Here is a 57254-nt window from a genome sequence, read left to right on the forward strand (position 1 = left end):
GTGGAGTTCGTCGCGACCGCTGCCGACCCGATCGCGGACCGACTCCGCGACGCAGGGCTCGAGGTCGCCACCATCTACGGCCAGGACCGTTTCGACCCCGAGGCCGAGAGGCTCAGGTTCCAGACAGGCAAGGCGAAGGTCTGCGTCTTCACGACCGTTGCCTCCATCAGCCTGCACGCGGGGGAGACGCTCGCCGACGGTCGGCAGGCGAGCACCGAGCCGCGGGTCGGCGTGTTCCACCAGGCCCGGTTCTCCGGCATCGCCGGACGCCAGGTCACCGGCCGGACCCACCGCGACCACCAGGTCTCGCCGTGGCACATCGCCTACGCCGAGGGCACCGTCGAGGAGCAGGTGGGCAAGGTGATGGTCGAGCGCATCGCTGCGGCCTCAGACACGGTCGGCGGCGACACGAGCGGCCTGGTCGACCTCGCCGGCCTGCTCGGTGCCGACTGGCTCCCGTCAGCAGCACTCGTCGAGCATCAGGCCTGACCGACGCGGGTCCTCGGTTCACACACTTGTTACCCCCAGGGCTCTTCGGCCGAAACGCCCGGGCGGTGAAGTAGTACCTGACCCGCTACCGAGCGGGGCGCCCCTAGGGTTCCGTCTCCCGAGCACACGCTGCCTCGGGAGGGCCTGGTCCGAGAGGGGAGGCGGTGGGACGACGACGTCGCACCGCTCCACGGCGGGACAAAAGCCCGGGAGGCCGAATGGCCCCGGCTGCCGTGCGCCCTTTTTGTGTACGGCGAGGTCGGGCCTACCGTTTTCGGAGGCACCTCTTGTCCACCCACCTCGCATCCAGCAGCGGAGAGGCGCTCAGCGCGACCGATCTCCACACCTTTGGCTACACCCAGCAGCTGGCCCGGCGTGTCGGCACCTACGCGTCGTTCGCGGCCGGCTTCTCGTTCGTCTCGATCCTGACCACCGTCTTCCAGCTCTTCGGCCTCGGCTACAGCTTCGGTGGCACCGCGTTCTTCTGGACCTGGCCCGCCGTCTTCGCCGGACAGATCCTGGTCGCCCTCTGCTTCGCAGAGCTGGCGGCGCGCTATCCGCTCTCGGGCGCGATCTTCCAGTGGTCGCGCCGCCTCGGCGGATCCGTGGTCGGCTGGTTCGCCGGCTGGACCATGATCGTCGCCCAGATCATCACCGTCGCGGCGGCCGCGATCGCTCTCCAGGTCGTGCTCCCCGCGGTCTGGTCCGGCTTCCAGGTCATCGGCACGGACCCCTCGGTCTTCTCCCCGGACGGCGCGACCAACGCGGTCTTCCTCGGCTGCCTGTTGCTGATCGCCACGACGACGCTCAACGCCGTCTCGGTCCACATCACCGCGGTCGTGAACTCCGTCGGGGTCACCTGTGAGCTGATCGGCATCGCGCTGCTCGTCGTACTCCTGTTCGGCAACGCCGAGCGCGGCCCGTCCGTGGTCCTCCACCACACCAACCTCGACGCCTCCACCGGCTACGTTGTCCCGCTGCTGATCTCGTCGCTCATGGCGGCCTACGTGCTGGTCGGCTTCGACTCCGCGGGCGAGCTCGCCGAGGAGACCCACAAGCCGCGCGCGACCACGCCTCGCACCATCCTGCGCGCCGTGGTTGCCTCCGGCATCGGTGGCGCGTTCCTGCTGCTCGCCGCGCTCATGGCGGCCCCCAGCCTGGCGCCTGACGACCTGGGCCTGGGCGGCCTGCCCTACGTCCTGACCAGCCAGCTCGGCACCTTCTGGGGCAAGGTCCTGCTCGTCGACGTCGCCCTGGCCGTGTGCGTCTGCACCCTCGCCATCCAGACCGCCGCCGCGCGGATGATCTTCTCGATGTCGCGCGACGACGTGCTGCCGTTCTCCTCGGCGCTGCGCAAGGTCTCACCCCGCACCGGCACCCCGGTGCTCGCCACGGTCGTGCCCGGCGTCGGCGCCGCGATCTGCCTGCTGGTCAACGTCAAGAACGCTGGTCTGTTCCTCGGCCTGTGCAGCGTCTGCATCATGCTCATGTACATCGCCTACCTCGCGGTCACCGGCTCCATGCTGGTGAGCCGCCTGCGCGGGACGCTGGAGACCGGCGGCGTCGACGAGAACGGCAAGCCGCTCTTCTCGATGGGCCCGAAGCTGGGCCTCGTCGTCAACGTGCTGGCCGTCGCCTACGGCGTCTTCATGGCGATCAACCTGGGCCTGCCGCGCGCTGACGTCTACGACCCGGCCGGCGAGGGCTGGTACCTCCACTACCTCCCGCTGGTCACCCTCGCCGTCACCTTCGGCGCGGGCGCCATCGCGTACGCCGTGAAGCGCGAGAGCTATCACGCATCGGTCCTGCCGGTGATCGCTGCCGAGCCCGTCCGGGCGTACGCCGAGGAGTCCTGATGAGCCTCTACGCCCACGAGATCCCGGGCGGAGCGGCCTGGTCGACCCCGGTGCGTGCCGGCCGGCTGGTCACGCTGACCGCGCTCGGCGACGACGCCAACTGCAGCACCCTGATCGTCGGTGCCGACCGGGTCGACCGGATGAACATCCCCGACACCCTGAAGGCGCAGATGTCGGCGCGGATCCTCCCGCCGATGGTGCTCATGTCCGACCGGGGCCTGGCGCTCGCCTCCGTCGTGGCATCCAGCCTGGACTGGCACGACTGTCTGGGCGGCTTCGGCCACGACGCCCACCTGGCCAGGTTCGGCCCGAGCAGCTACCAGGCCGACCGCAACGAGTGGCGGCGCTCGGCCCACACCGGCCTCGTCACCGAGCTCACCAAGCACGGCCTCGGCGAGCGCGACCTGCATGCCCCGGTCAACTTCTTCAGTCGGGTCTCGATCGGGGAGGACGGCTCGTCGCTCTCCTTCGCGCCCGGTCACTCCGTCGCAGGTGACACCGTCACGCTGCGCACGGAGCAGGACGTCCTGATCGTGGTGAGCACGGCTCCGCATCCGATGTCGGTTGCCGCCTACGCCCCGGCCGGGGTACGGGTCACGGTCGACACCGCACCGGTGGTGGGTCCCGACGACGCGTCGTACGTGTTCCGGGCGGAGTCCGCGCGGGCGCTGGAGATGACGCGGAGGGCCGTGGCATGACCGCGGTGCACACGAGCCCGGCCGTCGCGGCCGGGCCGGCCGGCAACCCCGCGAACGGCCCCGTCCACGACGCCACCATCGGGTCCGGGGACGGTGCCCTGGTGCGCGTCCCCGCGGGCGGGCGCCTCCGGATCGTCGACCTCTTCGGCAACCAGGCAGCCGACACGCTGCTCTACGACGCGGACGACATCGACAACCGCTACTCGGCGTTCGACACCATCAGGGAACAGGGCGCGGTCTTCCTGACCACCGGCTCCCGCTTGCTCTCGACCCGCCTCGACGAGCTCGCCGTGATCACCGATGACACCGTCGGGCGCCACGACACGATCGGTGGCGCCTGCGCGCAGGAGAGCAACGTGATCCGCTACGGCGAGCACGTGCGCCACCAGCACGCGTGCCGGCAGACGTTCCTGGCCTACGGCGCCGCCGCGGGCATCGGGCAGCGCGAGCTGGGCCACAACATCAACTTCTTCATGAACGTGCCGGTCACCTCTGCGGGTGGGCTGCAGTTCGACGACGGTCTCTCCGCACCGGGGAAGTACGTCGAGCTGACCGCCAGCCGCGACATCTGGGTGCTGCTCTCCAACTGCCCGCAGCTCAACAATCCCTGCAACGGCTGGGACCCGACGCCGCTGCAGCTGCTGGGGTGGTGGTCGTGATGGCGGCCACCAAGGTGACCGTGGTCGACGCCGGCGTCCAGACCACCGTGCAGGACATCGACGGACGCCGCGGCTACTGGGACGTCGGGGTGCCGCCGTCCGGGGCCTTCGACGAGTTCACCTTCGCGCTGGTGAACGCGGCAGTCGGCAACCCGGACACCGCCGGCGGACTCGAGTGCGTGGTCCGGGGACCGGTGCTCGCCTTCGACACCGACACCCTCGTCTGCGTCGGTGGCGGGTTGACCGACGCGTCGGTGGACGGCTGGCCGCTGTCGCCGGGTGAGGTCCGTCGGGTGCGCGCCGGAGCGGTCCTCGACGTCGGTCCCGTCGACGGCCCCGGCATGCGCGGGTACGTCGCGGTGCAGGGCGGCATCGACGTGCCCCGGGTCCTCGGCAGCCGTGCCACCTTCATCCTGGGCGGCTTCGGGGGCGTCGAGGGCCGCCCGGTGCTCGATGGTGACGTTCTTCCGCTCGGCCGCCGGGAGAACCTGGCGGCCCCGGTGGAGGTCGTCGACCTGCTCCCGGCGTTGGGCGGCGAGTGGGAGCTGCGCGTGATCGCGGGTCCCCACGGAGCCCCCGAGCACCTGACGGTCGAGGGCGTCCGGGAGCTCTTCGCCACGAGCTGGCGGGTCGACCACCGGGCCGACCGGACGGGCGTGCGGCTGGTCGGGCCGATGCCCGGCTGGGCGCGCACCGACGGGGGCGAGGCCGGGCTGCACCCGAGCAACGTGCACGACTCGGCCTATCCGGTCGGAGGGATCATGCTCTCGGGTGACACCCCCGTCATCGTCGGCAAGGACGGCCCGTCGCTGGGAGGGTTCGTGGTGCCGGCAGGCGTCATCGGCGCCGACCTGTGGAAGCTGGGCCAGCTCCGGCCGGGCGACACCGTGCAACTGGTCCCTGTCGCGCCGGACGACGCAGAGGCCGCCATGCGCGAGCGGCGGGCCCTGCTCGATCTCGTGCGCGGACTGGGGGATCGCAAGCCCTGTGCGCAGATCACGCCCGTGCAGGGTGGGGCTGAGGGTCCGGCTGAGGGTCCGGCTGGGGATGGCCGCACAGCCCCGGAGCGCATCACCTGGGACCGGCCCGCGCAGCTGGCCGAGCGGCCCGCGGCGGGCCACCACCCGGCGTACTCGATCAGGCGGTCGGGGGACCGGCACCTGCTGCTCGAGGCCGGCCCGTCCTCGCTGGAGCTGACCGTGCGGGTCTGGATCCACCTCCTCGCCGAGGCGCTGCGGGCCGACCGCCCGGACGGTGTCGCGGAGATCGTCGAGGGCGTCAGGTCCGTGCTCGTCAAGGTCGACGACGCCGTCCTGCGGCTGCCCGACCTGGCCCGGCACCTGGTCGGTCTCGCGGCCGACCTCGCCGACCCCGCGACCGTCGTCCTCGACGTGCGCGAGGTGACGATGCCGATGGCCTTCGACCATCCCGAGGCCCACGAGGCGATGCGGCGCTACCAGTCGGTGAACCCGACGGCGCCGTGGAACCCCGACAACGTCGAGTTCATCCGCCGGGTCAACGACCTGCCGCAGCGCGACGACGTGTTCGGCGTGGTCACCGAGGCCACCTATCTGGTGGTGGGGCTGGGCGACGTCTACCTGGGTGCACCGGTGGCCGTGCCGATCGACCCGCGCCACCGGCTGGTGACCACGAAGTACAACCCCGCGCGCACCTGGACTCCTCAGAACGCCGTCGGTATCGGCGGCATCTACCTGTGCATCTACGGGATGGAGGGTCCCGGCGGCTACCAGCTGGTCGGTCGGACCGTGCCGGTCTGGCGACTGATCGCGGAAGATCCGGGACGCGACCCGAAGCCCTGGCTCCTGCGCCAGTTCGACCGGATCCGGTTCGTTCCGGTGACCGCGGAGGAGCTTGCGTTGCAGCGCGCGGAGATCAAGGCCGGAGTCCGGGACCTCGACATCCGGCCGGCGACGTTCTCGGTGGCCGAGGTGGCTGCGCTCGAGGAGGGCGCGGCCGACGAGATCGCGCTGGTCCGGGCTCATCGCCGGGCCGCGTTCGACGCGGAGCGACAGAGGTGGGTCTCATGAGTGACCAGCCGACGTTCATCCACCGGCTCTCGGATGCCGAGGTGGCCGCCTTCGAAGCCGCCGCCCCGGATGGTCCCCTGTCCGGAGTCACCTTCGCGATCAAGGACAACATCGACCTGGTCGGGGTGCCGACCACAGCGGCCGACCCGCGGCGTACGACGCCGGCGGCCGCGTCCGCGACCGCCGTCCAGCGGCTGCTCGACGCCGGCGCTGTGCCCGTGGGCAAGACCAACATGGACCAGTACGCCACCGGCCTGGTCGGCACGCGCTCGCCGTACGGCGCCTGCCACTCGGTCTTCTCCCCGGAACACGTCAGTGGCGGATCGAGCTCCGGGAGCGCAGTGGCAGTGGCCTCCGGCGATGCCGAGGTGGCGCTGGCCACCGACACCGCAGGGAGTGGTCGGGTGCCCGCTGCATTCAACGGGCTCGTCGGGCTCAAGCCGAGCAAGGGGCTGGTCCCGACGACCGGCACCGTCCCGGCGTGCGCATCGCTGGACTGCGTCACCGTCATGACGCGCACCGTGGCCCGGGCCCGGGAGGTGTTCACCGTGATCGCGGGACCCGACGCGGCGGATCCCTGGTCGCGCGCCGTGCCGCAGCGCCCGACCCCGGCGCGACCGGTGATCGCGGTGCCCGTGGGGGACCTCGATCTCGACCCGCCGCACCAGGTGGCCTGGGAGGCCTCGGTCGCCCGCGCCCGGTCGCAGTGGGACGTGGTCGAGCTGGACATCGCGGCGTTCCTCGACGCGGCCACGCTGCTCTACAGCGGCCCCTGGGTCGCCGAGCGGCGGCTCGCGTTCGGGGAGGCGCTCACCGATGATCCGGAAGTTGACCCCGCCGTGCGCGAGATCGTGGCGGGTGCTCCGGACCTGTCGGCAACGGACGTCTTCGCGGCCTTCCACCGGCTCGCGGCGCTCGATGCCTCATCACGCCAGGCCTGGCAGGTGGCCGATGCCCTGCTGCTGCCCGTCACGCCGACCCACCCCACGTTGGCCGACGTCGTTGCGGATCCGATCGGGGTCAACACCCGGCTCGGACGCTTCACCAACATGACGAACCTGCTCGACCTGTGCGCAGTCGCCTTCCCCGGCCCTGTGCGCGGCGACGGGCTGCCGTTCGGGGCCCAGCTGCTGGCTCCCGCGGGAGGGGACCTTGCGCTGCTGGACCTCGCCGCGGCGTGGGGTGGGGAGCAGGTCGACGAAGCCGCGGCCGAGGATCGCGTGGAGCTGGTCGTCGCTGGTGCGCACCTGGCCGGCGAACCACTCAACGCGGACCTCGTCGCGCGTGGTGGGGTCTTCGTCCGGGCCGCGCGGATGGCCCCCGACTACCGCATGTACGTCGTCGACGGCCCACTCCCGCGGCCCGGGGTGACCCGGCTCCCCGCCGCTCAGGCGGGAGCCCCGAGTGCGCTGGAGGTCGAGGTCTGGTCGCTGCCGGCGGCAGCGCTGTCCGGGTTCCAGGCGACGATCGCGCCGCCGCTCGGCCTGGGGCAGGTGGACCTGGATGACGGCACACGCCTGCTCGGCTTCCTCTGCAGTGCCGACGGGGTCGACGCCGTCCGCGACATCACGACGTACGGCGGGTGGAGGGCGTGGCGCGCTTCCGTCCGGTGAGGCCGAAGGGCGTCTTCTTGACGCTCGTCCAGAAAACGCAGGTACCTACGTAGGTAGTTACCCCGTCGTGCCCTGCTGACCGCGGGCTGATGCTGAAGGTGGGGAAGGAACCACCGACCTGGTCCGGATCCTTTCGAGGATCCGGACCACGAGCAGCAGGGACGAGCGGGGGAAGAACGATGATCGACTGGGATTCGCCGACGTGGGGCGGAGGCGTCCACTACGCGTCCAACGGCTCCTGGGTGCCGGACGCCCACCACGACGCAGAAGATCACCGGGACTGAGCCATGCCGCTGCGCTGTCCCGACATGCTCGTCGAGCTCTCCCGTGAGCTGGACGCACTCGCCAGGAGCGAGGAGGACGAGGCCGCGTTCGAGGCAGCCCGGGTGCCGTACTGGCTGCCCGTGCCGCCGTCGGTCGCAGCCCACCGCCGTGCGGCGCAGAAGATGCACGACGTCGCGCGACGTCTGGAGGCCGAGGCGCGGTCCTGGCAGCTCGCGACCTGAGGCTCGTGACCTGAGTGGGTGTCTGGGTCGCCTTTCCGGCTGGTCGAGCGGGAGGGGCTCGACCAGCCGGGAAGCCGGCCCAGACAGCCACCGCCCCAGGGGAGCCCTAGCGGGACGGATGAGGTCCGTCGGGCGATGGCCGCGTGCCGTGCGCGTGCCACGCCACGATCTGTCCGCGCGAGCGCAGGCCGAGCTTGACCAGGATGTTCTGCACATGGCCCTCGGCGGTGCGGAGCGAGATGACCAGACGCGTCGCGATGTCCTTGTTGGTGAGGCCGGCGGCGACCAGCGCTGCGACTTCGGCCTCACGCCGCGTCAGCGGCGAGGGCGCATCGGGATCGCGGGCCGGCGCGGCGCTGTCGGTGTCGAGGGCGAAGTCCTGGGCCTCATCGAGCGACAGGGCGCGCCCAGCGGCGTACTCGCTCTCGAACTGCGCCGGGTCGAGGGCGTCCCGCGTCGCGGCCAGGTGTCGGTCGTGGGGCCCAGCCACCGTGGCGAAGTTCTGAGGCGAACCGCCGATCGACTCGTAGAGCGAGTCGGCTGCCCCGAAGAGCCGAGCGGCCCGTGGGAAGCGCCCCTGGCGTTCAGCGATCCAGGCCAGGGTGTCCACGCCGAGAGCGATCGCGAGCCGGTTGTCGAGGCGCCGCTGGATCTCCAGTGACTGCTTCGCGGTCTCGTCGGCCCGCTCCAGTCCGTCGCGGGCGACCTCGATCTGCGCGACTGACCAGAGGGCGTAGGCGCGCCAGAACTCCTCTCCGCGACTGGTGGCCGCGGTGATGCACTCATCGAGCACGGCGAGGCCTTCATCGGCATCACCGGGTCGGCCCCGGAGGCCGATCGACATCCCGAGGATGAACAGCGTGAAGAACTCGCCGCGCACGTCGCGGATGGCGCGGAACTCCCCAAGGGCCTGCGACATCAGGGTCGATGCCTGGTCCAGGTCTCCGGTGAAGCACGCCGCCATGCCCCAGGCATGGGTGACGTACGCCGAGGCCCGGCGGCTGCCGGTGGCAGCAGCTGTCTCGCCGGCCTCGACGATTGCAGGCAGACCCTGCTCGGGATCGCCCTGGAGCAGGGCGTACCAGCCGCTCATGCGCAGCGCCTCGGCCCGCTCGGCGGACGGGCTCGTGTCGATGGCGAGAGCCTGGGCGAGCCATCGACGCATCTCGGTGTGCAGGCCGCGCATCCCCCAGTAGTCGTCGAGACACGTGGCGATGCGGAATCCTGCGGCGACCTCGTCCGGGCTGCTCAGGCAGTAGTCGAGCGCGACCCGCAGGTTGGCGTGCTCGCGGTGGAGCCGGGCGACGAGGGCGACCTGGTCGGGGCCCTCCCAGGTGTCCCGGCAGGTCTGGGCGAGCTGGGCCAGCCAGTCGCGGTGGCGACGTGCAGTGGCGCGGGCGTCTTGCTGGTCGAGCCGCTCGGCACCGTACTCGCGGAGCGTTTCGAGCATGCGGTAGCGCATCGAGCCGCCGAGCTCGTCGGCGATCAGGATCGACTTGTCGGTGAGGGAGTCGATCAGGTCGAGGACGTCCTCCTCCTCGATCCCGTCGCCTGCACACACGTGTTCGGCCGCCTCCAGGTCGAATCCGCCGGAGAAGACCGATGCCCGCGCCCAGAGCAGCTGCTCCTCGGGAGAACAGAGGTCGTGACTCCAGTCGACCAGTGCCCGCAGCGTCTGCTGGCGCTGCGGGGCATCCCGGTTGCCCTGGGTGAGCAGCCGGTAGCGGGCATCGAGCCGCTGCTCGATCTGGGCGGGGGAGAGGACCCGGATCCGGGCGGCGGCGAGCTCGATCGCGAGCGGCAGGCCTTCGAGTCGTTTGCAGATCCGGGCGATCGGGCCCGCGTTCTCGTCGTTGAGGGCGAAGGAGGGCTTCGCCGCCGTGCCCCGTTCGGAGAAGAGGTCGGAGGCCTCGTGGACGTCCATCGGCGGGACCTGCATGGACACCTCTCCTGCGACGCGGAGCGACTGCCTGCTGGTGGCCAGGACCTGGACCTGGGGACAGGCGCGGGTCACCCGTTCGACGAAACGACCGCACTCCTCGACCAGGTGCTCGCAGTTGTCGAGGACCAGCAGCAGCTGTCGGTCGGCCAGGTGGGCGATGACCAGCTCGAGCGGATCGCGTCCGGACTGGTCGCGCAGCTGCAACCGCTCGGCCACCGTGAGCTCGAGCAACGCAGGGTCGCGCAGGTCGGCGAGGAGCACCACGCAGACTCCGTCGTGGTAGGCCCGCCGGACCTCGGTCGACAGGCGCAGGGCCAGCCGGGTCTTGCCGGCGCCACCGGTGCCGACCAGCGTGAGCACCCGGGTCGTGCCGAGCAGCCGGCGCGCTTCGGCGAGCTCGTGTCGGCGGCCCACGAAACTCGTTGGGGTCGCCGCGGGCAGATCAATGACCTCGATCGTGGACATGGCACTTCGACACTACTCCCGGGCGCCCGGGCTGTCGGGGGAGTTCACCTGATCGCAACTGTGTGATCGACGAACCCGTTCGTCGTCGGTCGGTGACCACTGCGACGATGGTCGGGTGGAGTCGACCGCTGCCCGGGAACGCGAGCTGATGCACAACATCGGGCGCCGTCGGGCCCGGGCGATCTGGGGCGTCGCCCTCGCGGCGTACGTCGTGGCGATCTTCCACCGCAGCTCCCTCGGTGTGGCCGGCCTGATGGCAGCTGACCGCTTCGACATCTCGGCGACCGAGCTCGCCGCGTTCACCGTCCTCCAGCTCGCCGTGTACGCCGCGTTGCAGATCCCGGTGGGTGTCCTGCTGGACCGTTTCGGGTCACGCCGGATGCTGATCGCCGGGCTGCTGCTGATGACCGCGGGCCAGCTGGCGTTCGCGTTCACCACGACCTTCACCGCCGCCGTGGCGGCTCGCGCGGTGATCGGCGCGGGCGACGCGATGATCTTCGTGAGCGTGCTGCGGCTCGTGGCGGTCTGGTTCTTCGTGCGGCAGGCGCCGATGGTCGCGCAGCTGACCGGGCAGCTCGGGCAGGTGGGCGCGATCGTCGCTGCCGCACCCCTGTCGATCGCCCTGCACGCGTTGGGCTGGACCCGTGCCTTCGCCTCCTTCTCGCTGGTGGGGGTCCTCGTCATCGTCGGGGTCGCACTGCTGGTCAAGGACTCGCCCTACCGCGACGTGCAGCGGGAGCGCACGAAGCTGCGCGCGCTGGCCCGCTCGTTGCGGGTGATCTGGGACCACCCGACCACGCGCCTCGGCATGTGGTCGCACTTCACCTCGCAGTTCGGCGCGACGGTCTTCGGGCTGCTGTGGGGTTTCCCGTTCCTCGTGTCCGGGCAAGGACTGTCCCGGGGCATGGCCAGCGCGCTGCTCATGGTCATGACGGGCTGGATCGTCGTCGCCGGCCCGGTGCTCGGTCGGCTGGTCACCCGACACCCCTACCGGCGATCGCAGATCGTGCTGGTCGTGGTCGCGGCCAGCGCGCTCGCGTGGGCAGTGGTCCTGCTCTGGCCGGGGCAGGCACCGCTCTGGCTGCTGGTCGTCCTCGTCTGCGTCGTCGCGACCGGCGGCCCGGCCTCGATGGTCGGGTTCGAGCTGGCCCGCACGCTCGCGCCGGTCTCCGCGGTCGGCCGGACCAACGGGCTGGTCAACATCGGCGGGTTCACTGCCTCGCTGCTGACGCTCTGGCTGATCGGTGTCGTGCTGGACGTCGTCGAGCCGGCCGGCCCGACGGCCTACGACCTGGCGGACTTCCGGATCGCGATGTCGGTCCAGTACGTCCTCTGGGCAGTCGGTTGCGTGCAGATCGTGCGCTACCGCCGGCGCTCGATCACGCACATGGAGACGCACCACCCCGAGGCCCTGCTCGCGATGCAGCGAGGTGAGCCAGCCGCCCACCTCGGCTTCCGACCCTCCCGGCGTCATACGGACGGTGCCAGCTAGAGCTCCCTCTGCATGACGTCCCGTGAGGTGTGATCCGGACCTGGCCGCCCGGTGTTGGAGTGTCGTTCACGCTGAGGTCGACCTCCGGTCGGGCGTTGCTCGTACGGTCCGATCGTGCTGACCCGTGGCCTCGCCGGCTCCTTCCTGGTCCTCGTCGGAGGGCTGGTCGTGTCGACCCTTCCGGCCTCCTCCTTCCTGCTCCAGAGCGAGCAGCTGGTCGCGCTGCGCAGCCACCAGACGGGCCGGATGCTCGGACTGACGATCGTCCTGGTCGGCCTCGGCATGCTTGCCGCCGCCTGGCTCTCGCTCTGCCGCTACCTGGCGCGCACGGACCTCGCCGATCGCGCGGACGGGGTCGCGCTGGTCCGCCAGGCGACGATCCTCTGGTCGCTGCCGCTGCTGATCGCGCCGCCGCTGTTCTCCCGCGACGGGTGGAGCTATGCCGCCCAGGGCGTCCTGACCCGCCTCGGCGTCTCCCCCTACGAGCATGGCCCGGGCGTGCTCGCGGGGCCGGTCGTCGAGGCCGTGGACCCGCGCTGGATGGACACGATGACGCCCTACGGGCCGCTGCCTCTGGCGCTCGGCGACATCGCCTCGCGCTTCACGAGCAACCCGTGGCTGCTGGTGATCGCCCACCGCGGCGTCGCCCTGATCGGGCTCGCCCTGATCGCCTGGGCGGTCCCGCGGATCGCGATCTGGACCGGCGTCCGTCCCGCCCTCGCCTCGGCGGTCGCGATCGCGTCGCCGCTGATGCTGGCCAACGGCGTCGGCGGTCTCCACAACGACCTGTTGATGGTCGGGCTGATGGCCGCTGCGCTGGCGATCGGCATCGAGCGGGGCTGGGTCTGGGGTTCTGTCGTGGGTGGCCTCGCTGCTGCGGTCAAGCTCCCCGGCGGCCTGATCTGCATCCCGGTCGTCCTGGCCGCCCTCCCGGCCGCCGCTGGCCTGGTGGAGCGGGTGAAGCGGCTCGGCGCGAGCGCCGCGGTCGCGGTCGGCACCCTGGTCGGACTCGGTGCGGTCTGGGGCCTCGGCATCGGCTGGATCAAGGCCCTCAGCGTTCCGGCCACCGTCAACACGCCGCTCTCCGCGCCGACGGTCGTCGGCGGCGTCCTCGACTGGATCAACGGCGGGATCGGCCTCGGGCTGGCGCCGGCCACCTTCCTCGACCTGATCCGCACCCTCGCGTCCGCTGCATCGGTCATCCTCATCGGCTGGGTGGCGCTGCGCTGGCCCACGGGGGACCGGCTCCGCGCGGTAGAGGCGACCGTCGTCCTGATCGGCGGCCTGCTGCTGCTCAGCCCGGTCGTCCACCTCTGGTACCTGCTCTGGATCGTGCCCTTCGCCGCCACCCTGCGCCTCCCGCGCGGACTGACGCTCCTCGTGCTCGCGGTCTCGGTCGTTGCCGGCCTCGTCGCGCCGCTCGACTCGTCGCTGCACGGCGCCTACCTGCTCATCGTCATGGGGTCGATGTACGTCGCGCTCGCGGTGCCGTTCCTGCTGCTCACGCGGCGCGGTCGTGAACGCATGCGCCACATCGCCGAAGCCGACTGGCTCCCGGTCCCGTGAGCATCGAGCCGGTCGTCCCCAGCCGCCGAGAGGCCAATTCTGGTGCGCCGAAAGGTCAGGTCTGGTCGGCCGAACAGTCAGTCCTGGCACGTCGAAACGTCAGTTCTGGTCGACGCCTGCGCCCACTGCTGATCCTCGCGGCACTGGTCGGCATCTGGTGCGGCTACCGCGCGCTGAGCGGCGGCTTCGTCGACCTCGCGGTCTACCGCTTCGGCGGCATCGCGGTGCTCGACGGCCCGCGCCTGTACGCCGAGGGCACGCCGGGCACCGGCCTGCCCTTCACCTATCCGCCCTTCTCGGCCCTCGCGATGGTGCCGCTCGCGGTCCTGCCGTTCGCGTTGCTGGTGGCGGTGTGGAACGCGGCGAGCGTGGTCGTGCTCGGACTCGTGGTCGACCGGTTCCTGCGGGTCGCCCGCTCGGTGCCGGTCTCCCCGCGACTGCTGGCCGCCGTGACCGCGGGGGCGCTGGTGATCGAGCCGGTCTGGTCGAGCCTGGCCTTCGGCCAGATCAACATCTTCCTGCTGGCACTCGTGGCCTTCGACCTGCTCCGGTCCGATCGCCGCCACGCGGGCTGGATGGTCGGTGTCGCCGCCGGGCTCAAGCTCACCCCGCTGCTCTTCCTGGTGTTCCTGCTGCTGATCGGGCGGTTCCGGGCCGCACGCACCGGAGCGCTGGCCTTCCTCGCCACGGTCGGCGTCGGCTTCGTGCTCGTCCCCGGTGCTTCCTGGACCTACTGGACGAGCCTGCTGTGGGATGCCGGGCGCGTGGGCGGCGTCGCCTACTCCGGCAACCAGTCGGTCATGGGTGTCCTCTACCGGGTCACCGGCCACGAGCCCGGCACGGTCGTGTGGTTCCTGATCGCCGGTTCGCTGGCCGGGCTCACGCTCCTGGTCGCCGCGCTCACCTGGCGCCGCGGCCGACCCGAGCTCGCGGTCTGCACCGCCGCGCTGGCGATGCTGATGGCGTCGCCCATCTCGTGGAGCCACCACTGGGTCTGGGCGGTGCCGCTCGTGCTCGTGCTCTGGCCGGTCTCGCGCGTGGTCGCAGTCCTCGCTACCGCGCTCTTCGCCAGCTCGGTCATCTGGGTCCCGCCGCGCACCGGGATGCAGGAGCTGGCCTGGACCCCGGCCGAGCAGGTCTACGGCAACAGCTACCTGATCGCGGCGCTGCTCCTCGCGGCGTACGTCGGGTGGATCGCGCTCCGTCGCCCCGCCTCCCGATAGTCCCCCACCACAGGACTGTTATCGGACCGTGATTGGGGTCCTCCTGTTGGGGACCATCCGGGAAGAGCATGCTGGCCTGCATGAGGGTGGGAGTTCCGAGCGAGGTCAAGAACAACGAGTACCGGGTCGCGATCACGCCGATCGGCGTGCACGAGCTGGTCGCGCACGGGCACGAGGTGATCGTGCAGTCCGGCGCCGGGATCGGATCGCAGATCCCCGATGCTGAGTACGCCGCGGCGGGGGCCCGCCTCATCGACGACCCCGACGAGGTCTGGGACAGCGCCGAGCTGGTGCTCAAGGTCAAGGAGCCCGTCGCCGAGGAGTACCACCGGCTGCGCGAGGGGTTGGTCCTGTTCACCTACCTCCACCTTGCCGCCGACCGGGCGCTGACCGAGGAGCTGGTCAAGCGCAAGGTCACGGCGATCGCCTACGAGACCGTGCAGCTGCCCTCCGGAGGGCTGCCGCTGCTCTACCCGATGTCCGAGGTCGCGGGCTGCCTCGCGCCCCAGGTCGGCGCGCACGCGCTGATGAGCCCTGAGGGAGGCCGCGGAGTGCTCCTCGGCGGGGTCGGTGGCGTCGCGCAGGCCAAGGTGGTCGTCCTCGGCGCCGGTGTCTCCGGCCAGAACGCCGCCAACATCGCCCTCGGCATGGGTGCCGACGTGACCCTGCTCGACACCGACCTCGACAAGCTGCGGATGTCGTTCTGGCGCTACAACAACCGGGTCCACGGCCTCGCCAGCTCCAAGCTGGCCATCGAGCAGCAGGTGCTCGAGGCCGACCTGGTCATCGGTGCCGTGCTGATCCCGGGAGCGCGTGCGCCCAAGCTGATCAGCAACGACCTCGTGTCGCGCATGAAGAAGGGCTCGGTGCTCGTCGACATCGCGATCGACCAGGGCGGCTGCTTCGAGGACTCACACCCGACGACGCACGCGGACCCGACCTATCGCGTGCACGACTCGGTCTTCTACTGCGTGGCCAACATGCCGGGCGCGGTGCCCAACACCTCGACGTACGCGTTGACGAACGTGACGCTCCCGTACGCCGTCGCGCTGGCCGCCAAGGGCTGGAGGCAGGCCTGCGTCGACGACGCTGCGTTGGCCCTCGGGCTCAACACCCACGCCGGCGAGCTGGTCTACGCACCCGTGGGGGAGGCCCACCAGCTGCCGAGCACGCCCCTCGCCGAGGTGTTGTCGGCCTGAGCCAGGTCGGCGTGCAGGTCGACCATCGCGTCGATCGTGGCCGACCACGGGAACTGCTCGGCGCGGGACCGTGCGGCCGCCCGACGGGCGGCGACGTTGCGCGACGCCAGCCGCAGCACGGCGTCGGCCAGCGAGGCCGGATCGGGGTCGCCCCAGGCTCCCGAGGTCATGTCGATGAGCTCGCTCGCGCCGCCCGTCCGGGCGGTGACGACCGGCGTGCCGCAGGCGAGCGCTTCGAGCACAGCGAGCCCGAAGGTCTCGCCCGGGCAGACGGAGAGGGCGATGTCGGCGGCAGCGATGCGCCGGGCGAGCTCGGCGCGACCGGCGACGTGGCCGTGGAAGCGGACCGGTGCGTTGCCGGCGATCTCCTCGAGCTCGTGGCGGTGCGGGCCCTGGCCGAAGACGTCGAGCACGACAGGTACGCCGCGGCGGTGCAGCTCGACAGCGGTCGCGACCGCCAGGTGGGGGGACTTCTCGCGGGAGAGCCGCCCGACGTGGACGAGCTTCAACGGCCGGTCGCCGCCGCGACCGGAGGCGGACAGGACCGTGCCGCCGATGACCGGGGCCGGACGGAAGGTTTCCAGGTCGACGCCGAGCGGGACCTGCACGACCGGGGTGTCGGACGCAGCGGCGGCTTTCGCGAACTCGCGGCGGGCATAGCGGGAGGTCACCACGACTGCGTCGAACTGCCGGACCAGCACGCGGTTCCACAGGCCGATCGAGACCTTCGCGCCGGTGTCGAGACCGGTCCGCATCGCCAGCATGTCGTCGAGCCGCTCGTGGCTGAAGAGCACCGAGGCGACGTCATTGCGGCGGGCCCAGCGAGCGACCGGCAGCAGCGTCGCCTTGTCGTTGATCTCGACCGACGTCGGACCGAACTCCTCGAGCGCATCGATGACGCGCCACGGCTCCACGATCAGCCGGTAGCCACCGCCCACACGGGGGGCGCGCAGCTGGACGACGACGCCGTCCTCGGTCTCGAGCCGCTTGTCGACCGGGCCGGGCACCACGAGGAGTCGCTCAGCGCCCGCGGCGACGTACCCGGATCCGAGTGCCGCCACCGCGGTCTTCATTCCCCCGGACGAGGGACCGATGAAGTTGGCGAGCTGGGCGATGCGCATGACTTCGATGATGACTCGCTCTCATGAACGGATGGTGAGGTGAGGGTTGCCCGCGCATGGCCACCCTCCCGATCTGCGGCCGCCATCTGCGCCAGCCGATCGCGCAAGGGTTGTTGACCCGCGCGGCAGACTTGGCCACATGAGCAATGCGGAGCAGGACCCGGGCGAGATCGTGTGCAGCGAGACCCCGGGCGGTCCCGGGGTTGAGGTGATCGTTCCCCGCGACGTACCCCTCGGCGGGCTCCGCGCCATGAACGTACGACGCACGTTGCCCTCGCGCGGCCGGACCCTGATCGGGGCCTGGTGCTTCGCGGACCACTACGGTCCCGACGAGGTGGAGGACACCGGCGGCATGGTCGTGACTCCGCACCCGCACACCGGCCTGTCCACGGTGAGCTGGCTCTTCACCGGTGAGGTCGAGCACCGCGACTCGGTCGGCACGGTGGCGATGGTCCGTCCCGGCGAGGTCAACCTGATGACCGCCGGACACGGCATCAGCCACTCGGAGATCTCCACGGCGGGCACGACGACGCTCCACGGCGTACAACTCTGGCTGGCCCTGCCCGACTCCGCACGAGACACGGCTCCGGGGTTCGCGCACCACGCGCCGCCGCTGGTGAGCGGGGAGGGCTGGGAGGCGCGCGTCTTCCTCGGCTCGCTGCTCGGAGACACCTCGCCGGTCTTCACCCACACCCCGGTGCTCGGCGCGGAGATCCTGCTCGCGAAGGGTGCGTCGATGACCTTCGACGTCGACCCGTCGTTCGAGCACGGGCTACTGGTCGACTTGGGGCCGGTCTCGTTCGTGGGCCAGGACCTCAAGCCCGCCGAGCTGGGCTACCTCGCTCCGGGTTGCTCGACGGTGACCATCACGGCCCACGACGACGCGCGGGTGGTGCTCCTCGGCGGTCCGCCGTTCGGCGAGTCGCTGGTCATGTGGTGGAACTTCGTCGGCCGCACCCACGAGGAGATCGTGGAGTACCGCACCGAGTGGCAGGCGCAGCTCACGCGCGACGGCGCGATCGTGCCCGACAGCCAGCAGGTGGCCCCGGGCCGCTTCGGTGTGGTCATCGACGACCACACCCCGCCGATCCCCGCGCCCCCGCTCCCGAACCTCCGCCTCAGGTCCCGCTGACCACCAACCCGCGATAGTGGGCGGGGTCAGCCGAGGACTAGCGGGCACTATTTCTTCGCCAGCCCGCCGCGGGCATCCGACCTGGGCCAGCAGGACGTCAACTGCCAAGATGTGCGCATGTCAGAGGGAGGCGGTCCAGAAGGAGTCGGCGTGCTCGTCGGCGAGGACGGACTCGCGCGCTGCCCGTGGGCTGCGGAGCCGGGGGAGATGCGCGACTACCACGACACCGAGTGGGGAGTGCCTGTCGTGGGGGAGAGCGCACTGTTCGAGCGGCTCACCCTCGAGGCGTTCCAGTCCGGCCTGAGCTGGGCCACGATCCTGCGCAAGCGGCCCGCGTTCCGTGAGGTCTTCGACGGGTTCGACGTCGACCGCATCGCGTCGTACGACGGGGCGAAGCGCGACGCCCTGCTCGCCGACGCCCGCATCGTGCGCAACCGCGCCAAGGTCGACGCGACGATCACCAATGCCCGGGCCACCGTCGCACTCCGCGGCGCCGGCCCCGAGGGAAGCCTGGAGTCGCTGATCCGTGCGAGCGCGCCCGTCCCGGGTCCCGCGCCCGTCACCACCACGGACCTCGTCCCGAGCTCACCCGAGTCGCTCGCGCTGAGCAAGCTGCTCAAGAAGCGCGGGTTCTCGTTCGTCGGACCGACCACGCTCTACGCGCTGTGGGAGGCACTCGGCCTCGTCGACACCCACCTCGCCGGTTGCCACCGCCGCGGCATCGCTGCGCTGACCGCGGGCACTGACACATGATCAACGGACTCCTCTGGCTGCTGCTGTGCCAGCTCGTCGGGGAGGTCGTCGTGCGCACCACCGGCCTCCCGCTGCCGGGCCCCGTGCTGGGCATGGTCATCCTCTTCGCGCTGCTCCAGCTCCGCCGGCCGCCACGCGAGGCCAACGTCTTCCGCACTTCGGATGCGCTGCTCAAGCACCTGCAGCTGCTCTTCATCCCGGCCGGCGTCGGCGTGATCACCCTGCTCGGCGTGATCGGCGACCACCCGCTCCCGCTGGTCGGCGCGCTGCTGATCTCCTGGGTCGCCGGCCTGGTCACCGTCGGCTGGCTCGTGACGCTCCTCCTCGGCAAGGCGGCGACGCGATGAGCGAGACGCTGGACTGGTTGCGCACCTCGCCCCTGCTCGGGATCTTCCTGACCCTGCTCGGCTACCGCCTCGGCCTCGAGGTGCGACGGCTCAGCCGCGACCACGCCCTCGCGCAGCCGGTGTTGATCGCCATCGTCTTCATCGGTGTCGCCCTCGAGCTGCTCGACGTCGACTACTCCGACTACTCCGAGGGCGCCGGCATCATCGGCTTCTTCCTCGGCCCCGCGACCGTGGCTCTCGCCGTACCCCTCCACCGCCAGGCCCATCACCTCGGCCGCATGTTCGTGCCCATGCTGATCGCACTGCCGGTCGGTGCCGTGGTCAGCATCGTCACCGGGGTCCTGGCGGTCCGGGTGCTCGGCGGCGACCGGGTGCTCGAGCTGACGATGGCGCCCAAGGCAGCGACCACCCCGGTGAGCCTCGCGGTCTCGGACACGATCGGTGGCCTGTCCTCGCTCACTGCGGTCCTCGCGATCGTGGTCGGCATCATCGGTGCGGTCGCCGCGCCTGCGGTCCTCACTGCCGCGCGCGTGCGTGACCGGCGCGCTCGCGGCCTGGCCATCGGTGCGGTCAGCCACGGCATCGGTACGTCGAGGGCACTGCGGGAGGACGCCACCGAAGGCGCCTTCTCGGGTCTGTCGATGGGCATCACCGCCTTGCTGATCAGCGCACTCGTGCCAGTGGTGCTGCACTTCCTCTGACCCTCCGTCAGATCGTTCAGCGGAAGGACTAACCTCGGCCCATGAGTCGTGTGCATGCCTTCACGGACGACGCGCTGGCGGACCATGACGCCGTCGCCCTCGCCGGTCTGCTGGCCTCGAGCCAGGTCTCGCCCTCCGAGCTCCGCGATGCGGTGGTCGCCCGGCTGCAGGTGGTCGAGCCGGTGCTCAACGGCCTGGCCCACCCCGCCTTCGATGCCGGCGACGGCGAGCCGCCGACGGGCTTCTTCGGCGGCCTGCCGACCTTCATCAAGGACAACTGCGACGTCGCCGGCATGCCGACGCTGCAGGGCACGGACGCCTTCGTGGGCAGGCCCAAGGCGACCGACGGTGAGCTCACGCGCATGTTCCGCGCGACGGGCCTTCAGCCGATCGGCAAGACCCGGCTCTCGGAGTTCGGATTCAGCGCCTCGGCGGAGCACCCGCGCCTCGGGCCGGTCCGCAACCCCTGGGACACCACGCGCAGCTCGGGTGCGTCCTCGGCCGGCTCCGCGGCGTACGTCGCTGCGGGTGTCGTCCCGTTGGCCCACGCCAACGACGGCGGTGGTTCGATCCGCATCCCGGCCGCCGCGTGCGGCCTGGTCGGGCTCAAGCCCACGCGCAACCGGACGCTCCAGGACAAGATGATGCGCGAGATCCCGGTGCGCATCGTCGCCGACGGCGTGGTCACGCGCAGCGTCCGCGACACGGCGGCGTTCTTCCGCGAGGCCGAGCTGGTCTGGCGCAACCCGGGCCTGCGGCCGGTCGGCGACGTCACCGAGCCGGTGCGTGGCCGGCTGAAGATCGCTGTGGTCACCAGCTCCATCGACCGCGACGCCACCCCGGACGTGCGCGAGCAGACGCTCAAGACCGCCGGACTGCTGGAGGAGCTCGGGCACCACGTCGAGGAGATCGACCCGCCGGTGCCCGCGAGCCTTCCCGACGACTTCCTCCTCTACTGGTCCTTGCTTGCCCTCGGCGTGGTCCGCACCGGGAGGCTGCGGTTCGGCAGGTCGTTCGACATCTCGCGGCTCGACAACCTGACGCGGGGGCTCGAGCGCCACGCGCTGCGCAACATCCACCGCACGGGACCCGCGATCGCCCGGCTGGCAGCGAGCAGCCGCTCGGCGGCCAGGGTCTTCCGCCAGTACGACGTCGTGCTGACGCCCGCCGTGGCGGCCCCGACGCCGGTGATCGGTGAGCTCGACCCGGCGCTGCCCTACGAGACCCTGAAGGAGCGGCTGCTCGACTGGGTCGCCTTCACTCCGCTGCAGAACGCGACCGGCACGCCTGCCCTGTCGCTCCCGCTGGCGAACACCGTCGACGGCATGCCGCTCGGCATGATGTTCGGTGCGGGCGCCGGGCGCGATGCCCTGCTGCTCGCCCTCGGGCTCGAGCTCGAGGCGGCGCGGCCCTTCGCCCGCATCCAGGGTCCGGTGTGCTGAGCGCGTGTTGAGGCTGGGCCGCCACACCTTTCCGGACGACCGCCTGCTCGTCATGGCGATCGTCAACCGGACCCGTGACTCGTTCTACGACAACGGCGCCACCTACGCGGAGGATGCCGCGCTCGAGCGGGTCCGGGCGGTTGTCGCGGACGGCGCCGAGATCGTCGACATCGGGGGCGTGAAGGCAGGACCCGGTGACGTCGTCGACGTCACCGAGGAGCTGCAGCGCACCGTCGGGTTCGTGGCCCGGGTCCGCGACGAGTTCCCCGACATCGTGATCTCGGTCGACACCTGGCGTTCCGAGGTCGGACGTGCGGTCTGCGAGGCGGGGGCCGACCTGCTCAACGACGCCTGGGGTGGCCACGATCCGGGCCTGGTCGAGGTCGCCGCAGAGCACGGCGCGGCGTACATCTGCACCCACACCAACGGCGCCACCCCGCGCCAGCCTCCCCACCGCGTGTCGTACGCCGATGTCGTGCGTGCCGCGATCGACGACACCGTGGCGCTGGCCAACCGCGCACTTGCGGCCGGCGTGGCACGCGAGTCGCTGCTGATCGACCCGGCCCACGACTTCGAGAAGACCACCTGGCACAGCCTGGAGATCACTCGCCGCCTCGACGAGATGGTCGGCACGGGCTGGCCGGTGCTGGTCTCGCTGAGCAACAAGGACTTCGTGGGGGAGACCCTCGACCTGCCGACCAGCGAGCGCCTCACGGGCACGCTGGCCGCCACCGCGATCGCTGCGTGGCACGGCGCCCGGGTCTACCGCGTGCACGAGGTGCGCGAGACCCGCCAGGTGCTCGACATGGTCGCCTCGATCCAGGGCATCCGCCCGCCCGCCCGCACGACGAGGGCACTCGCGTGATCTTCCGGGAACGCATCCGCAGCCGGACGTCGCGACTATCGGACGGGATCATCGGAATCGCGTTCGTGCCGATGACTCCGCTGATGTTCCGGCATCTCTCAGGCACCGCTGATCCGCTCGAAGAGGCTCGGGCGGCGGCAGTCGCGGCAGTGGGCGGAACGTGCGCGGGTGCGCTGGACGTCGTGGTGCTCTGCCCGGTCGGCGGCCGTGAGGCTCCCGGTGACTGGCGCGATCCATCGCGCTCGGGCGCCGTGCATGGCGAGCCCCGGTCACTCGCCGAGCAGGTGGGTGGGCACCTGCTCGATCTCGCAGGAGTGGATCTCCCGGTCCGATACGTCGAGTGCACAGACGGCGAACCCATGTCCGACTTCCTCGACCTTCTGGCTCCGACCTGCGAGACGGCAGTGATCGTCCTCGGCGACGGTGCTGCAGCGCGGAGCCAGGGGGCTCCGGGTCATATCGACGAGCGCTCGTTCGCTTTCGACGACGCCGTTGCCGCGAGCCTGGAGTCTGGCGATGGCGAGAGCCTGGCAGGTCTCGACGCCACCTTGGCGGTCGAGCTCATGGTTACTGGACGCCACACGTGGCCAGTGATTGGCTGGCTCGTTCCGCGTGGGTCGGGCTGGCTGGGCTGGCGCGGGGACCCGCTCGGCCTGACCTACTTCGTCGCCGTCTGGCGTCCTTGAGGACAGCTCCGCAACTGGTCTCAAGTGACACCCCGAAACAAACCCTCCTGAGCGTGAAATTGGCTGTGTGAGGCTCATCATCGGGACTCGATTTTGCGCGCCGGTTGGCGGTCTGTAATGTTCTCCCTCGTTGCCCCCTTAGCTCAGTGGTAGAGCACTTCCATGGTAAGGAAGGGGTCGTCCGTTCAATCCGGACAGGGGGCCCTGAGATACGGAGGGCCTGTCGCGAGAGCGGCGGGACCGCCTGATTCTCCGTGGCGGGGTAGCTCAGGTGGTTAGAGCGCACGACTCATAATCGTGAGGTCGCGGGTTCGATCCCCGCCCCCGCTACCACCAGCACATTCCAGCTTCACAGCAGCACCACCCAGACCGAAGGACTCCCAGTGGCCAGCAAGAGCAGCGACGTTCGCCCCAAGATCACGCTCGCGTGCGTGGACTGCAAGGAGCGCAACTACATCACCAAGAAGAACCGTCGGAACGACCCCGACCGCATGGAGCTGAAGAAGTTCTGCCCGCGCTGCCGCACTCACACTGCGCACCGCGAGACCCGCTGACACCAGCGGCACCCAGACACCGCGAGGGCGGCCACCCGGCAACGGGCGGTCGCCCTCGCGCCATTTCGCAATCCTCTGGACCGGATAGGTTGACCCGTGTGCTCCTGAGTGACCTCACCACCCTCCGCCTCGGCGGCCCCGCAGCGTCGTACGTCGAGGCGACCACCGAGGCCGAGCTCGTCGAGGCCGTGAGCAGCGCAGACGCCGCCGGCACCCCGGTGCTCCTCGTGGCGGGCGGGAGCAACCTGGTCGTCGCGGACGAGGGTTTCCCGGGCGTCGTCATCAAGGTCGCGACCGCCGGCGTCCGCAGCGACGTGGAGGCCTGTCACGGCCCCAGCTGCAGCGGCGCGATGGTCACCGTGGCGGCCGGTGAGGACTGGGACGCGTTCGTCGCGCGGGCCGTCGCCAGCGAGTGGGTCGGCATCGAGGCGCTCAGCGGCATCCCGGGCGCCGTCGGCTCCACGCCGATCCAGAACGTCGGCGCCTACGGCCAGGAGGTCGCCGACACCATCGCCAGCGTCCGCGTGTGGGACCGCCGGCTGCGTGGCATCCGCACCTTCACCGCGTCCGAGTGCGGCTTCGGCTACCGGCACAGCCGGTTCAAGGCCGACCCGGCGCGCCACGTCGTCCTCGACGTCACCTTCCAGCTGCGCTGCGGCACTCTCGGCGCCCCGGTGAGGTACGCCGAGCTGGCCCGAGCGCTCGGCGTCGAGCAGGGCGATCGCGCCCCGCTCGCCGAGGTACGCCGCGAGGTGATCGCCCTGCGGCGCAGCAAGGGCATGGTGCTCGACGCGACCGACCATGACACCTGGAGCGCCGGGTCGTTCTTCACCAACCCTCACCTGAGTGCCGAGCAGTCGGCCGCGCTGCCGGATGACGCCCCGCGCTACCCGCAGCCCGACGGCACCGTGAAGTCGAGCGCGGCCTGGTTGATCGAGCGCGCAGGCTTCGCCAAGGGCTATGGCCTGGACCTCAACGGGGGGCGCGTGAGCCTGTCCACCAAGCACACGCTCGCGCTGACCAACCGCGGCAACGGCACCACCGAGGAACTGCTGGCGCTGGCGCGAGAGATCCGTGACGGGGTCGAGAAGGCCTTCGGCGTCGCGCTGGTCAACGAGCCGGTGGCCGTCGGCGTCGCGCTCTGACTCAGTAGCTCCCGAAGGCGCCGAAGAAGTCGCTGGCCAGGAAGGCGATGAAAGCGCCGACGGCCAGGATGCTCAGCGCCAGGAGCACCGTGCCGATGATGCCCATGATGAAGCCGGCCTGGGCCAGGCCGCGGCCTCCCAGCTGACCCTGGGCTGCATCGATCCGCTTCATCGAGGAGCGGCCGAGGAAGAGCGCGACGGGGGCGAGCAGGAGGGTGAACCCGTAGGCACACATCCCGACGAGGGCGATGATGCCGAGCACCATCGCAGCGATGGCCTGGCCATCACTCGGCGGGACGGGCGGATAGGAGTAGCCGTAGCCCGGCGGTGGGCCCTGCGGCGGTTGCGGCAGCGGCGGCACCTGGCCGTACGCCGGAGGCTGGTCGGACGGCGGCTCGGGAGGCGTGGTCATGGCGCAATCCAAGCACGCGCCGAAGGTGTCAGGACGCGGTTCGGGGCTGCCGGGCTGTGCGGACCGGATTGGTCACGATGACGAAAATCCCCCACGCGACGAGCACAGCGCAGGCCACCCCGAGGCCGAGGCGCGGATTGAGCGGCATGACGATGCCGACGAAGCCGCCGACCACCCAGGCCAGCTGCAACATGGTGTCGGAGCGTGCGAACGCGCTGGTCTGGACCCGCTCCGGCACGTCGCGCTGGATGGTGGAGTCGAGGGAGAGCTTGGCGAGTGACTGGGCAAGCCCGGCAACGAGGCCGAGGGCCAGCAGCGGGGCGAGCCCGTAGAAGAGCGCCGCGACGAGTGCCATCACCGCGTCTGCGAGCAGGGCCAGGGCAACGGTCACCGGCGGGTTGATCCGCCGGGTCAGGGAGGCAAGCGCGATGCCGAGGACATTGCCGAGGCCGGCCGCACCGATGACCAGTCCGAGCAGGACCTCGGGCCGGAAGCCCGGGATCGGGTGCTCACGCAGCAGGAAGGCCATGAACATCGTCAGGAACCCCGACATCCAGCGCGGGCCGCAGTTGCCGCGCAGGGCGAAGGAGACCGCCGGCGGGATCCGGCGCGAGCGTTGGCGTGGCGTGTCGGCAGAGGTCGACGACGGCCCCGGCATGAGCTCGAGTCGCACCTCGCCCGCCGACGAGTCGACCCGGTCGGGCAGCCGGATGGCGAGGATCGTCGCGATGACGAAGACGACGAAGGCATAGCGCAGCGACCACTCCGCGCCGAAGTACGCCGCCGCGCCGGCGATGGGCGCCGACAACGCCGCGCCGACGACTCCGGCCAGCGAGATCCGGGCGTTGGCCTTCACCAGGGTGACGCCGGGTGGCACGAGGCGGGGAGCGGCGGCTGCCTTGGTGACGCCGTAGGCCTTGGAGGAGACCAGCACGCCGAGCGCCGCGGCGTACATCCAGGTGGACTGGGTGGCGATGGCCGTCGCAAGGGTCCAGCAGAGGAAGGCGCGGATCGCCATCGTCGTCCCGATCGCCCAGCGGCGGCCATGGCTGAAGCGGTCGAGGAACGGCCCGATCAGGGGTGCCACGATCGCGAACGGAAGCATCGTCAGCCCGAGGAAGAGGGCGACCTGGCCGCGCGCCTCCCCGCTCGGCACCTGGAAGAAGAGCGTGCCTGCCAGCGAGATCGCGACCGCAGCGTCACCGGCAGCATTGAAGGCGTGCAGCCCGATCAGCCGTGAGAGTCCCGACTGGCCGGCGCCCTCTGCCTGTGCTGCGCGCCGTGCCGCGACGTAGGTCGCGCGGCTGGCACGGGCGGTGCCACGGGCCGTGCCGCGGGCTGCACCACCCACGCCGCGCGCGCCGACCTCAAGCGCCCTGCGGAAGCGCGGCGGGGGTGCATCCGCTGCGCTGGAGTCGGTGGGCTCGCCCGGTGGCTGGCTCGTCATGCCCCCATCCTTCCCGGTCGCACCCACATCTCCGGCCAGTTGTGCCGACATGTCGGGACCCGACAAGACAATACGGGGAGGCATGGGGGAGAATCCGAGCGTGATCGCCACCACCTCCCCTTCTGACGCCATCCTGCTGGGTGCCGTCGACATCGCCCTCGCGGCCCTGCTCGAGCAGGTCGACAAGGTCGACGTCGGCCCCGCGCTGGGCGCGGTGCAGGAGGGTGACCACGTCGCGACCCACGCTTTCGACTGCCTGCGTGCCGGCTACCGCGGGTGGAAGTGGTCCGTCACGGTCGCCCGCGCCGAGGGCCAGGACCTCGTCACGATCGACGAGGTCGTGCTGCTCCCCGGCGAGGACGCGATCATCGCCCCGCAGTGGGTTCCCTACAAGGACCGCATCCGTCCCGGCGACCTGTCCCCGGGCGACCTGCTCCCGGTCGAGGACGACGACCCGCGTCTCGTCCCGACGTACTCCTTCGGCGACGACCCGCTCTCCGCCGATGACAAGGCCCAGATCCGCCAGGTGGCCCAGGACCTTGGCCTCGGCCGGGTCCGCACCCTCTCGGTCGAGGGGCGCGAGCTCGCCGCTCAGCGCTGGTACGACGGCGACGGCGGCCCCGAGGCGCCAGTTGCCCAGTCCGCTCCGGCGAAGTGCACCAGCTGTGGCTTCCTCGTGCGCCTGGCCGGCCCGCTCTCCGAGGTCTTCGGTGTCTGCGCCAACGGCAACGCCAACGACGACGGTCGTGTGGTCAGCTTCGACCACGGCTGCGGTGCCCATTCCGAGGTGCAGCTGTCGCGCAAGCAGCAGCCGCTCCCGCCCGCGGACCACGCATTCGACACGCTGACCAGCGACGAGTTCGAGCAGCTCTAGCGTCGGCGCGTGCCGCGCCGCTTGCGGCGGGTCCGGCAGATCTCCACTCCGAAGAGGCCCAGGCCGAAGCCGGCCATGCAGGTCCACAGCCACCAGGTGCGACCGGTCTCCTCGAGCCTGCCGTAGAACGGCAGCAGCAGGAGGAAGGCGACGAGCCACAGGGCCGTGCCGATCTCGATCGTGCGCACTCCGTCGACGTCCAGTGGATCGACGTCGGCCACGAGGTAGGTGCGCTTGCCGATCTCATGCACCATCGGCTGCTCGTCGAGGGGATCCACGCAGCACACAGTAGTCCTGAGCCACAGGCATCCGGAATACTTAGCGAGGCTAACTAGTTATCGTGGGTGACATGAGCCCCTCGATCGAGCAACTCGCCCGCACCGATGCCGGCCTGGCGTCCGCCCTGCGCACATCGGTCGCCCGTCTGGGCCGGCGGCTCCGCAACGAGCGCGACCCCGGGCTCGAGCTCGGCCTGGGCTCGCTGTCGGCGCTGGGCCTCCTCTTCCGCGAGGGACCGCAGACGGTCGGGCAGCTCGCTGACCGCGAGCGGGTCCGGCCACCGTCGATGACGCGCACGGTCGGCTGCCTGGTCGACGGCGGCTACGCCGTACGCCGCAAGAACGAGACCGACGGGCGCCAGGTCGTCATCGAGATCAGTGAGGCCGGACGCGTAGCCGTAGTGCGCGAGCGCGGCCGGCGTGATGCCTGGCTGGCGCAGCGCCTGAAGGAGCTCACCCCGGAAGAGCGGGCGGTGCTGCGCCAGGCGGCGCCCCTGCTGGAGAGGATCGCCACCGCTTGAGTCCAACGTTCCGTGCCCTGTCCAACCCCAACTACCGCCGCTTCGCTGCCGGCGGTGTCGTCTCCAATGTCGGCACCTGGATGCAGCGCGTCGCCCAGGACTGGCTGGTCCTGGTCCTGTCCGGCGGCAGTGGTGCCGCGATCGGCATCACCACCGGCCTGCAGTTCCTCCCCTTCCTCGTCCTGATGCCGGTTGCCGGTCTCGTCGCTGACCGGGTCTCCAAGCGCCGGCTGCTCCAGGTCACGAATGCCGCGATGGCGGTCCCGGCCGGCGTCCTCGGCCTGCTCGCGGTCCTGGGCCTGGCCGAGGTCTGGCACGTCTACGTGCTCGCTCTGGTGCTCGGCATCGGCGCCGCGTTCGACGCGCCGGCCCGCCAGTCCTTCGTCTCCGAGCTGGTCACCCAGGACGAGCTGACCAACGCCGTCGGCCTCAACTCCGCCAGCTTCAACGCCGCGCGCATCGTCGGCCCGGCGCTGGCCGGACTGCTGATCGCCCTGCTCGGTGGGGGAGCGGAGGCGACCGGCTGGGTGATCCTGCTCAACGGGCTCACCTTCGCCGCACCCATCTGGAGCCTGCGCCACCTCGACGTGAGCCGCCTCGACCCCGCCACTCCCGTGATGCGCGGCCCGGGCGCGATCCGCGAGGGCATCGCCTATGTGAGGGGTCGCCGCGACCTGCAGCTGGTGATGCTGGTCGTCTTCTTCACCGGCACGTTCGGCCTCAACTTCCAGATGACCTCGGCCCTGATGGCGACCCAGGTCTTCGATCGCGGGCCCGGTGGCTTCGGCCTGCTCGGTTCCTTCATGGCGATCGGCAGCCTGACCGGCTCACTGATCGCGGCCCGTCGCGCCGTCGTACGCCCACGGCTCGTGGTCGTGGCCGCGATCGTCTTCGGACTGGTCGAGGTCGCTGCCGCCTTCTCCCCGACGTACGCCGTCTACGCACTGGTGGTGCCGCTCATCGGGTTGAGCGCGATGACGGTCGTGACCTCGGCCAACGCCTTTGTGCAGCTGAACACCGAACCCGCGGTTCGCGGTCGGGTGATGGCGCTCTACCTGATGGTCTTCATGGGCGGGACGCCGATCGGGTCGCCCTTCATCGGGTGGATCGGCGAGGAGCTGGGGGCGCGGGCCACGCTGTGGCTGGGTGGGTCGCTCACCATCGCCGGCGCCCTCTTCGCCTGGCTCCTGCTGGGGCGCCAGCAGGAGCCAGTTCCCGGGGCCGATGCAGAGGCCGACGCCGTTTTGACCCGCTCCTAGCGGGCGCGTAGGCTGTCTCCTCGTGTCTGGCATGTCCAGACGTCTACGCCTGCCCGGAAACGGCGCAGGCCGGGCACCACCGCGCGAGCGGCAGTTCCCGATCCACTACCGCTTCGGCAGAGCGCCGTTGCGTGAGAGCGATATCAAGAAAGGGAACCACCCGGTGCCCACTATTCAGCAGCTGGTCCGCAAGGGCCGCCAGGACAAGGTGTCGAAGTCCAAGACGCCTGCCCTGAAGGGTTCGCCGCAGCGCCGTGGCGTCTGCACGCGCGTCTACACGACCACCCCCAAGAAGCCGAACTCCGCCCTCCGCAAGGTCGCCCGTGTGCGCCTTTCGTCCGGCGTCGAGGTCACGGCCTACATCCCGGGTGTCGGCCACAACCTGCAGGAGCACTCCATCGTGCTCGTGCGCGGCGGCCGTGTGAAGGACCTTCCCGGTGTTCGCTACAAGATCATCCGCGGCTCGCTCGACACCCAGGGTGTCAAGAACCGCAAGCAGGCCCGCAGCCGCTACGGCGCGAAGAAGGAGAAGTAATGCCTCGCAAGGGTCCCGCTCCCAAGCGTCCCATCGACGTCGACCCGGTCTACGGCGTCGTCGTTGTCTCCCAGCTCGTGTCGAAGGTGCTGCAGGACGGCAAGAAGGCCGTTGCCCAGCGCATCGTCTACACCGCCCTCGAAGGCTGTAAGGAGAAGACCGGCACTGACCCGGTCGTCACCCTCAAGCGCGCCCTCGACAACGTCAAGCCGGCCATCGAGGTCAAGTCCCGCCGCGTCGGCGGTGCGACCTACCAGGTCCCGATCGAGGTCAAGGGCAACCGTGGCAACACGCTGGCCCTGCGCTGGCTCGTGGGCTACGCCCGCGACCGTCGCGAGAAGACCATGTCCGAGCGCCTCATGAACGAGATCCTCGACGCGAGCAACGGCCTCGGTGCCGCTGTGAAGAAGCGCGAAGACACCCACAAGATGGCCGAGTCCAACAAGGCCTTCGCTCACTACCGCTGGTGATTGCTGGCGGGATGCACCTCCGGGTGCGTCCCGCCGCCCACCGCCCACAAACTTCCTAAGGAACGCGACGCACAGTGGCTGTTGACATCACCACGGACCTGACGACTGTCCGCAACATCGGCATCATGGCGCACATCGATGCTGGCAAGACCACCACCACCGAGCGCATCCTCTTCTACACCGGCATCAGCTACAAGATCGGTGAAGTTCACGAGGGCGCCGCCACCATGGACTGGATGGAGCAGGAGCAGGAGCGCGGCATCACGATCACGTCCGCCGCGACGACCTGCTGGTGGAAGGGCCACCAGATCAACATCATCGACACCCCGGGTCACGTTGACTTCACGGTCGAGGTGGAGCGTTCGCTCCGCGTCCTCGACGGTGCTGTCGCGGTGTTCGACGGCGTCGCTGGTGTCGAGCCCCAGTCGATGACGGTGTGGCGCCAGGCGAACAAGTACAAGGTTCCCCGGATGTGCTTCGTCAACAAGCTCGACCGCACCGGTGGTGACTTCTACCGCGTGGTCGACTCGATCATCCAGAAGCTGAACAGCACCCCGCTGATCCTTCAGCTCCCGATCGGTGCCGAGGGTGACTTCATCGGCGTCGTCGACCTGGTCGAGATGAACGCCAAGGTCTGGCGCGGCGAGACCGCCCAGGGCGAGGACTACGTCGTCGAGGAGATCCCCGCGGATCTGGCCGACCAGGCCGCCGAGTACCGCGAGAAGCTCATCGAGACGCTGGCCGAGGCCGACGACCCGACCATGGAGGTCTACCTCGAGGAAGGCGACGTCTTCGACGTCCCGACCCTCAAGGCCGCCATCCGTCGCGCGACCCTGGCTGACAAGCTGAACCCGATCCTGTGTGGCACCGCGTTCAAGAACAAGGGCGTCCAGCCCCTGCTCGACGCTGTCATCGACTACCTGCCGTCCCCGATGGACGTCGAGTCCATCGTCGGTCACAAGCCGAACGACGAAGAGGTCGAGATCACCCGGCAGCCGTCGGACGACGAGCCGCTCGCCGCGCTCGCGTTCAAGATCGCGACCGACCCGCACCTCGGCAAGCTGATCTACGTCCGGGTCTACTCCGGCAAGCTCACCGCTGGCGCGACCGTCCTCAATGCCACCAACGGCAAGAAGGAGCGGATCGGCAAGGTCTACCAGATGCACGCCAACAAGCGTGAGGAGATCGCGTCGGTCGGCGCCGGCCAGATCGTGGCCGTCATGGGCCTCAAGGACACCAAGACGGGCCACACCCTGTCCGACACGGCCCAGCCGGTCGTCCTCGAGTCGATGACCTTCCCGGCCCCGGTGATCGAGGTCGCCATCGAGCCGAAGACGAAGTCCGACCAGGAGAAGCTCGGCGTCGCCATCCAGCGCCTCTCCGACGAGGACCCGACCTTCGTGGTCAAGACCGACGAGGAGACCGGCCAGACGATCATCGCCGGCATGGGTGAGCTTCACCTCGAGATCCTCGTCGACCGCATGAAGCGCGAGTTCAAGGTCGAGGCCACCGTCGGCAAGCCGCAGGTCGCCTACCGCGAGACCATCCGCGGCAGCGTCAAGGGCCACAGCTACACCCACAAGAAGCAGACCGGTGGCACGGGCCAGTTCGCCAAGGTCATCATCGACCTCGAGCCGAACATCAACCCGGAGACCGGACTCGGTGCTGGCTACGAGTTCGCGAACACCGTTTCGGGTGGTCGCGTTCCGCGCGAGTACATCCCGTCGGTCGACAACGGTGGCCAGGCGGCCATGGAGTTCGGCATCCTTGCCGGCTACCCGATGGTCGACGTGAAGTTCACGCTGACCGATGGCGCCTACCACGACGTCGACTCCTCGGAGCTCGCGTTCAAGATCGCCGGAAACCAGGCGTTCAAGGAGGCTGCTCGCATGGCGAAGCCGGTCCTTCTCGAGCCGATGTTCGCCGTTGAGGTCACGACCCCCGAGGACTACCTCGGCACCGTGATCGGCGACATCAACTCCCGTCGCGGCCAGATCCGCGCCCAGGAGGAGCGTCACGGCGATCTCGTCGTGTCCGCCCTCGTCCCGCTCTCCGAGATGTTCGGGTACGTTGGCGACCTGAGGTCCAAGACCTCCGGCCAGGCGTCGTACTCGATGGAGTTCGACTCGTACGCCGAGGTTCCCACGAACGTCGCCGACGAGATCATCAAGAAGGTTCGCGGCGAGTAATCTCGTCCGGACCCTCGGCACGCAACACCGCAGTACCCCCACGAGTCAAGTAACAACCCACACCAGGAGGAGCCCCAGTGGCTAAGGCGAAGTTCGAGCGGACCAAGCCGCACGTCAACATCGGAACGATCGGTCACATCGACCACGGTAAGACGACCCTTACCGCGGCGATCACCAAGGTGCTGCACGACAAGTACCCGGACCTGAACCCGTTCACGCCGTTCGACGAGATCGACAAGGCTCCCGAAGAGCGTCAGCGCGGTATCACCATCTCGATCGCGCACGTCGAGTACCAGACCGAGGCGCGCCACTACGCGCACGTTGACTGCCCCGGTCACGCGGACTACATCAAGAACATGATCACCGGTGCGGCCCAGATGGACGGCGCGATCCTCGTGGTCGCCGCCACCGACGGTCCCATGCCCCAGACGCGTGAGCACGTGCTGCTCGCTCGCCAGGTCGGCGTGCCGCAGCTGGTTGTCGCGCTCAACAAGTGCGACATGGTCGACGACGAGGAGCTCATCGAGCTCGTCGAGATGGAGGTGCGCGAGCTCCTCTCCGAGTACGAGTTCGACGGCGACGACATCCCCGTCGTCCGCATCGCTGCCTTCCCGGCGCTCCAGGGCGACGCGAAGTGGGGCGAGTCGATCGTTGAGCTCATGCAGGCCGTGGATGACTTCATCCCGCAGCCCGAGCGTGAGACCGACAAGCCCTTCCTCATGCCCGTCGAGGACGTCTTCACGATCACCGGTCGTGGCACCGTCATCACCGGTCGCATCGAGCGCGGCATCGTCAAGGTCGGCGAGGAGGTCGAGATCATCGGCATCCGCGAGGTCGCCCAGAAGTCGACCGTCACCGGCGTCGAGATGTTCCGCAAGCTGCTCGACGAGGGCCAGGCTGGCGAGAACGTCGGCCTCCTGCTTCGTGGCACCAAGCGCGAGGACATCGAGCGCGGCATGGTTGTCATCAAGCCGGGCACGACCACCCCGCACACCAACTTCGAGGCGAACGTCTACATCCTCTCGAAGGAGGAGGGTGGCCGTCACACGCCGTTCTTCAACAACTACCGCCCGCAGTTCTACTTCCGCACGACGGACGTGACCGGCGTCGTTACCCTCCCCGAGGGCACCGAGATGGTCATGCCGGGTGACAACACCGAGATGTCGGTCGAGCTCATCCAGCCCATCGCGATGGACGAGGGCCTGCGGTTCGCGATCCGTGAGGGTGGCCGCACCGTCGGCGCCGGCCGGGTCACCAAGATCACGAAGTGAGCCCGAGCGCCGCGAGCTTGCTCGTGGCCGAGGCGATCGAGTGATCGCCGCGCCGAAGGCGTGGCAGATCACGAAGTGATCTGACTGCTTCACTCGAGGCCCCGTCTCCTGCAAGGGAGGCGGGGCCTCGTGCCATTTCTGCCTGAGCCTGCAGCGCACCTAGACTTTCCGGCGCGATGGAACCGAACGAGATCACCAACCGGCAGGGCAAGCTCGCCCGTAGCCGGAATGCGTCCCCCGAAGGCCGACCCGATGTCCGGCTGACCGACGACGGGCGCCCGATGCGGGAGGTCCTCTCGTACGCCCGGCGAGGCAGCCGCTTCACCAGCAAGCAGGCGCACGCCTGGGACCGGCTGGCAGAGCGCTGGGTCTACGGGACGACGGACGTGGAGGGTGTCGAGGCGCCGCTCGACGTCAACGCTGCGTGGTTCGGGCGCGAGGCACCCCTGTACGTCGAGATCGGTTCAGGCGTGGGGGAGACCACCGCGTCGTACGCCGCTGCGCACCCGGAGGTGAACGTCCTCGCGTTCGAGGTCTGGATGCCCGGGGTGGCCGACACCCTCGCCCGGCTCGACGCCGTGGGCGCGACCAACGCCCGCCTGTGCACGGTCGACGCGGCGTGGTCGCTCACCGAGCTCTTCGCTCCCGGCTCGATCACCGAGCTCTGGACGCTCTTCCCGGACCCGTGGCACAAGGTCCGCCACCACAAGCGGCGCCTGGTCAACCAGCCGTTCGTCTCGGTGGCCTCGTCGCGACTGGTCGAGGGTGGCGCCTGGCGCCTGGCGACGGACTGGGCGGACTACGCCGACCACATCGTCGAGGTCATGGCGACCGAACCGACCCTGGACGGCGGTGTGAGCGAGCGCTGGTCCGAGCGGCCCGTGACGAAGTTCGAGCGTCGTGGACTGGCCGAGGACCGCCAGCCTGTCGATCTGACCTATCGCAGGACCTGAGCCGTCACGGCTGCTCGGCGCCGGGCCCGGCCGGCTCCAGCGTGCCGGGCGCAGCGCCACCCTCCGTGCCATCGCCCTCCGTGCCATCGGGGGCCACGCACGGTGTGGTCTCACCGGGGTCCCCTGGATCTCCCGGCTCGATCGTGCCCTCCGCGAGCGTATCGTCGCCTGCCGAACCCGTTTCCCCGATCCAGGACCCGGGCGTCGGAGCGGTCTCCGGATCGGTCACGCCGGCGGGTTCGGTCGGGCAGGGCTCGAGGGCCGGCTCGTGTGCCGGGCTGGTCGGTTCGTCGGGTCCGGGCTGGTCGACCGCGCTGCCTGATCCCGCTTCGTCCGCCGGAACCGGCTGCTGGTTGTCGGCTCCGCCGGAGGCGACGGGGACGCTCGGGGCAGCGGCTCCGGGAGATGCGGTCGTGGTGGAGCCCTTCGTGGAGTGTCCGGGTGACACCTGGGCGCCGCGGGCCGGGGACGCGGCGACTGCCTGGGCAGCCGAGTTCGCGGTGTCGTCGAGACGGGTGCCCGCCGTGATCGCCAGAGCGGTCGGTGCCGGCGCGGCGGCGTACTCGGCGAAGAGGTGCAGGACGGTGTCCACATAGGTCGGGTCGTTGTTGTAGCGCAGGACGGCGGCCTCGCGCCCGGGGATGGTCGCCAGGTCCTCGTCTCCTGAGCAGAGGTACACGGCAGCGCCCAGCGCTGCGTCATCGATGTCCTGAGGGTTGCGGCGGCCGTCGCCGTCGGCGTCGACGCCCACCACGGCCCAGGTGGTCGGGATGAACTGCATCGGTCCGACTGCGCGGTCCCAGCGGGCATCACCGTCGAACTCGCCGCCATCGGTGTCGGCCACCGCGGCGAACCCCTCCTTGCCGTCCAGCGCCGGCCCGACGATCGAGGGCCGCACCGACCCCTGTGCATCGAGGCCGCCGCCTCCATGACGGCCGTGGTCGGACTCGACGCGGCCGATGGCAGCGAGCAGCTCCCACTGCAGGTGGCAGTCGCCGTCTGCGGTGGCCAGCACGGCCTCGGCAAGCTGGTAGCCGCCGACCGCGCGCGGCGGGATGGCGCTGGCGGTGCGGCCGGCCACCAGCCGAGTCGTCGGAAGGACCGGCCGCGTCGTGCTCGCAGGGAACTCCACCGGTTCCTCGAATCCGGCCCGCGCGGACGCCGAGCCAGCCGGAAGCGCGGGCTGGCCGGCGCCGTCGTCCGGCACCGCGAGGTGAGCGGTCCAGCCGGCGCTCAGGAGGGCCAGGGGGACCAGGGCGGAGAGTGTCTTGGTGTGCCGGGCGGTGGTGTTCACTGCCGTGGTTCCTTCAGGTCGATGAGCTTGAACGCCGATCGTGGCCGCATGAATCGGGCCGGTTGCAGTCGGTGAATCGTCTGGATTGCACTGTTCCGGTGAACGTCCGGGGTTCTCCACAGGCTGTCGCGTGGACGGTGCCGCCTTCTTCCTGAGTCAAGGCAATGTTGGGCGATCGTTCACGGGCTCATCCGGTCCTCAGGAAGGCAGAACGGCTTAGGTTTCTCACGGTCCGTGGGGGCCAGAGCGGCAATGCGAACGCCGTTGTGCGGCAACATCTAAGGCAACTGGACAACGAATCGTGACTGCACCAAACGCGGCTCTCGGGGGACGCCGCACCCTTGCCTCACGCCCGGTCGGCGGTGACATCGCCTTCCGGGCGATCGCCACTTCCAGCGGCGTCGCGGTGCTGCTGATCATGACTCTCGTCGGCGTCTTCCTGGCCATTCGGGCAGCACAGGCGATCGAGATCGCCGGCTGGTCATTCCTCACCACCGAGATCTGGAACCCCGGCGACGGGAAGTTCGGCATCGCAGGCGTCATGCTCGGCACCATCTCGGTCGGCGTGATCGCGGTCCTGATCGCCTTCCCGCTCGCCGTCGGTGCGGCCGTCTTCATCTCGGAGTACGCACCCAGCGGGCTCGAGCGTCCGATGATCACGCTGGTGGACGTGATGGCCGCGGTACCCTCCGTGATCTACGGGCTCTGGGGCTTCCTCTTCCTGCAGAACCACGTCTACACCGTCGCCCGATGGCTCTCGACCTGGTTCGGGTGGATCCCGTTCCTCGACGTCCCCGGTTCGGATCCGTCGAACCCGCTCGAGAACATCACCGCGTACAAGTCGTCGATCTTCCTCGCCGGCATCGTGGTCGCCTTCATGATCACGCCGATCATGTGCTCCGTGATGCGCGAGGCGTTCGCGCAGGCGCCCGTGGGCGAGCGTGAAGCCGCCCTCGGCCTCGGCGCGACGCGCTGGGGCATGGTCCGCGCGGTCGTCTTCCCGTTCGGCAAGGGCGCGATGATCGGCGGCACGATGCTGGGCCTCGGTCGTGCGCTCGGCGAGACCATCGCGGTGCTGATGATCCTCAACTTCGTGATCGCCATCCAGCCCAACATCCTGAAGTCGGGCGGCAGCACGATCAGTTCGCTGATCGCCAAGGACTACGCCGAGTCGGGAGCCCTGGCCCTGTCCGCCCTCATGGCGGCCGGCCTGGCCCTCTTCGTGGTCACGCTGGTGATCAACTTCGCCGCTGCGACGGTCGTCGCCCGCAGCCGCTCAGGCGCGGAGAGCACCTGATGACAACGATGACCCCCACGCCGCAGGCAGCCCACGGCGCGTCACCGGTCGAGCCCGGGACCACCACGATTCCGGTGCAGGGGCCGCCGGTCGACCCGGAACGACGCAAGCTCTCCGGCGTACGCCGCTCCGACTGGCTCGCGGTGCTCGGAGCCGCAGCGAGCGCCATGTCGACCACTGGCCTGCTCTTCTGGGTGCTGACGCCGCTGAGCAGTGCGTTCGGCTTCGCGGCGGTCGCGTTCGTCCTCTTCCTCGGCTTCTACGCCCTGCTGGTCTCGCTCGACGAGCCGGCGACCATCGTCAAGGACCGCCTCGCGGCCGCGATCGCGTGGTCGATCGCTGGCCTGCTGGTCGGTGTCCTCGTGCTCATCGTCGGCTTCACCGTCGAGGGATCGCTCGACGCACTCGGACACCGCAACTTCTTCCTCGAGGACCTCAACACGACGGCGGCTCTCGACCCGCTCAACAAGGGCGGCATCGCGCACGCGGCCATCGGCACCCTGATGCAGATGGGGGTGGCGCTGGTGATCACGGTGCCGCTCGGCATCACCTGCGCGATCTTCCTCAACGAGTTCCCCGGTCGGCTGGCCCGCTTCGTGCGGACCATCGTCGAGGCTATGACGGCGCTGCCTTCGGTGGTGGCGGGCCTGTTCATCTACGCGACCTTCATCCTCGCGCTCGGCAACGAGAAGTGCGGCCTCGCCGCTTCGCTCGCGATCAGCGTGATGATGCTGCCGATCATCATCCGCGCGGCCGACGTCGTGATCCGTCTCGTGCCCGCCAACCTGCGCGAGGCGTCGTACGCGCTGGGGACGAGTCGCTGGCGCACGGTCTTCCACGTCGTGCTCCCCACAGCCCGGTCGGGCCTGACGACCGCGGTCATTCTCGGCACCGCCCGCGGGATCGGCGAGACCTCGCCTGTCCTGCTCACCGCTGGCCTGTCACCCCGGATCAACACCAACCTCCTGGAGGGACCGCAGGTGTCCTTGCCCCTGGCCGTCTACGACCTGGTCAAGCAGCCGTACGAGACGCAGATCCAGCGGGGCTTCGGTGCCGCGGTCACGCTCCTCGCGCTCGTGCTGCTCCTGTTTCTCCTGGCGCGCCTGGTCGGGGGCCGGGCGCCGGGGCAGGAGACCGCGCGCACGCGCCGCAAGCGGCGGATCGCCTCGAAGCGCGACGCCCGGCGCTTCGCAGCCCGCGGTACGGCGGCCGGGCTGGTGGTCGCTCTGGCTGCGGGACTGGTCGGTGTGGCCGGCGGTCCGGCCGCGCGCCCGGCGTACGCCGACAGCTACGCGCCGATCAACGGTGCCGGATCCTCCTGGAGCCAGAACGCCGTCGACCAGTGGCGGCGCAACGTCGCCCAGTACGGCATGAAGGTCACCTACGAGGGGTCCGGCTCCTCGATCGGTCGTCAGCAGTTCGCCCAGGGCAGCGTGCACTTCGCCGTCTCCGAGATCCCCTACGGGATCAAGGACGGCGGCAACTACGACCAGCCGCCGCAGCGCAAGCACGCCTACATGCCGATCGTGGCCGGCGGCACCGCGCTCATGTACAACCTCAAGGTCGGCGGCAAGCGGGTCACCAACCTGCGCCTGTCCGGGGAGGTCATCGCGAAGATCTTCACCGGCAAGATCACGATGTGGAACGACCCGGCGATCAAGAAGGACAACCCGGCGATCAGTCTCCCGGCTCGCGAGGTCGTGCCGGTGGTCCGCTCCGACGGCTCCGGCTCGACCGCCCAGTTCACGACCTGGATGAGCAAGCGGCAGAGCGCGACCTGGAACTCCTACTGCGCAGCCGCCGGCAGGAGCACGCCGTGCGGTGTCACCTCGAACTACCCGGTGATCCCCGGCAGCAAGACCGTCGCGCAGAACGGTTCGCTCGGCGTCGCCGGCTTCGTCAAGCAGGAGCAGAACGAGGGCACCATCACGTACGTCGAGTACTCCTACGCGCTCAACGCGGGCTTCCCCGCGGTGAAGGTGCTCAACCAGGCCGGCTACTACGTCGGCCCGACGGCGTACAACGTGGCGATCGCGCTGCAGAAGGCCAAGATCGACCCGGACGACCTCACCCAGATCCTCGACGAGGTCTACACCCACGGTGATCCCCGCAGCTACCCGCTCTCGAGCTACAGCTACATGATCCTGCCGACGGCGGTGGAGAACGGCTTCAGCGAGGAGCACGGGCGCACGCTCGCCGCGTTCGCCGACTACTTCCTCTGCGAGGGGCAGCAGCAGGCACCGCGGCTCGGCTACTCGCCGCTGCCGAAGGAGCTGGTCATCGCGGGCATGGCGCAGATCAAGCGGATCCCCGGCGCGGTCGTGAAGAACCAGAACCTCGACAAGTGCAACAACCCGACCTTCGCGGGTGGTCGCAACGTGCTGGTCGCGAACGCCCCGCAGCCGGCCGCCTGCGACCGGCAGGGCGCGACCCAGTGCGTGGAGGGTGTCGTGAACCACGAGGTCCCCGGCACCGGCGGTGGCAACAACCCGGGTGGTGGCGACGCCGACCCGGACGCCGGAGGGGGCACCCCGACCGGCGCCCCGGCTCCTGGCGCAGCCCCCGACGCGGGAGCGGCCGCGGCGATCGACCCCGCCACCGGCCAGCTGATCAGCGCGGCCGCACCCGGCGGCGCTGATGCTGCGGCCGCCACGGACGTCGCCTCGGGCACCGTGAACCTGGCCGCCAGCCACGTCAACCGGATGCAGACCCTGCTCATGGTCCTCGCAGGCCTCGTGCTGCTGCTGGTGATCCTGGTCCCGCCGCTCGTCGGCCACGCAATCCGGCCGCGGGGAGGTCGGCGATGAACCGCACCCGTGCAACCCGGGTCGCAGGCCGGGCGGGCGCGGGCCTGCTCGCCCTCGTTGCGTGTGCCGCGATGTTCCCGGCGACCGCCGGGACCGTCGTACCGGGGGAGAAGGTCGCCCTTGCGCCGCGGACCGCGGTCGGGGATGGCGTGGACTCGTCGGAGACGATGCGGGGGACGGGCCGCTTCGAGGACCTGAAGGTCACCGTCAGCCAGACCGAGCACCTGCGCGACCAGGTGGTCAAGGTCAGCTGGACCGGAGCTGCGCCGTCGCGCGCCGGTGCGTCCTACGACGCCAACTACCTGCAGATCATGCAGTGCTGGGGTGACGGCGATGCGCCCGATCGCGAGAAGTGCCAGTTCGGCGCCTACATCGGCCAGGGTCTCGGTGGCGGGCAGACCGCAAGCCGGATCATCGAGAACACCGGCAACGACCTCATCGATCAGGACGAGCAGATCAAGCCCGGCTATGGCGAGTACCGGACGATCCCGTTCCAGTCGGTGACCGGCAAGACCGAGACGTCACCGCGCTCGAGCTTCTTCAACACCGGCACCACCAACGAGATCCCCTACGGCCGGACATCGGCCGATGGTGCTGGCACCGAGTACTTCGAGATCCAGACCGCACGGGAGTCGCACGGACTCGGCTGCGGCGCCGTCGTCACGACCGGACCCCGCAAGTGCTGGCTGGTCGTGGTCCCGCGGGACCACCTGGAGGTCGACGGCCGCACCTTCGCCGAGGTCGGTGGCCAGCTCCTGACCTCACCGCTGATCACCTCGAACTTCCGCAACGCGCTGAGCTTCAGGCTCGAGTTCGAACCGGTCGGCCTCGCCTGCCCGATCGGCGCGTCCGAGCGGCACCTGATCGGCCACGAGGACGTCGTCGAAGCCGTGAGCCGGTGGCAGCCCGCGCTCTGCGCCGACGAGGGACTGCTCTTCAGCTACACCCAGCAGGGTGACGACCTCGCCCGTGGCCAGGTGCTCTCCGACGAGCCGTGGCTCTCGGTGTTCACCCGGCCGGTCGAGGCGGCATCGATCACCGACGACCGCGAGGTCGTGCACTCGCCGCTTGCCGTGAGCGGCATCGGCATCGCCTACGTCATCGAGCGCAGCCCGCGCTCCGGGTCCGGCTACACCGCCCCACCCGACGTACTCGCCCGGGTCGGCACGCGTGTCCTCGACCTCAAGCTCAATGCCCGCCTGGTCGCCAAGCTGCTCACCCAGTCCTACCGGGCCGCCGTCGCCGGACCGGGGGAGTACGTCGCGGACAACCCGTTCACGCTCGCCAAGGACCCGGAGTTCGTCAGCCTCAACCCGGAGTTCGAGCACCTCGACTACTTCGGGTCGCTGCCGTCGGTGATCACGCCGTTCGAGAACGCCGACGCGAACCACGCGGTCTGGGGGTGGATCGCCTCCGACAAGGACGCCGCCGCCTTCGTGGCCGGCACGCCGGACAAGTGGGGCATGAAGGTCAACCGCTACTACCGCGGCATGGTCCTGGACCAGACCGAGTTCCCGAAGTACGACCCGACCTGCCAGGTGTTCGTCACCACCCAGGCTCCGAAGTGCACGACGCAGGTCGCGCCCTATGCGAACGACCTGCACACCGCGGCGCGTGCGACCGCGCGCGGTCAGGACCTGACGGAGATCTGGGACGACGCCAGCCAGCGCTACAGGCCGGCGGCCGCGCAGCCGGCCGGTCGGCGCGCGGCGCTGGCCATCGTGGACACGGGCACCGCCGCGCGCTACCAGCTCCCGATGGCCCGGCTCCGGAACGCGCACGGCAAGTACGTCGCTCCGACCGAGCTCACCATGACCTCGGCCCTGATGGCGATGAAGGACACCGAGGTCGACGGCGTGGTCGAGATGGACCCGACCTCCGAGGTCGCCTCGGCCTACCCCCTCACCTCGATCAGCTACGCCGCCACGGCCCCGGGGGAGATCCGGTCGGCCGATGCCAAGGCGTACGCCGAGTTCCTCCGCTTCGCCACCGGGCCCGGCCAGGTCCAGGGCGAGGCGCCCGGTCAGCTGCCCGAGGGCTACGTCCCGCTCACGCCGGCGCTCCGGGCGCAGGCCCTGATGGCCGCCACGAAGATCGAGAAGGGCGGCACCGCCCAGCCCGACGGCGACGGCGACGGCGGCGGGGATGGCGAAGACCCCGATGGCAGTGGTGACGGCGAGAACAATCCCGTGTCGCCCGCCGACGGTGCGCTCGGTCCCGGCGTGCCCGGCGGCGACGTCGTACAGGCCGCAGGTCCGGATCCGGCCACCCAGGCCGGCCAGTTCGCAGGGCAGCAGCTCGCCTCGGCGCAGACCCCGGCGACCCATGTCGGGCCGGTTCGGTGGTTGCTGCCGATCATCTTGGCGCTGATGCTCGTCGCCGGAATCGCACGGCCACTCGTGCCGTGGTGGCTCACCCGACGCAAGGCCGGGTGAACCACCACCTCAAGCTCCGGCGGGGGCCTAATCCCGTCGGCCGCCAAGGAAGCAAGCCCCCTTGGCACACAACCCCTCTACAGAAGGATCACCATGAAGGTTAGCAAGCGCTTCGCTCTCGCCGTGGTCGGCTTGAGCGCGGCTGGCACCCTCTTCGGTGCCGGAGTCGCCACTGCGGATCCGTCGGCCCCGCCGGCCAACGCATACGAGCGTCCGCTCCAGGGCGTCGGCTCGGATACGACCGACCTGCTCATGAACGGCCTCGCCGAGGCCGTCGTGGGAGACCACGACGGCAACCCCGCCACGCCCGACCAGAAGCTCATCGCCTCCTGGGACGCCAAGAGTGCCCTCGGCTTCAAGTCGCGGGCAGTGGGTTGTGACTACACGGGCAACCCGACCCCCGACAGTGCGTACGTCGTCGGCACCCGGCCGAACGGCTCCGGCAACGGCCAGAAGGCGCTCCGAGACGCCTTCACCCCTGCCACGGCCGTCGAGAACTGCCTCGACTTCTCCCGCTCCTCGAGCAACCCGTCCGCCGGCAACCTCGGCGGCGTCGAGGTCCAGGCCGTGCAGCTCGCGACCGACTCGCTGGGCTTCGCCGTCAACCGCGCGACGTCGATCCCCCGTCAGCTGTCGCGCCAGAACCTGTACGACATCTACCACTGCACCTTCGGTGGCTTCACGGGCGCGACTCCGGCCCGCAAGGCGCTGATCCCCCAGGCCGGTTCGGGCACCCGCTCCTCGTGGCTCGGCATGGTGGGTCTGACCGAGGCCGACCTCGCGGTCACCGGTGCTCTCCCGTGCGTCTCCGACCAGGTGGACGGCAGCGCCCGCGGTGGCGGCAGCCCGCTCCAGGAGCACGACCTGCGCTTCCTGAAGACCAACCAGATCGCCCCGGTCTCCGTGGCGCAGTGGATCTCGCAGATGGGTGGCTCCGCGCCGTCCGACCAGCGTGGCCCCAGCATGCTCGGCTCGATCATCCAGACCAACGGCATCGTCGCTCACCCGATGGAGCTCAGCGCGTCCTTCGGCCCCGCCGAGACCATCACCCAGGGTGCTGCATCGAAGCTGACCCGCACGGTCTACAACGCGGTCCCGACCAAGCGCGGCGACGCTGCCCACACGGCGGTCAACAACCCGCTGGCCACCCTGGTCTTCGTCGACACCGACCCGGGTGCCGCGAACACCTCGCTGATCTGCCAGCGCGCCGACGTCATCAAGAAGTTCGGCTTCGCGCCGATCTCCACCTGTGGCACCGGCTCGATCATCAACCCGCAGTGATCACCCCTCTTCGAGCAATCTCCTTCACTCCTGAAACGGAAAAAGTCTGATGAGCATCAAGAAGAGCATTCTCGGCGCGGCCGCCGCTGGCGCCGTCGCAGCAGCGACCATCACCATGACCACCACGACCGCCCACGCGGCCACGCACCTGGGCGACATGCGGATCGTGCCCTCCACGGGTACGACGGCCATCGGCCTGACCGCCAAGACCCTCGCGGGCCAGGTCTGCCCGACGGGCTACTCCGGCGTCAACCTCTACATGTCGGGCCCCGGCATGACGGAGGAGGTCGGTGTCCTCAACGGGTTCATCCCGCCGTCGTCCGCCCAGGTCGGCGACCACATGGAGTTCACGGTCCAGAACCCGTTCGACAGCCTCTTCGAGGCCGCGAACATCCCGCAGCCGACGGGCGCCTACAACCTGCGCCTGGCGTGTGTCGGCCCGGACTTCTTCGAGGAGGTCGGCGAGTTCACGCAGGTCGTGAACTTCACCCCCGACGCCGACACGAGCTCCGCGACGCGGTTCGTCGCGACGTACGCCGCGGTCGTCCCGGCCGAGAACACCACCACCACCGTGAGTGGTCCGGCCACGTCCACGTTCGGCAGCTCGGTGACGTTCAACGCTGACGTCAACTCGGCCTCGGGCGAGGCCATCAACGGCTCGATCCAGTTCAAGGACGACGTCGACGGCGCCGGCCCGATCGCCCCGGTGAACCTCGGTTCCCCGGTCGCGGTCTCCGCTGCCGGTGGCGCGTCGTACACCGCCAGCAACTTCGGTGCCGGTTCGCACAACATCATCGCGGACTACTCGGGCGGCAACGGCTTCAACGCCTCGACGTCCTCGGCCGCGGCGCTGACCGTTGCCAAGGCCTCGTCGTCGGTCGCGGTCTCCACCAACACCGGTGTCGACGAGCCGGCTTCGTCGGTCTTCTCGGCCACGGTGGGCGGCGGCCACGCCGGTAGCGTCCAGTTCAAGGTCGACGGAGTCAACCGGAGCGGCGCAGTTGCCGTCACGGCCGGCGCCGCCGAGCTGACCACGAGTCTCCCGGCCGGAACGTACGCCGTCACGGCCGAGTTCCTGCCGACCAACGCGGCCAACGTGAACGGGTCCACCTCCGCTCCCGCGTCGCACATCGTCGACGCCTCGCTGGTCGAGGTCGTCTCCGCTGACCAGGAGATCCTGGTCGACGTCCCCGCCGGTGCGCTGACGATCTCGGTCGCTGGCTGGGAGGACGGCCTCGTCGACCTCGGTGTTGCGGCCATGGACCCGTCGGGTTCGCTGCTGACCGCGTCGGGCGAGCTCGACACCTTCAAGGTCACCGACACCCGCTCGGGTGACATGGGCTGGATCGCCACCGGCATGGCCACCGACTTCGTCGGTGCCGACACCATCAGCGCGTTCAACCTCGGCTGGACGCCGAAGCTCGCCACGGACCTGGTCGCTCCGGCCACGTCCGCGCTGTCCCCGAACCACGTGGGCTTCGTCCTCGGTGGCACCGCCGCGTCCGACCTGCAGTTCGCCGGTGCGACCTCGGGCAGCGGCCTCGGTGCTCCGCGCGACTTCGCGCACGCGCTGGACGACGCCGGTAACGGCACGGCGTACCTCGGTGCCGACCTCACCCTGAAGATCCCGACCGAGACGCTGGCGGGCAACGACTACTCGTCGACCCTCACCATCACGGTCGTCGGTCAGGGCTGACCAGCACCACTCTCGTAATGCAGTGAGGTGGGGGCGCTCGGGCGCCCTCACCTGCACCGCCCGACCACACCAGGAAGTCCTCTCGTGAATGCCCAGCTCGTGACCGCCCGCTCCGTGTTCTCGCGCCACCAGACCCTGGCCCTCCTCCTTCTCCCGCTGTTGGCGCTGTTGCTCGCCACGTCGTGGATGACCCCGGCGCGTGCGGATGACGAATCCGGCACCAGGGCCGACGAGCGCAACACGATGACTGTCGGCATCACGACAGCGACCAAGAAGGGCCTCGACGACCGGGGCAACTATCAGTACGAGCTGCTCCCCGGCGGGCTGGTCGTCGACTACGTGTCGGTCTCGAACTACAGCCTGAAGCCTGTGACGGTCCGGCTCCTCGCGCGGGCCGCGACGAGCCAGGGCTCCAACGCCTTCATCGTCCAGCCGACCAACACGCCCCCGACCGTGCTCAGCTCGTGGGTGTCCATCGGTGAGCCGGTGGTCAAGCTGCCTCCCCGCTCGACCCGGACCGTTCCGTTCCAGCTCGGGGTGCCGAAGGGTGCCGAGCCCGGCGACTACGCAGGCGCCATGGTGATGTCGCTGATGGCGGAGGGCAAGCCGAGAAAGGGCGAGAAGGCCGAACCGGTCGCCGTCGAGCACCGGGTCGCACTCAAGATGATGCTGCGGGTCCCGGGGCAGATCCAGCCGGGCCTCGAGGTGGAGGACCTCACGGCGGAGTGGGACGGCGCGTGGTCGCCGACCGGCCGCGGCGACGTACGCATCTCCTACACGGTCCGCAACACCGGCAACGTCCGGCTCAGCGCGGACCCCGCCCTCGCCCTCGACCGCTCGTTCGGCCGTGGCGTCGTCACCGCGAAGGGCGAACGGATCAACGACCTCCTGCCCGGAGGTGCGCTCGCCGTCGAGCAGGTCGTCCCTGACGTCTTCAGCGTCGGCCCGCTCACCGCTCGGGTGAGCCTCCAGCCCTCCGGTGTCGACCGCGAGCTGCCGGAGAAGCCGGACCCGACGACGGCCGAGGTCGAGGTCGCCGCCTGGTGGTGGCTGCTCGTCGTCGCGCTCGGCGTACTGCTCCTCCTCATCGCCGCGTACGTCGTGTGGCGACGCGTCCGCAAGGGCAACCGCACCGGCGACGGTGGCCCCGGTGGCCGCCGTGCCCGTCGCGCCGGCGGCCCCGACACCCCGGCCGCACCCGCGGCCGAACAGGCTCCGGAGGCCGTGAGCGTCTCGCCGCGGATCGCGCTGCGCAGCGCCGGCGCCGGTGCCGTCGCCCTGGTCGCGCTCCTGATCGGCATTGCTCCCGCCGCCCACGCTGAGGATGCCGAGACCTGGCGTGCCACGACATCGACCCCGAAGGGCACCGCCGACGTGCCGTTCGAGATCAAGACGTCCGGTGGCTGTCCCGCGCCGGCGACGAACATGATCGCCTGGGTGACCGGCAAGGGCCTTCCGAAGGAAGGGGCGATCGCGATCTCCAACACGGTCGCGCCTGCGATGGACCAGCCGTTCGTCGGCTACGTCATCGACAGCATGTCCAACCTGATGGCCTCCCAAGGAGGGTCCGCGCAGCTCGACGGGACCTACACGTTCCGTCTGCAGTGCATCACCGCTGAGCACTACGACCACAGCTATGGCGACTACGTCGTCAAGATCGCGTTCAGTGACCCGACGCACTGGCGGATGCTGCCGCCCGTCACCAGGAAGACGGGTCCCCATGGCGGGTCCGAGGCCGGCGCGATGGCCGGCGCGGGCGCAGCCGGTTCGAACGGCACGACGGGCGCGGACCCTGCTGGTGCCGGCGCCTCCGCGGGAGACCCGTCGGCGGGTGGTCCCGGTGCCGCTGGGGCGGATGCCGATGTCGCCGCAACCGCGGCTGAAGCCGCTGCAGCCGACGCCGACCGGTCGACCGGCGGCATGACCCGCACCTCCTGGTCGCTGATCGGCCTCGGGGTGCTCCTGCTGGGCGGCGTCTTCGCCTGGCTCTACGCCTCACGTCCCCAGGCCTGACCGGGCCTGGTCCGATTCGCTTCACCTATCTGAGGAGCCCTTCCATGTTCAGTTTCGACAGGCGTGCACGGCTGGGCGCTGCCGCGCTGGCGGTGTGCGTTCCGGCCTCGATGCTCGCCTTCACTCCCGGCGCCCAGGCGGTGAGCGTCGGCAACCTCAGCGTCATCCCGGCGACCGGCCACCAGGACACCGGCTTGTTCGTCACGACGCCTGCGGCCTGCCCGCAGGGCTCGGTCTCCTTCTACACCGAGCTCTCGGGCCCCCGGATCACTGGCGAGCCGGGAGCCGAGGGTGTCTTCACGACGTCCACGAAGCCGCTCACGGACGCGACGCCCAACGGATCGGGCTACGGCGTCGAGGTCAGCGAGCCGCTGAGCGCGTCGTTCGCGCAGCAGTCGGTGACCGACCCGGAAGGTGCCTACACCTACCGCTTCGTCTGCACCGACTTCTCCGGGTTCGAGCGCCTCGGCACCTTCGACGCGATCCTCAACGTGACCAACACTGGTGTCGCGGGCGACTACAACCTGACCTATGCCCAGCAGAGCCAGGCCGTGGCCACCCAGACCACCCTGGCGGCGACGCCGCTCGACCCGGTCGCCTCCGGCGCAGCCACCACGCTCACCGCAACCGTCGCCGCCACCGACGCCCCGGCCCCGGCCGGCACGGTCCAGTTCAGGCGCGGCACCGCCAACCTCGGCACGCCGGTGGCGGTCTCCGGCGGCACGGCCACCTCGCCCGCGATGGTCCTCACCGCAGGCAACGACAACCTGACAGCCGTCTTCACCCCTGCAGACCCCGCGTCGTACGCCGCGTCCGTGTCGGCACCGCTCGCGTACGTCGTGGTCGGCGTGCCCGCCATCACGGGCACCGTGCGGGTCGGTTCGGCCGTCACGTGTGCGACCTCCGTCGGTGGCACCCAGGCCATCTCGTGGCTCAAGAACGGGGTCGTCCAGTCGGTCGCCACGAAGTCCGTCACGATCCCGAGCACCTGGTACAAGGCGAGCATCGGTTGCCGGGTGAAGGTGACCAGCAACGGGCGGGTGCTCGAGCGTTCGAGCGCGGCGAAGACCGTGGCCATCGGGCCGGCCCTGAGGCGCCTGACGGCTCCCAAGGTGATGGGAACCATGCGCGTCGGCCGGGTCGTCAGCTGTTCTCCTGGCACGTGGAGCCCGACCGCGACGTCGTACTCCTACACCTGGCACCGCAACGGTGTGCGGCTGGTGGGCAAGACCGCCCGCACCTACACGCTCACTCGCCTCGACCGCCGCAAGGGGATCTCGTGTGGCGTGACTGCGAAGAGGGCGGGCTACGCCAACGGCGTGGCCATGTCGGCGCGCAGGACCGTCGCGTGATCCAAGCCCTGCTCGAACGCACCAAGCCGGTCGCACGGGGAGCCCGGGTCCGTCCCGCGCGCCCTGTGCGACCGGTCCCGCAGGGCGTCGCCATGGTGAGCTCCGCGCTCACCGTGGTGACGCTGCTGCTCGGTTGCCTTCTCGCGGAGGCAACCGTGATCGGCGACGTGCGCCACGCGCGCGCACAGAAGCTCACCTACGAGCAGCTGCGCACGGATCTGGCCAAGGGGGAGGCGCCGATCGGGCAGATGGACGCGAACGGTGAGGTCACGGTGCCCGGCCGACCGGTCGCGGTCCTGACCATCCCCGCCATCAACCTGCGCGAGGTGGTCTTCGAGGGCACGACGGCCGGTGTGCTTGCCGACGGCCCCGGCCATCGTCGTGACACCGCGTTTCCCGGGCAGGCCGGTGCCGCCCTGATCTTCGGCCGGCAGGCGATGTACGGCGGCGTCTTCAGCCGGATCCACGACCTGCGCCGCGGCGACGAGATCAAGGTCGCCACCGGCCAGGGATCCCATGCCTACAAGGTCAGCGACGTGCGGCATGCGGGGGAGCGGGTGCTCCCTGTGGCGGCCGGCAAGGCTCGACTGGTGCTGGCGACTGCAGCCGGGAGGCCGTTCCTTCCCGAGGCGGTCGTCTATGTCGACGCTGTCCAGGTCTCCCAGGTCGTCCCCTCTCCCGAGCGTGCGTTCGGCACGGCCGCGCTCGCAGACGGCGAAGGGTTGATGAAGGGCGACACCGGCACGTTGCTCCCGCTGCTCCTGTGGGCGCAGCTGCTGCTCCTCGTGGTGGCGGCCGCAGCGTGGATCGGCACGACCTGGGGTCGTTGGCAGGTCTGGATCGTCACCGTGCCCGTCCTCACCCTGCCCGCGCTGCAGGTCGCCCACTACTCGCTGCAGCTCCTGCCGAACCTCACGTGACGGACAACCCGAGGACCCCATGACCGCCTCTGACCACACGATCACGCTGCCGGTGGTGCCAGTGGCACCCTCGACCGAAGGCACGGAGCACGCCCGCCCGGGTGGTCAGTCGGGCCTCGACGCCCGGCAGGTCTCCGCCTGGTTCGGCGAGCACCGCGTGCTCGAGGACGTCTCGCTGACCATGCGCGCCGGTGAGGTGACCGCCCTGATCGGCCCGTCGGGCTGCGGCAAGTCGACCTTCCTCCGGATCTTGAACCGGATGCACGAGCTGGTCCCGAGCGCATCGATGGCAGGCGAGGTGCTGCTCGACGGCCACGACCTGTACGACGCGCGGCGGCGCCTCACGGACGCACGGGCTGCCGTGGGCATGGTCTTCCAGAAGCCCAACCCGTTTCCGACGATGTCGATCTACGACAACGTGCTCAGCGGCCGGAAGCTGACCGGGCAGCGCCTGTCCCGCGATGCGAAGGACGACCTGGTGGAGGAGTGCCTCACGAAGGCAGGGCTGTGGACGGAGGTCGTGCACCGGCTCCGAGACACCGGCGGGGCGCTCTCCGGCGGGCAGCAGCAACGCCTGTGCATCGCACGCTCCCTCGCCGTGCGGCCGAAGGTGCTGCTCATGGACGAACCCTGCTCGGCCCTCGACCCGACTTCCACGAACCGGATCGAGCAGACCATCCGTGACCTCGTGCACGAGGTCACGATCGTGATCGTCACGCACAACATGCAGCAGGCGCAGCGGGTCTCCGACCGCTGTGCCTTCTTCCTCGCGGAAGACAAGCGGCCCGGAGGCATTGTGGAGGAAGGGCCGACCGACCGGGTCTTCGGCGCGCCCGTTGATCCGCGCACGGCGGACTACGTGGAGGGCCGCTTCGGCTGATCCGGTCGGGTCCTCCGCAACGGGGGAGGGGGAGCGGTCAGCAGGCTCCCGCGAAGGTGCCGGGCGTCGTGAGCGGCGCTGCGGTGGAGCGGCCGTTCCACTTGGCGAGGTCGTACTGGCGCAGCCAGTCCATCTGCATCCGGCTCTGGTTCATGGCCTTGCCCGGCACGGCAGCCATCGTGAACTTCACCGTGAACGGGATGCCGGAGAGGGCTTCGGGGCGCTTCTCGGTCCGCAACACGTGCCCGTCGACGTACCAGCTGATGCGGTTGGCGGTGACCTCGACGCCGAACGTGTGCCAGCGGTCGTTGCCGAGGTTCATCCCGGGGGTCTTCGCATCGAACGAGCGGTTCGGAAGGTTGCGGATGCGCAGGTTGGCCGTGTTGCTTCCGAGCTTGTACCCCTCGAAGACGATGTTGCGTGCGCCGCAGTGGTCGGCCAGCGCGGGGACCGGCACCAGTTCCGTGCGGACCGTGTAGTTGGCGGCCGACGTCGCGTAGCGGCGCGAACGGAGACGGATCTCCCACCGGCCGGTCTTCGCGCCCGGTCGAGCCAGCGTGGCGCTGATGCTGCCGACCCGGGTCGTGTTGAGGGTGAGCATGCCGTTCTGGTTGCGCACCGTGCCGCGGCCGGTCTTGCGCCAGATCGGCTTGAGGCCACCGACGAAGTCGTCCTGCCAGATCGGCTTGCCCCACCCGAAGGTGGTCTGTGCGTTGACCGGGCCGGGGGCTGAGCCAGCGTGGTGGGCCTCGCTCGGCGCGGTGGTGGAGAGGAGGAGGACGGCGGCCGCGAGGGCGCCGAGACGTCGACTGGTGCGGTGGGCAAACATGTCCAGCACCGTAGGCGACACGCCTCAAAATGCGCGACTTGATGTGACGCAGCCGGTAGTGCCCACACGATTTGGCGCTCTGGCAGAACTCTGACAAGATAGTCCGGTTGCTCCGGCGGGTTGCCGGGGTGCGCCACATCTTGACTTCTGAATCGCTTCTCCTGAGATGCAATCGGTCGTTGGCGTGTGGCCGCACCGACCAGGAGACCCGATTCAGTCCGACAAACCGGTCGGACACCACCAACAACACCGAATGACCTACCCGGGTCTGTGCCGTTTTGCGTCGAATACGCGCGACACGCCCGACCGCGGGGGTCGGACGGGGTGGGGAACAGCAGGCGGGACGGCCTCACCCGGAGCCGATCTCGACACAGAACGCAGTGCCGGCGCGACGCCGGTACGACAGAAGAGGACGAGAGAGACCTATGGCGGGACAGAAGATCCGCATCAGGCTCAAGGCCTATGACCACGAGGTGATCGACACCTCGGCGCGCAAGATCGTGGACACCGTCACCCGCACGGGTGCGAAGGTCGCCGGCCCCGTGCCGCTGCCGACCGAGAAGAACGTCTACTGCGTCATTCGCTCGCCCCACAAGTACAAGGACTCGCGCGAGCACTTCGAGATGCGCACCCACAAGCGCCTCATCGACATCATCGACCCGACGCCGAAGACGGTTGACTCGCTCATGCGACTCGACCTGCCTGCCGGCGTCGACATCGAGATCAAGCTCTGAGGTAGATCTAGATGACTTTCGAACGCAACGTAAAGGGTCTGCTGGGCACCAAGCTCGGCATGACGCAGCTCTGGGACGAGAACAACAAGGTCGTCCCCGTGACCGTGATTGCCGCCGCGACCAACGTCGTGACCGCGATCCGCAAGTCCGAGACCGATGGCTACAACGCCATCCAGGTCGGCTTCGGTGAGATCGACGGCCGCAAGGTGACGAAGCCGGAAGCCGGCCAGTTCGCCAAGGCGGGTGTGACGCCCCGTCGTCACATCGTCGAGATCCGCACCGCTGACGCCTCGGCGTACGCCGCGGGCCAGGAGCTCAGCCCCGAGGTCTTCGCCGCTGGCGACACGATCGACGTCACGGGCACCAGCAAGGGCAAGGGCTTCGCCGGTGTCATGAAGCGTCACGGCTTCCACGGTGTCTCCGCTTCCCACGGTGCCCACCGCAACCACCGCAAGCCCGGTTCCATCGGTGCCTGCGCGACCCCCGGTCGCGTCTTCAAGGGCATGCGCATGGCCGGCCGCATGGGTGGCGACGCTGTGACCACGCAGAACATCACGGTCCACGCCGTCGACGCCGAGAAGGGCCTGATCCTCCTGAAGGGTGCCGTTCCCGGCCCCAAGGGCGGCCTCGTGGTCCTCCGCTCCGCAGTCAAGAAGGAGGCCGTCCAGTGAGCACGCTGAACGTCGAGCTCCCCGCCGAGATCTTCGGTGTCGAGCCGAACATCCCGCTGATCCACCAGGTCGTCGTCGCGCAGCAGGCCGCTGCTCGTCAGGGCACGCACAAGGTCAAGAGCCGCGGAGAGGTCCGTGGCGGTGGCCGCAAGCCCTACAAGCAGAAGGGCACCGGTCGCGCCCGCCAGGGCTCGACCCGCGCGCCGCAGTTCGCCGGTGGTGGCGTCGTGCACGGTCCCGTGCCGCGTGACTACAGCGAGCGCACCCCCAAGAAGATGAAGGCCGCGGCGCTCAAGGGCGCCCTGTCGGACCGCGCCGTCAACGGCCGCGTCCACGTGGTCGACTCGCTCGTCGGTGGCGACAAGCCGTCGACGAAGGCCGCGATCGCGTCCCTGACCGCTCTCACCGAGCGCGTCAAGTTCCTGGTCGTGCTCGAGCGTGGCGACAACGTGACCTGGCTGTCCCTGCGCAACGCAGCGGGCGTCCACATCATCGCCGTCGACCAGCTCAACACGTACGACGTGCTGCTGTCCGACGACGTGGTCTTCACCAAGGGTGCCTACGACGCGTTCGTCTCGCCGAAGGCCGACCAGGCCGAGGCCAAGCCGACTGCCGTTGCCGCTCCTGTCGTCGCTGAGGCCCCCGCGGCCGAGCTCCCGGCTGGTGCCAAGGCTCCGCTGAAGAGCGGTGGCGCGCCCAAGGGCTACGACATCAAGGGCAACGCTGACTCCGGTCTGTTCCACGAGCCTGACGGCCAGTGGTACGACGCGACGGTCGCCGAGTTCTACTTCAAGTCTGCCGACGACGCCGAGGCCGCTGGCTTCAAGCGCGCCGGCTCGAAGGAGGCCTGAGCATGAGCACCCTGCACAAGGACCACCGCGACGTCCTGCTCGCCCCGGTCGTGTCCGAGAAGAGCTACGCGCTCCTCGACGCGAACAAGTACACCTTCCTGGTGCACCCGGACGCGAACAAGACCGAGATCAAGATCGCGGTCGAGAAGGTCTTCGGCGTCAAGGTGACCTCGGTCAACACGCTGAACCGCACGGGCAAGACCCGTCGCACCAAGAATGGTCTCGGCAAGCGCAAGGACACCAAGCGCGCGATCGTCAGCCTCGCTGAGGGCCACCGCATCGACATCTTCGGAGGTCAGGCCTGATGGCTATCCGCAAGTACAAGCCGACTACGCCGGGCCGTCGTGGCTCGTCGGTCGCCGACTTCGTCGAGATCACCCGCACGACGCCGGAGAAGTCGCTCACGCGTCCGCTCCCGAAGTCTGGTGGCCGCAACAACCAGGGCCGGATCACCACCCGGCACATCGGTGGCGGTCACAAGCGTGCGTACCGGATCATCGACTTCCGTCGCTACGACAAGGACGGCGTGCCGGCCAAGGTCGCTCACATCGAGTACGACCCCAACCGCACCGCTCGCATCGCGCTGCTGCACTTCGCAGACGGCGAGAAGCGCTACATCATCGCGCCGAAGGGTGTGGAGCAGGGCACCGTCCTGGAGTCGGGCGTCAACGCCGACATCAAGCCGGGCAACAACCTGCCGCTCCGCAACATCCCGGTTGGTTCGACCATCCACTGCATCGAGCTCCGTCCCGGCGGCGGCGCGAAGATCGCCCGGTCCGCCGGCATCTCCGCGCAGCTGGTCGCCCGTGAGGGTTCCCGCGCCACGCTCCGCATGCCTTCGGGCGAGATGCGGTTCGTCGACGTTCGCTGCCGCGCCACGATCGGCGAGGTCGGCAACGCCGAGCAGTCGAACATCAACTGGGGCAAGGCCGGCCGTATGCGCTGGAAGGGTGTCCGCCCGACCGTCCGCGGTGTCGTCATGAACCCGGTCGACCACCCGCACGGTGGTGGTGAGGGTAAGACCTCCGGTGGTCGTCACCCGGTCTCCCCCTGGGGCAAGGCCGAGGGCCGCACGCGCAAGCGCAAGGCCAGCGACTCCCAGATCATTCGCCGCCGCAAGTCCGGCAAGGGTAGGAAGTAACTGACATGCCTCGCAGCCTGAAGAAGGGCCCCTTCGTCGACGGCCACCTCCTCAAGAAGGTGGACGCCGAGAACGAGAAGGGCACGCACAACGTCATCAAGACCTGGTCGCGCCGCTCCATGATCCTGCCGTCCTTCATCGGACACACGATCGCGGTGCACGACGGTCGCAAGCACGTTCCGGTCTTCGTGTCCGACGCAATGGTCGGTCACAAGCTGGGCGAGTTCGCCCCGACCCGCACCTACAAGGGTCACGTCAAGGAAGACCGGAAGGGACGCCGTCGATGACCGCCACTGAGCGCATCAGCACCAGCGCGCGTCGCACCTCGCTGCTCGGCGACCAGCCGGGCGCCTTCGCGACTGCCCGCTTCGTGCGGATCACCCCGATGAAGGCCCGCCGTGTCGTCGACATGGTCCGTGGTCTTCCCGTCCAGGACGCCCTGGCCCTGCTGCAGTTCGCGCCGCAGGCCGCGTCCGAGACGATCTACAAGGTCCTCGAGAGCGCGATCGCCAACGCCGAGACCACCGAGGGCCTGTCCGCAGCCGACCTCGTTGTCTCCGTTGCCCGCGTCGACGAGGGTCCGACCATGAAGCGCTGGCGCCCCCGTGCCCAGGGCCGCGCCACCCGCATCAACAAGCGCACGAGCCACATCACCCTCGTGGTGCAGCCGGCTGACGCGATCAAGAAGGGACGGACTGCCTGATGGGCCAGAAGATCCACCCGAACGGCTTCCGCCTCGGCATCTCGACGGACCACAAGTCCCGTTGGTACGCCGACAAGCTGTACTCCGCGTACGTCGGTGAAGACGTCGCCATCCGCAAGCTGCTGGGCAAGGGCATGGACCGCGCCGGCATCGCCAAGGTCGAGATCGAGCGCACCCGCGACCGCGTCCGTGTGGACATCCACACCGCGCGTCCGGGCATCGTGATCGGTCGCCGTGGCGCCGAGGCCGACCGCATCCGCACCGAGCTCGAGAAGCTCACGGGCAAGCAGGTCCAGCTGAACATCCTCGAGGTCAAGAACCCCGAGATCGAGGCGCAGCTTGTCGCCCAGGGCGTTGCTGAGCAGCTCTCCGGCCGCGTCCAGTTCCGTCGCGCGATGAAGAAGGCCATCCAGACCTCGATGCGTTCTGGTGCCCAGGGCATCAAGATCCAGTGCTCGGGCCGCCTCAACGGCGCCGAGATGTCGCGCACCGAGTTCTACCGCGAGGGTCGCGTTCCGCTGCACACGCTGCGTGCCGACATCGACTACGGCTTCTACGAGGCCAAGACGACCTTCGGCCGCATTGGCGTGAAGGTCTGGATCTACAAGGGCGAGGTTGCGGGCACCCGCGCCGAGCGTGAGGCCCAGGCTGCTGCCCGTGCCGGTGCGCCCGGCCGTGGCCGTCCGGCCCGTGGTGGCGAGCGTCCGACCCGCGGTTCCCGCGGCGACCGCCCGACCCGCGGCGACCGCGCCGAGGCTCCCGCTTCCGAGACCCCTGCCGTCGAGGCAGCTCCGGTCGAGGCTGCGGCTACCACCGGTCAGGAGGCCTGAGCACCATGCTGATGCCCCGTCGTGTCAAGCACCGCAAGCAGCACCACCCCAAGCGGACGGGTGCGGCCAAGGGTGGCACGAAGCTCGCTTTCGGCGACTTCGGCATCCAGGCGGTCGAGGGCCACTACGTGACGAACCGTCAGATCGAGTCCGCTCGTATCGCGATGACCCGTCACATCAAGCGTGGCGGCAAGGTCTGGATCAACATCTACCCGGACCGTCCCCTCACCAAGAAGCCTGCCGAGACCCGCATGGGTTCCGGTAAGGGTTCGCCGGAGTGGTGGATCGCCAACGTCAAGCCCGGCCGTGTCATGTTCGAACTTTCTGGTGTCTCTGAGGAAGTTGCCCGCGAGGCCATGCGCCGCGCGATGCACAAGCTCCCGATGAAGTGCCGTTTCATCTCGCGAGAGGCGGGTGAGTTCTGATGGCTACCGCTTTTGAACTCGACGACCTGAACAACGTCGACCTCGAGTCCAAGCTCCGTGAGGCGAAGGAAGAGCTGTTCAACCTGCGCTTCCAGGCTGCCACCGGTCAGCTGGAGAGCCACGGTCGTCTCCGCACGGTCAAGAAGGACATCGCCCGGATCTACACCGTGGTGCGTGAGCGCGAGCTCGGCATTCGGTCGAACCCGGGTGCTAGCAACGAGGAGCCCCAGGCATGAGCGAGCAGAACGCTACCCCCGAGGAGCGCACCGCGCGCAAGGTCCGCGAGGGCCTCGTCACCAGCGACAAGATGGACAAGACCGTGGTCGTTGTCGTCGAGGACCGTGTCAAGCACGCCCTCTACGGCAAGGTCATGCGTCGCACCAG

55 protein-coding genes and 2 tRNA genes (2 of these 57 running past the window's edge) are annotated in these 57254 nt (G+C 69.8%); 50 read left to right on the top strand and 7 right to left on the bottom strand.

All coding sequences use genetic code 11. The features are described 5' to 3' along the window. The 7 genes from D4739_RS08005 to D4739_RS08035 all read left to right on the top strand — a co-directional run. Positions 1-489: the 3' end of a DEAD/DEAH box helicase gene (locus tag D4739_RS08005; RefSeq protein ID WP_120060094.1), read on the top strand. Its footprint begins 1236 nt before the window's first position; the window shows 489 of its 1725 coding nt (coding positions 1237-1725); its start codon lies beyond the left edge, outside the window; the stop codon is at positions 487-489. A 287-nt stretch (positions 490-776) separates the two neighbouring features. Then, positions 777-2345 (top strand): APC family permease, encoded by a 1569-nt coding sequence (locus D4739_RS08010; RefSeq protein WP_238473570.1) that lies wholly within the window; start codon positions 777-779, stop codon positions 2343-2345. After that, the gene (locus D4739_RS08015) at positions 2345-3043 is read left to right on the top strand and encodes a DUF1989 domain-containing protein (RefSeq protein WP_120060097.1); all 699 of its coding nucleotides are present in this window, start codon (positions 2345-2347) and stop codon (positions 3041-3043) included. The genes D4739_RS08010 and D4739_RS08015 overlap by 1 nt, the downstream gene beginning before the upstream one ends. Next, on the top strand, positions 3040-3702 hold the full coding sequence (locus D4739_RS08020; RefSeq protein ID WP_120060099.1) for a DUF1989 domain-containing protein: 663 nt from the start codon (positions 3040-3042) through the stop codon (positions 3700-3702). The genes D4739_RS08015 and D4739_RS08020 overlap by 4 nt, the downstream gene beginning before the upstream one ends. Beyond that, entirely contained in the window at positions 3702-5750 is a 2049-nt protein-coding gene (locus tag D4739_RS08025) for a 5-oxoprolinase/urea amidolyase family protein (protein WP_120061804.1), read from the top strand. Before D4739_RS08020 ends, D4739_RS08025 begins: the two co-directional genes overlap by 1 nt. After that, positions 5747-7363, top strand: a complete 1617-nt coding sequence (gene atzF, locus D4739_RS08030) for an allophanate hydrolase (protein WP_120060101.1) — start codon at positions 5747-5749, stop codon at positions 7361-7363. Before D4739_RS08025 ends, atzF begins: the two co-directional genes overlap by 4 nt. Before the next feature lie 287 nt (positions 7364-7650). Beyond that, positions 7651-7869 (top strand): hypothetical protein, encoded by a 219-nt coding sequence (locus D4739_RS08035; RefSeq protein ID WP_120060103.1) that lies wholly within the window; start codon positions 7651-7653, stop codon positions 7867-7869. Positions 7870-7975: 106 nt separating this feature from the next. On the opposite strand, the gene D4739_RS08040 is transcribed toward D4739_RS08035, so the two are convergent. After that, entirely contained in the window at positions 7976-10276 is a 2301-nt protein-coding gene (locus D4739_RS08040) for an ATP-binding protein (RefSeq protein WP_120060104.1), read from the bottom strand. 115 nt (positions 10277-10391) lie between these two features. Between D4739_RS08040 and D4739_RS08045 the strand changes: the two genes are divergently transcribed. The 4 genes from D4739_RS08045 (at position 10392) to ald (ending at position 15756) form a co-directional block, all read left to right on the top strand. Next, on the top strand, positions 10392-11768 hold the full coding sequence (locus D4739_RS08045) for an MFS transporter (protein ID WP_238473571.1): 1377 nt from the start codon (positions 10392-10394) through the stop codon (positions 11766-11768). A gap of 114 nt (positions 11769-11882) precedes the next feature. After that, the gene (gene mptB / locus D4739_RS08050; RefSeq protein WP_120060106.1) at positions 11883-13334 is read left to right on the top strand and encodes a polyprenol phosphomannose-dependent alpha 1,6 mannosyltransferase MptB; all 1452 of its coding nucleotides are present in this window, start codon (positions 11883-11885) and stop codon (positions 13332-13334) included. Beyond that, positions 13331-14557 (top strand): glycosyltransferase 87 family protein, encoded by a 1227-nt coding sequence (locus tag D4739_RS08055; RefSeq protein ID WP_120060108.1) that lies wholly within the window; start codon positions 13331-13333, stop codon positions 14555-14557. The genes mptB and D4739_RS08055 overlap by 4 nt, the downstream gene beginning before the upstream one ends. A gap of 80 nt (positions 14558-14637) precedes the next feature. Then, positions 14638-15756: an alanine dehydrogenase gene (gene ald / locus D4739_RS08060; RefSeq protein ID WP_120061806.1), complete on the top strand. Its 1119-nt coding sequence runs from the start codon at positions 14638-14640 to the stop codon at positions 15754-15756. On the opposite strand, the gene D4739_RS08065 is transcribed toward ald, so the two are convergent. After that, on the bottom strand, positions 15690-16877 hold the full coding sequence (locus D4739_RS08065) for a glycosyltransferase (protein WP_120060110.1): 1188 nt from the start codon (positions 16875-16877) through the stop codon (positions 15690-15692). The two genes, ald and D4739_RS08065, sit on opposite strands and share 67 nt — an antisense overlap. A 139-nt stretch (positions 16878-17016) precedes the next feature. On the opposite strand from D4739_RS08065, the gene D4739_RS08070 reads away from it, so the two are divergent. The 11 genes from D4739_RS08070 (at position 17017) to D4739_RS08120 (ending at position 24502) form a co-directional block, all read left to right on the top strand. Continuing rightward, on the top strand, positions 17017-18009 hold the full coding sequence (locus D4739_RS08070) for a pirin family protein (protein WP_120060112.1): 993 nt from the start codon (positions 17017-17019) through the stop codon (positions 18007-18009). Positions 18010-18126: 117 nt separating this feature from the next. Next, positions 18127-18762 (top strand): DNA-3-methyladenine glycosylase I, encoded by a 636-nt coding sequence (locus tag D4739_RS08075; protein WP_120060113.1) that lies wholly within the window; start codon positions 18127-18129, stop codon positions 18760-18762. Then, entirely contained in the window at positions 18759-19109 is a 351-nt protein-coding gene (locus tag D4739_RS08080; RefSeq protein WP_120060115.1) for a CidA/LrgA family protein, read from the top strand. Before D4739_RS08075 ends, D4739_RS08080 begins: the two co-directional genes overlap by 4 nt. Further along, positions 19106-19810, top strand: coding sequence for an LrgB family protein (locus D4739_RS08085; protein ID WP_120060117.1), 705 nt, complete (start codon positions 19106-19108; stop codon positions 19808-19810). The genes D4739_RS08080 and D4739_RS08085 overlap by 4 nt, the downstream gene beginning before the upstream one ends. Positions 19811-19851: 41 nt before the next feature. Then, positions 19852-21252, top strand: a complete 1401-nt coding sequence (locus tag D4739_RS08090; RefSeq protein WP_120060119.1) for an amidase — start codon at positions 19852-19854, stop codon at positions 21250-21252. Positions 21253-21256: 4 nt separating this feature from the next. Next, on the top strand, positions 21257-22117 hold the full coding sequence (gene folP, locus D4739_RS08095) for a dihydropteroate synthase (protein WP_238473572.1): 861 nt from the start codon (positions 21257-21259) through the stop codon (positions 22115-22117). Next, the gene (locus D4739_RS08100) at positions 22114-22803 is read left to right on the top strand and encodes a class III extradiol ring-cleavage dioxygenase family protein (RefSeq protein ID WP_120060121.1); all 690 of its coding nucleotides are present in this window, start codon (positions 22114-22116) and stop codon (positions 22801-22803) included. The genes folP and D4739_RS08100 overlap by 4 nt, the downstream gene beginning before the upstream one ends. A 132-nt stretch (positions 22804-22935) precedes the next feature. Beyond that, a tRNA-Thr gene (locus tag D4739_RS08105) sits at positions 22936-23007 on the top strand. 52 nt (positions 23008-23059) lie between these two features. Then, a tRNA-Met gene (locus D4739_RS08110) sits at positions 23060-23136 on the top strand. Positions 23137-23186: 50 nt separating this feature from the next. After that, positions 23187-23357 (top strand): 50S ribosomal protein L33, encoded by a 171-nt coding sequence (gene rpmG / locus D4739_RS08115; RefSeq protein ID WP_056536155.1) that lies wholly within the window; start codon positions 23187-23189, stop codon positions 23355-23357. 62 nt (positions 23358-23419) lie between these two features. After that, on the top strand, positions 23420-24502 hold the full coding sequence (locus tag D4739_RS08120; RefSeq protein ID WP_274380509.1) for a UDP-N-acetylmuramate dehydrogenase: 1083 nt from the start codon (positions 23420-23422) through the stop codon (positions 24500-24502). Position 24503: 1 nt separating this feature from the next. Here D4739_RS08120 and D4739_RS08125 read toward each other — a convergent pair whose 3' ends face one another. Together D4739_RS08125 and D4739_RS08130 are read right to left on the bottom strand one after the other, a co-directional pair. Beyond that, positions 24504-24914 carry a DUF4190 domain-containing protein gene (locus D4739_RS08125; RefSeq protein WP_120060127.1) on the bottom strand — a complete coding sequence of 137 codons (411 nt, stop codon included), beginning with the start codon at positions 24912-24914 and terminating at the stop codon, positions 24504-24506. 28 nt (positions 24915-24942) lie between these two features. Then, positions 24943-26361, bottom strand: coding sequence for an MFS transporter (locus D4739_RS08130; RefSeq protein WP_120060129.1), 1419 nt, complete (start codon positions 26359-26361; stop codon positions 24943-24945). A gap of 100 nt (positions 26362-26461) precedes the next feature. Between D4739_RS08130 and D4739_RS08135 the strand changes: the two genes are divergently transcribed. Then, complete coding sequence (locus tag D4739_RS08135) at positions 26462-27235, top strand: DUF3027 domain-containing protein (protein WP_238473574.1); 774 nt, start codon at positions 26462-26464, stop codon at positions 27233-27235. On the opposite strand, the gene D4739_RS08140 is transcribed toward D4739_RS08135, so the two are convergent. Beyond that, positions 27232-27513 carry a DUF2530 domain-containing protein gene (locus tag D4739_RS08140; RefSeq protein WP_238473575.1) on the bottom strand — a complete coding sequence of 94 codons (282 nt, stop codon included), beginning with the start codon at positions 27511-27513 and terminating at the stop codon, positions 27232-27234. The genes D4739_RS08135 and D4739_RS08140 overlap by 4 nt on opposite strands. A gap of 71 nt (positions 27514-27584) precedes the next feature. On the opposite strand from D4739_RS08140, the gene D4739_RS08145 reads away from it, so the two are divergent. The 7 genes from D4739_RS08145 (at position 27585) to trmB (ending at position 34711) form a co-directional block, all read left to right on the top strand. Next, the gene (locus tag D4739_RS08145) at positions 27585-28034 is read left to right on the top strand and encodes a MarR family winged helix-turn-helix transcriptional regulator (protein WP_120060133.1); all 450 of its coding nucleotides are present in this window, start codon (positions 27585-27587) and stop codon (positions 28032-28034) included. Beyond that, positions 28031-29293, top strand: coding sequence for an MFS transporter (locus tag D4739_RS08150; RefSeq protein WP_120060134.1), 1263 nt, complete (start codon positions 28031-28033; stop codon positions 29291-29293). Before D4739_RS08145 ends, D4739_RS08150 begins: the two co-directional genes overlap by 4 nt. A gap of 163 nt (positions 29294-29456) precedes the next feature. After that, a complete protein-coding gene (rpsL, locus tag D4739_RS08155; RefSeq protein WP_120060136.1) occupies positions 29457-29828 on the top strand; it encodes a 30S ribosomal protein S12 in 372 nt (123 codons plus the stop codon). Further along, the gene (rpsG, locus tag D4739_RS08160; protein WP_120060137.1) at positions 29828-30298 is read left to right on the top strand and encodes a 30S ribosomal protein S7; all 471 of its coding nucleotides are present in this window, start codon (positions 29828-29830) and stop codon (positions 30296-30298) included. Before rpsL ends, rpsG begins: the two co-directional genes overlap by 1 nt. Positions 30299-30372: 74 nt before the next feature. After that, positions 30373-32487, top strand: a complete 2115-nt coding sequence (gene fusA / locus D4739_RS08165; protein ID WP_120060139.1) for an elongation factor G — start codon at positions 30373-30375, stop codon at positions 32485-32487. A 77-nt stretch (positions 32488-32564) separates the two neighbouring features. After that, complete coding sequence (gene tuf, locus D4739_RS08170) at positions 32565-33758, top strand: elongation factor Tu (RefSeq protein WP_120060140.1); 1194 nt, start codon at positions 32565-32567, stop codon at positions 33756-33758. 176 nt (positions 33759-33934) lie between these two features. Further along, complete coding sequence (gene trmB / locus D4739_RS08175) at positions 33935-34711, top strand: tRNA (guanosine(46)-N7)-methyltransferase TrmB (RefSeq protein WP_120060142.1); 777 nt, start codon at positions 33935-33937, stop codon at positions 34709-34711. A gap of 4 nt (positions 34712-34715) precedes the next feature. Here the strand turns inward: trmB and D4739_RS08180 are convergent, their stop codons facing one another. Further along, complete coding sequence (locus D4739_RS08180) at positions 34716-36005, bottom strand: lytic murein transglycosylase (RefSeq protein ID WP_220699255.1); 1290 nt, start codon at positions 36003-36005, stop codon at positions 34716-34718. Positions 36006-36306: 301 nt separating this feature from the next. Between D4739_RS08180 and pstC the strand changes: the two genes are divergently transcribed. From pstC to D4739_RS08230, 9 genes are all read left to right on the top strand, one after another. Further along, positions 36307-37302 (top strand): phosphate ABC transporter permease subunit PstC, encoded by a 996-nt coding sequence (gene pstC, locus D4739_RS08185; protein ID WP_220699256.1) that lies wholly within the window; start codon positions 36307-36309, stop codon positions 37300-37302. Beyond that, entirely contained in the window at positions 37302-40109 is a 2808-nt protein-coding gene (pstA, locus tag D4739_RS17025; protein ID WP_220699257.1) for a phosphate ABC transporter permease PstA, read from the top strand. Before pstC ends, pstA begins: the two co-directional genes overlap by 1 nt. Then, positions 40106-42544 carry a hypothetical protein gene (locus D4739_RS08200; RefSeq protein ID WP_120060145.1) on the top strand — a complete coding sequence of 813 codons (2439 nt, stop codon included), beginning with the start codon at positions 40106-40108 and terminating at the stop codon, positions 42542-42544. The genes pstA and D4739_RS08200 overlap by 4 nt, the downstream gene beginning before the upstream one ends. A gap of 93 nt (positions 42545-42637) precedes the next feature. Further along, entirely contained in the window at positions 42638-43825 is a 1188-nt protein-coding gene (locus tag D4739_RS08205; protein WP_120060147.1) for a hypothetical protein, read from the top strand. A gap of 49 nt (positions 43826-43874) precedes the next feature. Beyond that, on the top strand, positions 43875-45521 hold the full coding sequence (locus D4739_RS08210; RefSeq protein ID WP_120060149.1) for an Ig-like domain-containing protein: 1647 nt from the start codon (positions 43875-43877) through the stop codon (positions 45519-45521). 84 nt (positions 45522-45605) lie between these two features. Continuing rightward, positions 45606-47534: a hypothetical protein gene (locus tag D4739_RS08215; protein WP_120060151.1), complete on the top strand. Its 1929-nt coding sequence runs from the start codon at positions 45606-45608 to the stop codon at positions 47532-47534. Between the two features lie 44 nt (positions 47535-47578). Continuing rightward, positions 47579-48886, top strand: coding sequence for an Ig-like domain-containing protein (locus D4739_RS08220; protein ID WP_120060153.1), 1308 nt, complete (start codon positions 47579-47581; stop codon positions 48884-48886). Beyond that, positions 48883-49806, top strand: coding sequence for a sortase (locus tag D4739_RS08225; protein WP_120060155.1), 924 nt, complete (start codon positions 48883-48885; stop codon positions 49804-49806). Before D4739_RS08220 ends, D4739_RS08225 begins: the two co-directional genes overlap by 4 nt. A 19-nt stretch (positions 49807-49825) precedes the next feature. Then, the gene (locus D4739_RS08230) at positions 49826-50686 is read left to right on the top strand and encodes a phosphate ABC transporter ATP-binding protein (protein ID WP_120060156.1); all 861 of its coding nucleotides are present in this window, start codon (positions 49826-49828) and stop codon (positions 50684-50686) included. 37 nt (positions 50687-50723) lie between these two features. Here D4739_RS08230 and D4739_RS08235 read toward each other — a convergent pair whose 3' ends face one another. Further along, positions 50724-51515 carry a family 16 glycosylhydrolase gene (locus D4739_RS08235; RefSeq protein WP_120060158.1) on the bottom strand — a complete coding sequence of 264 codons (792 nt, stop codon included), beginning with the start codon at positions 51513-51515 and terminating at the stop codon, positions 50724-50726. Positions 51516-51940: 425 nt separating this feature from the next. Here D4739_RS08235 and rpsJ point away from each other — a divergent pair, with 425 nt between their 5' ends. The 11 genes in view from rpsJ to rpsQ are tightly spaced (at most 11 nt apart) and all read left to right on the top strand, a layout consistent with a single transcriptional unit that may run on beyond the window. Then, positions 51941-52249 (top strand): 30S ribosomal protein S10, encoded by a 309-nt coding sequence (rpsJ, locus tag D4739_RS08240; protein WP_008360994.1) that lies wholly within the window; start codon positions 51941-51943, stop codon positions 52247-52249. An 11-nt stretch (positions 52250-52260) separates the two neighbouring features. Further along, on the top strand, positions 52261-52920 hold the full coding sequence (rplC, locus tag D4739_RS08245; protein ID WP_120060160.1) for a 50S ribosomal protein L3: 660 nt from the start codon (positions 52261-52263) through the stop codon (positions 52918-52920). After that, positions 52917-53771 carry a 50S ribosomal protein L4, sunset domain variant gene (gene rplD / locus D4739_RS08250; RefSeq protein ID WP_120060162.1) on the top strand — a complete coding sequence of 285 codons (855 nt, stop codon included), beginning with the start codon at positions 52917-52919 and terminating at the stop codon, positions 53769-53771. Before rplC ends, rplD begins: the two co-directional genes overlap by 4 nt. A gap of 2 nt (positions 53772-53773) precedes the next feature. Next, positions 53774-54076, top strand: coding sequence for a 50S ribosomal protein L23 (rplW, locus tag D4739_RS08255; protein WP_120060164.1), 303 nt, complete (start codon positions 53774-53776; stop codon positions 54074-54076). Next, positions 54076-54912: a 50S ribosomal protein L2 gene (gene rplB / locus D4739_RS08260; protein WP_120060166.1), complete on the top strand. Its 837-nt coding sequence runs from the start codon at positions 54076-54078 to the stop codon at positions 54910-54912. Before rplW ends, rplB begins: the two co-directional genes overlap by 1 nt. Before the next feature lie 5 nt (positions 54913-54917). Further along, positions 54918-55199 carry a 30S ribosomal protein S19 gene (gene rpsS, locus D4739_RS08265; RefSeq protein WP_120060168.1) on the top strand — a complete coding sequence of 94 codons (282 nt, stop codon included), beginning with the start codon at positions 54918-54920 and terminating at the stop codon, positions 55197-55199. Further along, a complete protein-coding gene (rplV, locus tag D4739_RS08270; protein WP_120060170.1) occupies positions 55196-55615 on the top strand; it encodes a 50S ribosomal protein L22 in 420 nt (139 codons plus the stop codon). The genes rpsS and rplV overlap by 4 nt, the downstream gene beginning before the upstream one ends. Further along, positions 55615-56445 carry a 30S ribosomal protein S3 gene (gene rpsC, locus D4739_RS08275; RefSeq protein ID WP_120060171.1) on the top strand — a complete coding sequence of 277 codons (831 nt, stop codon included), beginning with the start codon at positions 55615-55617 and terminating at the stop codon, positions 56443-56445. The genes rplV and rpsC overlap by 1 nt, the downstream gene beginning before the upstream one ends. A 5-nt stretch (positions 56446-56450) precedes the next feature. Then, positions 56451-56870 (top strand): 50S ribosomal protein L16, encoded by a 420-nt coding sequence (gene rplP, locus D4739_RS08280; RefSeq protein ID WP_120060172.1) that lies wholly within the window; start codon positions 56451-56453, stop codon positions 56868-56870. Further along, positions 56870-57106, top strand: coding sequence for a 50S ribosomal protein L29 (rpmC, locus tag D4739_RS08285; protein WP_120060174.1), 237 nt, complete (start codon positions 56870-56872; stop codon positions 57104-57106). The genes rplP and rpmC overlap by 1 nt, the downstream gene beginning before the upstream one ends. Continuing rightward, positions 57103-57254, top strand: partial view of a 30S ribosomal protein S17 gene (gene rpsQ, locus D4739_RS08290; protein ID WP_120060176.1) — the 5' portion only. Its footprint extends 127 nt past the window's final position; 152 of the gene's 279 nt are visible here — the first part of the coding sequence; the start codon lies at positions 57103-57105; its stop codon lies off the right edge, out of view. Before rpmC ends, rpsQ begins: the two co-directional genes overlap by 4 nt.

Origin of the sequence: Nocardioides cavernaquae (genome assembly GCF_003600895.1) — a bacterium.
GTDB classification, from domain to species: Bacteria; Actinomycetota; Actinomycetes; order Propionibacteriales; family Nocardioidaceae; genus Nocardioides; species Nocardioides cavernaquae.

Bases quoted from the DNA above. Each gene is read 5' to 3' on its own strand.
- D4739_RS08015 (WP_120060097.1), top strand. From the start codon at position 2,345: ATGAGCCTCTACGCCCACGAGATCCCGGGCGGAGCGGCCTGGTCGACC.
- D4739_RS08020 (WP_120060099.1), top strand. From the start codon at position 3,040: ATGACCGCGGTGCACACGAGCCCGGCCGTCGCGGCCGGGCCGGCCGGC.
- D4739_RS08025 (WP_120061804.1), top strand. From the start codon at position 3,702: ATGGCGGCCACCAAGGTGACCGTGGTCGACGCCGGCGTCCAGACCACC.
- atzF (WP_120060101.1), top strand. From the start codon at position 5,747: ATGAGTGACCAGCCGACGTTCATCCACCGGCTCTCGGATGCCGAGGTG.
- D4739_RS08035 (WP_120060103.1), top strand. From the start codon at position 7,651: ATGCCGCTGCGCTGTCCCGACATGCTCGTCGAGCTCTCCCGTGAGCTG.
- D4739_RS08040 (WP_120060104.1), bottom strand. From the start codon at position 10,276: ATGTCCACGATCGAGGTCATTGATCTGCCCGCGGCGACCCCAACGAGT.
- ald (WP_120061806.1), top strand. From the start codon at position 14,638: ATGAGGGTGGGAGTTCCGAGCGAGGTCAAGAACAACGAGTACCGGGTC.
- D4739_RS08065 (WP_120060110.1), bottom strand. From the start codon at position 16,877: ATGCGCATCGCCCAGCTCGCCAACTTCATCGGTCCCTCGTCCGGGGGA.
- D4739_RS08070 (WP_120060112.1), top strand. From the start codon at position 17,017: ATGAGCAATGCGGAGCAGGACCCGGGCGAGATCGTGTGCAGCGAGACC.
- D4739_RS08075 (WP_120060113.1), top strand. From the start codon at position 18,127: ATGTCAGAGGGAGGCGGTCCAGAAGGAGTCGGCGTGCTCGTCGGCGAG.
- D4739_RS08080 (WP_120060115.1), top strand. From the start codon at position 18,759: ATGATCAACGGACTCCTCTGGCTGCTGCTGTGCCAGCTCGTCGGGGAG.
- D4739_RS08085 (WP_120060117.1), top strand. From the start codon at position 19,106: ATGAGCGAGACGCTGGACTGGTTGCGCACCTCGCCCCTGCTCGGGATC.
- D4739_RS08090 (WP_120060119.1), top strand. From the start codon at position 19,852: ATGAGTCGTGTGCATGCCTTCACGGACGACGCGCTGGCGGACCATGAC.
- D4739_RS08125 (WP_120060127.1), bottom strand. From the start codon at position 24,914: ATGACCACGCCTCCCGAGCCGCCGTCCGACCAGCCTCCGGCGTACGGC.
- D4739_RS08130 (WP_120060129.1), bottom strand. From the start codon at position 26,361: ATGACGAGCCAGCCACCGGGCGAGCCCACCGACTCCAGCGCAGCGGAT.
- D4739_RS08145 (WP_120060133.1), top strand. From the start codon at position 27,585: ATGAGCCCCTCGATCGAGCAACTCGCCCGCACCGATGCCGGCCTGGCG.
- rpsG (WP_120060137.1), top strand. From the start codon at position 29,828: ATGCCTCGCAAGGGTCCCGCTCCCAAGCGTCCCATCGACGTCGACCCG.
- trmB (WP_120060142.1), top strand. From the start codon at position 33,935: ATGGAACCGAACGAGATCACCAACCGGCAGGGCAAGCTCGCCCGTAGC.
- pstA (WP_220699257.1), top strand. From the start codon at position 37,302: ATGACAACGATGACCCCCACGCCGCAGGCAGCCCACGGCGCGTCACCG.
- D4739_RS08200 (WP_120060145.1), top strand. From the start codon at position 40,106: ATGAACCGCACCCGTGCAACCCGGGTCGCAGGCCGGGCGGGCGCGGGC.
- D4739_RS08205 (WP_120060147.1), top strand. From the start codon at position 42,638: ATGAAGGTTAGCAAGCGCTTCGCTCTCGCCGTGGTCGGCTTGAGCGCG.
- D4739_RS08210 (WP_120060149.1), top strand. From the start codon at position 43,875: ATGAGCATCAAGAAGAGCATTCTCGGCGCGGCCGCCGCTGGCGCCGTC.
- D4739_RS08220 (WP_120060153.1), top strand. From the start codon at position 47,579: ATGTTCAGTTTCGACAGGCGTGCACGGCTGGGCGCTGCCGCGCTGGCG.
- D4739_RS08230 (WP_120060156.1), top strand. From the start codon at position 49,826: ATGACCGCCTCTGACCACACGATCACGCTGCCGGTGGTGCCAGTGGCA.
- D4739_RS08235 (WP_120060158.1), bottom strand. From the start codon at position 51,515: ATGTTTGCCCACCGCACCAGTCGACGTCTCGGCGCCCTCGCGGCCGCC.
- rpsJ (WP_008360994.1), top strand. From the start codon at position 51,941: ATGGCGGGACAGAAGATCCGCATCAGGCTCAAGGCCTATGACCACGAG.
- rplC (WP_120060160.1), top strand. From the start codon at position 52,261: ATGACTTTCGAACGCAACGTAAAGGGTCTGCTGGGCACCAAGCTCGGC.
- rplW (WP_120060164.1), top strand. From the start codon at position 53,774: ATGAGCACCCTGCACAAGGACCACCGCGACGTCCTGCTCGCCCCGGTC.
- rplB (WP_120060166.1), top strand. From the start codon at position 54,076: ATGGCTATCCGCAAGTACAAGCCGACTACGCCGGGCCGTCGTGGCTCG.
- rpsS (WP_120060168.1), top strand. From the start codon at position 54,918: ATGCCTCGCAGCCTGAAGAAGGGCCCCTTCGTCGACGGCCACCTCCTC.
- rplV (WP_120060170.1), top strand. From the start codon at position 55,196: ATGACCGCCACTGAGCGCATCAGCACCAGCGCGCGTCGCACCTCGCTG.
- rpsC (WP_120060171.1), top strand. From the start codon at position 55,615: ATGGGCCAGAAGATCCACCCGAACGGCTTCCGCCTCGGCATCTCGACG.
- rplP (WP_120060172.1), top strand. From the start codon at position 56,451: ATGCTGATGCCCCGTCGTGTCAAGCACCGCAAGCAGCACCACCCCAAG.
- rpmC (WP_120060174.1), top strand. From the start codon at position 56,870: ATGGCTACCGCTTTTGAACTCGACGACCTGAACAACGTCGACCTCGAG.